The 56,174-nt window shown below is 59.4% G+C and carries 57 protein-coding genes and 1 tRNA gene (2 of these 58 running past the window's edge); 23 read left to right on the top strand and 35 right to left on the bottom strand.

Annotated elements, in window-relative coordinates; translation table 11 throughout:
* The 5 genes from NLU14_RS07515 to NLU14_RS07495 form a co-directional block, all read right to left on the bottom strand.
* Positions 1–982 carry the 5' portion of an ABC transporter ATP-binding protein gene (locus NLU14_RS07515; RefSeq protein WP_275705591.1) on the bottom strand. Its footprint begins 164 nt before the window's first position, so 982 of the gene's 1,146 nt are visible here — the first part of the coding sequence; it begins with the start codon at positions 980–982; its stop codon lies off the left edge, out of view.
* Between the two features lie 13 nt (positions 983–995).
* Positions 996–1,814, bottom strand: coding sequence for a carbohydrate ABC transporter permease (locus NLU14_RS07510; protein WP_275705590.1), 819 nt, complete (start codon positions 1,812–1,814; stop codon positions 996–998).
* A 14-nt stretch (positions 1,815–1,828) separates the two neighbouring features.
* Entirely contained in the window at positions 1,829–2,719 is an 891-nt protein-coding gene (locus NLU14_RS07505) for a carbohydrate ABC transporter permease (protein WP_275705589.1), read from the bottom strand.
* Positions 2,720–2,835: 116 nt separating this feature from the next.
* On the bottom strand, positions 2,836–4,149 hold the full coding sequence (locus NLU14_RS07500) for an ABC transporter substrate-binding protein (RefSeq protein WP_275705588.1): 1,314 nt from the start codon (positions 4,147–4,149) through the stop codon (positions 2,836–2,838).
* A gap of 120 nt (positions 4,150–4,269) precedes the next feature.
* On the bottom strand, positions 4,270–5,220 hold the full coding sequence (locus NLU14_RS07495) for a sugar-binding transcriptional regulator (RefSeq protein ID WP_275705587.1): 951 nt from the start codon (positions 5,218–5,220) through the stop codon (positions 4,270–4,272).
* A gap of 160 nt (positions 5,221–5,380) precedes the next feature.
* Here NLU14_RS07495 and NLU14_RS07490 point away from each other — a divergent pair, with 160 nt between their 5' ends.
* From NLU14_RS07490 to NLU14_RS07480, 3 genes are read left to right on the top strand one after another with little or no spacing between them, the layout of a single operon-like run.
* Positions 5,381–5,590 (top strand): DUF3565 domain-containing protein, encoded by a 210-nt coding sequence (locus tag NLU14_RS07490; RefSeq protein WP_275705586.1) that lies wholly within the window; start codon positions 5,381–5,383, stop codon positions 5,588–5,590.
* Positions 5,591–5,629: 39 nt separating this feature from the next.
* Positions 5,630–6,397 (top strand): FkbM family methyltransferase, encoded by a 768-nt coding sequence (locus tag NLU14_RS07485; protein ID WP_275705585.1) that lies wholly within the window; start codon positions 5,630–5,632, stop codon positions 6,395–6,397.
* A 57-nt stretch (positions 6,398–6,454) separates the two neighbouring features.
* A complete protein-coding gene (locus NLU14_RS07480) occupies positions 6,455–6,994 on the top strand; it encodes a cytochrome b (RefSeq protein ID WP_275705584.1) in 540 nt (179 codons plus the stop codon).
* Between the two features lie 41 nt (positions 6,995–7,035).
* On the opposite strand, the gene NLU14_RS07475 is transcribed toward NLU14_RS07480, so the two are convergent.
* From NLU14_RS07475 to NLU14_RS07435, 9 genes are all read right to left on the bottom strand, one after another.
* Positions 7,036–7,305, bottom strand: coding sequence for a sulfurtransferase TusA family protein (locus NLU14_RS07475; RefSeq protein WP_275705583.1), 270 nt, complete (start codon positions 7,303–7,305; stop codon positions 7,036–7,038).
* Positions 7,298–7,423 (bottom strand): hypothetical protein, encoded by a 126-nt coding sequence (locus tag NLU14_RS07470; RefSeq protein WP_275705701.1) that lies wholly within the window; start codon positions 7,421–7,423, stop codon positions 7,298–7,300. The genes NLU14_RS07475 and NLU14_RS07470 overlap by 8 nt, the downstream gene beginning before the upstream one ends.
* The gene (locus NLU14_RS07465; RefSeq protein WP_275705582.1) at positions 7,420–8,592 is read right to left on the bottom strand and encodes a formate dehydrogenase subunit gamma; all 1,173 of its coding nucleotides are present in this window, start codon (positions 8,590–8,592) and stop codon (positions 7,420–7,422) included. Before NLU14_RS07465 ends, NLU14_RS07470 begins: the two co-directional genes overlap by 4 nt.
* Before the next feature lie 84 nt (positions 8,593–8,676).
* Positions 8,677–9,285, bottom strand: a complete 609-nt coding sequence (fdh3B, locus tag NLU14_RS07460; RefSeq protein ID WP_275705581.1) for a formate dehydrogenase FDH3 subunit beta — start codon at positions 9,283–9,285, stop codon at positions 8,677–8,679.
* Between the two features lie 15 nt (positions 9,286–9,300).
* Positions 9,301–12,186 carry a formate dehydrogenase subunit alpha gene (locus tag NLU14_RS07455; RefSeq protein WP_275705580.1) on the bottom strand — a complete coding sequence of 962 codons (2,886 nt, stop codon included), beginning with the start codon at positions 12,184–12,186 and terminating at the stop codon, positions 9,301–9,303.
* Between the two features lie 87 nt (positions 12,187–12,273).
* Positions 12,274–12,462: a twin-arginine translocation signal domain-containing protein gene (locus tag NLU14_RS07450; RefSeq protein WP_275705579.1), complete on the bottom strand. Its 189-nt coding sequence runs from the start codon at positions 12,460–12,462 to the stop codon at positions 12,274–12,276.
* Positions 12,463–12,503: 41 nt separating this feature from the next.
* Positions 12,504–13,115 (bottom strand): TorD/DmsD family molecular chaperone, encoded by a 612-nt coding sequence (locus NLU14_RS07445; protein WP_275705578.1) that lies wholly within the window; start codon positions 13,113–13,115, stop codon positions 12,504–12,506.
* A 97-nt stretch (positions 13,116–13,212) separates the two neighbouring features.
* Positions 13,213–13,848: a DUF3306 domain-containing protein gene (locus NLU14_RS07440; protein WP_275705576.1), complete on the bottom strand. Its 636-nt coding sequence runs from the start codon at positions 13,846–13,848 to the stop codon at positions 13,213–13,215.
* Positions 13,848–14,426 (bottom strand): DUF3305 domain-containing protein, encoded by a 579-nt coding sequence (locus NLU14_RS07435; RefSeq protein WP_275705574.1) that lies wholly within the window; start codon positions 14,424–14,426, stop codon positions 13,848–13,850. The genes NLU14_RS07440 and NLU14_RS07435 overlap by 1 nt, the downstream gene beginning before the upstream one ends.
* 148 nt (positions 14,427–14,574) lie before the next feature.
* Between NLU14_RS07435 and NLU14_RS07430 the strand changes: the two genes are divergently transcribed.
* The 4 genes from NLU14_RS07430 to NLU14_RS07415 are packed head-to-tail and all read left to right on the top strand — an operon-like array spanning position 14,575 to position 18,593.
* On the top strand, positions 14,575–16,554 hold the full coding sequence (locus NLU14_RS07430; protein ID WP_275705573.1) for a 4Fe-4S binding protein: 1,980 nt from the start codon (positions 14,575–14,577) through the stop codon (positions 16,552–16,554).
* 19 nt (positions 16,555–16,573) lie between these two features.
* Positions 16,574–17,419: an Mrp/NBP35 family ATP-binding protein gene (locus tag NLU14_RS07425; RefSeq protein WP_275705572.1), complete on the top strand. Its 846-nt coding sequence runs from the start codon at positions 16,574–16,576 to the stop codon at positions 17,417–17,419.
* Positions 17,416–18,120: a biotin/lipoate--protein ligase family protein gene (locus NLU14_RS07420; protein ID WP_275705571.1), complete on the top strand. Its 705-nt coding sequence runs from the start codon at positions 17,416–17,418 to the stop codon at positions 18,118–18,120. Before NLU14_RS07425 ends, NLU14_RS07420 begins: the two co-directional genes overlap by 4 nt.
* Positions 18,117–18,593 (top strand): DUF6505 family protein, encoded by a 477-nt coding sequence (locus NLU14_RS07415; RefSeq protein WP_275705570.1) that lies wholly within the window; start codon positions 18,117–18,119, stop codon positions 18,591–18,593. The genes NLU14_RS07420 and NLU14_RS07415 overlap by 4 nt, the downstream gene beginning before the upstream one ends.
* Here the strand turns inward: NLU14_RS07415 and NLU14_RS07410 are convergent, their stop codons facing one another.
* The 7 genes from NLU14_RS07410 to NLU14_RS07380 form a co-directional block, all read right to left on the bottom strand.
* Positions 18,594–19,856, bottom strand: a complete 1,263-nt coding sequence (locus tag NLU14_RS07410) for a molybdopterin-binding protein (protein ID WP_275705569.1) — start codon at positions 19,854–19,856, stop codon at positions 18,594–18,596.
* Entirely contained in the window at positions 19,853–20,344 is a 492-nt protein-coding gene (gene mobB, locus NLU14_RS07405; RefSeq protein ID WP_275705568.1) for a molybdopterin-guanine dinucleotide biosynthesis protein B, read from the bottom strand. The genes NLU14_RS07410 and mobB overlap by 4 nt, the downstream gene beginning before the upstream one ends.
* Positions 20,341–20,928 (bottom strand): molybdenum cofactor guanylyltransferase MobA, encoded by a 588-nt coding sequence (gene mobA, locus NLU14_RS07400; RefSeq protein WP_275705566.1) that lies wholly within the window; start codon positions 20,926–20,928, stop codon positions 20,341–20,343. The genes mobB and mobA overlap by 4 nt, the downstream gene beginning before the upstream one ends.
* 12 nt (positions 20,929–20,940) lie before the next feature.
* Entirely contained in the window at positions 20,941–21,810 is an 870-nt protein-coding gene (locus NLU14_RS07395) for a formate dehydrogenase accessory sulfurtransferase FdhD (RefSeq protein WP_275705565.1), read from the bottom strand.
* 65 nt (positions 21,811–21,875) lie between these two features.
* Complete coding sequence (locus NLU14_RS07390) at positions 21,876–22,682, bottom strand: ABC transporter substrate-binding protein (protein WP_275705564.1); 807 nt, start codon at positions 22,680–22,682, stop codon at positions 21,876–21,878.
* 44 nt (positions 22,683–22,726) lie between these two features.
* Entirely contained in the window at positions 22,727–23,470 is a 744-nt protein-coding gene (locus NLU14_RS07385) for an ATP-binding cassette domain-containing protein (RefSeq protein WP_275705563.1), read from the bottom strand.
* Entirely contained in the window at positions 23,467–24,165 is a 699-nt protein-coding gene (locus NLU14_RS07380; protein WP_275705562.1) for an ABC transporter permease, read from the bottom strand. The genes NLU14_RS07385 and NLU14_RS07380 overlap by 4 nt, the downstream gene beginning before the upstream one ends.
* A gap of 117 nt (positions 24,166–24,282) precedes the next feature.
* Here NLU14_RS07380 and NLU14_RS07375 point away from each other — a divergent pair, with 117 nt between their 5' ends.
* The 4 genes from NLU14_RS07375 to NLU14_RS07360 all read left to right on the top strand — a co-directional run bounded on the left by NLU14_RS07375 (position 24,283) and on the right by NLU14_RS07360 (position 28,201).
* Entirely contained in the window at positions 24,283–25,167 is an 885-nt protein-coding gene (locus NLU14_RS07375) for a helix-turn-helix transcriptional regulator (RefSeq protein WP_275705561.1), read from the top strand.
* A 53-nt stretch (positions 25,168–25,220) separates the two neighbouring features.
* Positions 25,221–26,366, top strand: a complete 1,146-nt coding sequence (locus tag NLU14_RS07370; protein ID WP_275705560.1) for a putative sulfate/molybdate transporter — start codon at positions 25,221–25,223, stop codon at positions 26,364–26,366.
* Positions 26,367–26,553: 187 nt separating this feature from the next.
* Positions 26,554–27,939 (top strand): type II toxin-antitoxin system HipA family toxin, encoded by a 1,386-nt coding sequence (locus NLU14_RS07365; protein ID WP_275705559.1) that lies wholly within the window; start codon positions 26,554–26,556, stop codon positions 27,937–27,939.
* Entirely contained in the window at positions 27,923–28,201 is a 279-nt protein-coding gene (locus NLU14_RS07360; protein WP_275705558.1) for a helix-turn-helix domain-containing protein, read from the top strand. Before NLU14_RS07365 ends, NLU14_RS07360 begins: the two co-directional genes overlap by 17 nt.
* A 156-nt stretch (positions 28,202–28,357) precedes the next feature.
* On the opposite strand, the gene phnE (NLU14_RS07355) is transcribed toward NLU14_RS07360, so the two are convergent.
* The 4 genes from phnE (NLU14_RS07355) to phnD all read right to left on the bottom strand — a co-directional run bounded on the left by phnE (NLU14_RS07355) (position 28,358) and on the right by phnD (position 31,843).
* The gene (gene phnE, locus NLU14_RS07355; protein ID WP_275705557.1) at positions 28,358–29,167 is read right to left on the bottom strand and encodes a phosphonate ABC transporter, permease protein PhnE; all 810 of its coding nucleotides are present in this window, start codon (positions 29,165–29,167) and stop codon (positions 28,358–28,360) included.
* Positions 29,161–29,979 carry a phosphonate ABC transporter, permease protein PhnE gene (phnE, locus tag NLU14_RS07350; RefSeq protein WP_275705556.1) on the bottom strand — a complete coding sequence of 273 codons (819 nt, stop codon included), beginning with the start codon at positions 29,977–29,979 and terminating at the stop codon, positions 29,161–29,163. Before phnE (NLU14_RS07350) ends, phnE (NLU14_RS07355) begins: the two co-directional genes overlap by 7 nt.
* A complete protein-coding gene (phnC, locus tag NLU14_RS07345; protein WP_275705555.1) occupies positions 29,976–30,770 on the bottom strand; it encodes a phosphonate ABC transporter ATP-binding protein in 795 nt (264 codons plus the stop codon). The genes phnE (NLU14_RS07350) and phnC overlap by 4 nt, the downstream gene beginning before the upstream one ends.
* 77 nt (positions 30,771–30,847) lie before the next feature.
* A complete protein-coding gene (gene phnD, locus NLU14_RS07340) occupies positions 30,848–31,843 on the bottom strand; it encodes a phosphate/phosphite/phosphonate ABC transporter substrate-binding protein (protein ID WP_275705554.1) in 996 nt (331 codons plus the stop codon).
* A 460-nt stretch (positions 31,844–32,303) separates the two neighbouring features.
* Here phnD and hppD point away from each other — a divergent pair, with 460 nt between their 5' ends.
* On the top strand, positions 32,304–33,377 hold the full coding sequence (hppD, locus tag NLU14_RS07335; RefSeq protein ID WP_275705553.1) for a 4-hydroxyphenylpyruvate dioxygenase: 1,074 nt from the start codon (positions 32,304–32,306) through the stop codon (positions 33,375–33,377).
* Between the two features lie 82 nt (positions 33,378–33,459).
* Here hppD and maiA read toward each other — a convergent pair whose 3' ends face one another.
* The 4 genes from maiA to NLU14_RS07315 form a co-directional block, all read right to left on the bottom strand.
* A complete protein-coding gene (maiA, locus tag NLU14_RS07330) occupies positions 33,460–34,101 on the bottom strand; it encodes a maleylacetoacetate isomerase (protein WP_275705552.1) in 642 nt (213 codons plus the stop codon).
* Entirely contained in the window at positions 34,098–35,123 is a 1,026-nt protein-coding gene (locus NLU14_RS07325; RefSeq protein WP_275705551.1) for a fumarylacetoacetate hydrolase family protein, read from the bottom strand. The genes maiA and NLU14_RS07325 overlap by 4 nt, the downstream gene beginning before the upstream one ends.
* Before the next feature lie 22 nt (positions 35,124–35,145).
* Entirely contained in the window at positions 35,146–36,450 is a 1,305-nt protein-coding gene (gene hmgA, locus NLU14_RS07320) for a homogentisate 1,2-dioxygenase (RefSeq protein WP_275705550.1), read from the bottom strand.
* A gap of 173 nt (positions 36,451–36,623) precedes the next feature.
* The gene (locus tag NLU14_RS07315; RefSeq protein ID WP_275705549.1) at positions 36,624–37,298 is read right to left on the bottom strand and encodes an IclR family transcriptional regulator; all 675 of its coding nucleotides are present in this window, start codon (positions 37,296–37,298) and stop codon (positions 36,624–36,626) included.
* Between the two features lie 99 nt (positions 37,299–37,397).
* Here NLU14_RS07315 and NLU14_RS07310 point away from each other — a divergent pair, with 99 nt between their 5' ends.
* The 4 genes from NLU14_RS07310 (at position 37,398) to NLU14_RS07295 (ending at position 42,671) form a co-directional block, all read left to right on the top strand.
* On the top strand, positions 37,398–39,737 hold the full coding sequence (locus NLU14_RS07310; RefSeq protein WP_275705548.1) for a cytochrome P450/oxidoreductase: 2,340 nt from the start codon (positions 37,398–37,400) through the stop codon (positions 39,735–39,737).
* A gap of 70 nt (positions 39,738–39,807) precedes the next feature.
* On the top strand, positions 39,808–40,827 hold the full coding sequence (locus NLU14_RS07305) for a TRAP transporter substrate-binding protein (RefSeq protein WP_275705547.1): 1,020 nt from the start codon (positions 39,808–39,810) through the stop codon (positions 40,825–40,827).
* A gap of 58 nt (positions 40,828–40,885) precedes the next feature.
* The gene (locus tag NLU14_RS07300) at positions 40,886–41,356 is read left to right on the top strand and encodes a TRAP transporter small permease (protein ID WP_275705546.1); all 471 of its coding nucleotides are present in this window, start codon (positions 40,886–40,888) and stop codon (positions 41,354–41,356) included.
* 13 nt (positions 41,357–41,369) lie between these two features.
* A complete protein-coding gene (locus NLU14_RS07295) occupies positions 41,370–42,671 on the top strand; it encodes a TRAP transporter large permease (protein ID WP_275705545.1) in 1,302 nt (433 codons plus the stop codon).
* 96 nt (positions 42,672–42,767) lie between these two features.
* Here NLU14_RS07295 and NLU14_RS07290 read toward each other — a convergent pair.
* From NLU14_RS07290 to NLU14_RS07265, 6 genes are all read right to left on the bottom strand, one after another.
* A tRNA-Arg gene (locus NLU14_RS07290) sits at positions 42,768–42,844 on the bottom strand.
* A gap of 121 nt (positions 42,845–42,965) precedes the next feature.
* On the bottom strand, positions 42,966–44,810 hold the full coding sequence (locus NLU14_RS07285; protein ID WP_275705544.1) for a protein kinase domain-containing protein: 1,845 nt from the start codon (positions 44,808–44,810) through the stop codon (positions 42,966–42,968).
* Positions 44,811–44,819: 9 nt separating this feature from the next.
* Positions 44,820–46,394 (bottom strand): dihydrolipoyllysine-residue acetyltransferase, encoded by a 1,575-nt coding sequence (locus NLU14_RS07280; RefSeq protein WP_275705543.1) that lies wholly within the window; start codon positions 46,392–46,394, stop codon positions 44,820–44,822.
* A 26-nt stretch (positions 46,395–46,420) separates the two neighbouring features.
* Positions 46,421–47,398 (bottom strand): alpha-ketoacid dehydrogenase subunit beta, encoded by a 978-nt coding sequence (locus NLU14_RS07275; RefSeq protein ID WP_275705542.1) that lies wholly within the window; start codon positions 47,396–47,398, stop codon positions 46,421–46,423.
* 1 nt (position 47,399) lies between these two features.
* Positions 47,400–48,584 (bottom strand): thiamine pyrophosphate-dependent dehydrogenase E1 component subunit alpha, encoded by a 1,185-nt coding sequence (locus NLU14_RS07270; RefSeq protein ID WP_275705541.1) that lies wholly within the window; start codon positions 48,582–48,584, stop codon positions 47,400–47,402.
* 171 nt (positions 48,585–48,755) lie between these two features.
* Positions 48,756–49,298 (bottom strand): YaeQ family protein, encoded by a 543-nt coding sequence (locus NLU14_RS07265; protein WP_275705540.1) that lies wholly within the window; start codon positions 49,296–49,298, stop codon positions 48,756–48,758.
* Between the two features lie 72 nt (positions 49,299–49,370).
* Here NLU14_RS07265 and NLU14_RS07260 point away from each other — a divergent pair, with 72 nt between their 5' ends.
* The 7 genes from NLU14_RS07260 to NLU14_RS07230 form a co-directional block, all read left to right on the top strand.
* Positions 49,371–49,730, top strand: a complete 360-nt coding sequence (locus NLU14_RS07260) for a CidA/LrgA family protein (RefSeq protein ID WP_275705539.1) — start codon at positions 49,371–49,373, stop codon at positions 49,728–49,730.
* Positions 49,723–50,445, top strand: coding sequence for an LrgB family protein (locus NLU14_RS07255; RefSeq protein WP_275705538.1), 723 nt, complete (start codon positions 49,723–49,725; stop codon positions 50,443–50,445). Before NLU14_RS07260 ends, NLU14_RS07255 begins: the two co-directional genes overlap by 8 nt.
* Positions 50,446–50,612: 167 nt before the next feature.
* The gene (locus NLU14_RS07250; protein ID WP_275705537.1) at positions 50,613–52,175 is read left to right on the top strand and encodes an ABC transporter substrate-binding protein; all 1,563 of its coding nucleotides are present in this window, start codon (positions 50,613–50,615) and stop codon (positions 52,173–52,175) included.
* Positions 52,176–52,261: 86 nt separating this feature from the next.
* Entirely contained in the window at positions 52,262–53,311 is a 1,050-nt protein-coding gene (locus NLU14_RS07245; protein ID WP_275705536.1) for an ABC transporter permease, read from the top strand.
* Positions 53,308–54,240 carry an ABC transporter permease gene (locus tag NLU14_RS07240; protein WP_275705535.1) on the top strand — a complete coding sequence of 311 codons (933 nt, stop codon included), beginning with the start codon at positions 53,308–53,310 and terminating at the stop codon, positions 54,238–54,240. Before NLU14_RS07245 ends, NLU14_RS07240 begins: the two co-directional genes overlap by 4 nt.
* Before the next feature lie 4 nt (positions 54,241–54,244).
* Complete coding sequence (locus NLU14_RS07235; protein WP_275705534.1) at positions 54,245–55,243, top strand: ABC transporter ATP-binding protein; 999 nt, start codon at positions 54,245–54,247, stop codon at positions 55,241–55,243.
* Positions 55,240–56,174, top strand: partial view of an ABC transporter ATP-binding protein gene (locus tag NLU14_RS07230; RefSeq protein ID WP_275705533.1) — the 5' portion only. Its footprint extends 76 nt past the window's final position; only the first 935 of its 1,011 coding nucleotides appear in the window; the start codon lies at positions 55,240–55,242; the stop codon falls past the right edge of the window. The genes NLU14_RS07235 and NLU14_RS07230 overlap by 4 nt, the downstream gene beginning before the upstream one ends.

Raw genomic sequence — 56,174 nt, 5'->3', positions numbered from 1 at the left:
CGCCGTCGGCGATGACAGTGACCAGGCAGCGGTCCATATCGATATACAGTGAGGTTGCGCCCCCCAGGCGCTCCATGACCTGTATCTTGCCGTTGAGCGGGCCGTTTTCGTCCAGGTTCAGGTGTTCCGGCCGGATGCCCAGCTCAAGCGCCGCACCGGTATCCAGGTTGGTGCCATCCACCGGCACCTGGCAGACATCGCCCCCGGGCAGGGTAACGGTGACGCCGTCAGCGTTGTGTCGCAAATAGCTCACATCCATGAAGTTCATGGTTGGCGAGCCGATAAACCCAGCCACAAAGCGATTGCGGGGGTGGTGGTACAGCTCCATGGGCGAGCCCACCTGTTCCACTTCGCCCTTTTGCAGCACCACGATCTTGTCCGCCATGGTCATGGCTTCGATCTGATCGTGGGTAACGTAGATCATGGTGGCGTCCAGCTCATCGTGCAGGCGGGCCAGTTCGATCCGCATCTGTACTCTCAGGGCCGCGTCCAGGTTTGACAGCGGTTCATCGAACAGAAAAATACTGGGATTGCGGACAATGGCCCGGCCAATCGCCACGCGTTGGCGTTGGCCGCCGGACAGTGCCTTGGGTTTGCGATCCAGCAGTTCCTCCAACTGCAGGATTTGGGCTGCGGCCAGCACCTTGTCCCGGCGTTCGGCTTTGCTGATGCCCGCCAGGCGCAGGCTGAACCCCATGTTGTCCTCAACCGTCATGTGCGGATAGAGCGCGTAACTCTGGAACACCATGGCCAGGCCGCGTTCGGCAGGGCCGATGTCATTGATGCGCTTGTCGTCTATGAGGATGTCGCCGCTGCTGGCACTTTCAAGGCCGGCAATAATACGCAGTAGCGTGGATTTGCCGCAGCCGGACGGGCCGACGAAGACGACGAATTCGCGGTCATTAACGTCCAGGTCCACCCCTTTGATGACGCTGGTTTCGCCAAATTCCTTGACGATGCTCTTGAGTTGAAGCGTTGCCATGATCCGATCCTTATTATTTGACGGCGCCGAAAGTCAGGCCGCGTACCATCTGTTTCTGTGTCAGCCAGCCGAATACCAGGATGGGCGCGATAGCCATGGTTGAGGCGGCCGATAGCTTGGCCCAGAACAGGCCTTCGGGACTTGAGAAAGAGGCGATGTAGGCTGTCAGTGGCGCGGCCTGGGAGGATGTCAGGTTGAGACTCCAGAACGCTTCGTTCCAACTCAGGATCACTGACAGCAGGCCGGTGGAGGCGATGCCAGGCAGGGTCAGAGGTAGTAGCAGGTGCCAGACCTCCTGCAGGGTGTTGGCACCGTCCATGCGGCCTGCCTCGAGAATGTCCTTGGGCAGATCCTTGAAGAAGGTGTACAGCATCCACACCACAATCGGCAGGTTCATCAAGGTGTAGACAATGGTCAGGCCGGTGCGGGTATCGAGCAAACCGGTGTCCCGGAACAACAGGTAGATCGGCACCAGGACCCCGACCGGAGGCAGCATCTTGGTGGACAGCATCCACAGCAGGGTGCCCTTGGTGCGTTTGGTGGGCAGGAACGCCATGGAATAGGCGGACGGAATGGCAATCAGCAATGCCAGGATGGTGGAGCCAAACGAGACAATCACGCTGTTCAGTGCAAACTTGAAGTAATCCGCCCGCTGTTGCACCTCGGCGTAGCTGTCCAGGGTGGGTGGGAAAATCAGGCTTGGATCGGCGATGGCGTCGGCTTCGGTTTTGAAGCCGGTCAGCATCATCCAGAAAATCGGGAAGAAGATCACAAAAGCGACAGCCCAGGCCAGCAGGCCAATACCGAATCTTCGCAATGTCGAGTTGGTCATAATGCGCTCCTGCCTCAGTCTTCCAGATTTTTCGCGACCATTCGTACCAGGAAGATGGCAACGATATTGGCCAGGACAATGGCAACCACACCACCGGCGGAGGCCAGGCCCACGTCGTAGTCCAGCAGCGCACGGATGTAGATCAGGTAGGCCAGGTTGGTGGTGGCCAACCCGGGACCACCGGAGGTGGTGACAAAAATTTCCGCAAACACGGTGAGCAGGAAGATCATCTCGATCATGATCACCACACTGATGGCCCGTTTTAGGTGCGGTAGTGTGATGAAGAAGAACACGGCGATGGGGCCGGCACCGTCCATCCGGGCCGCTTCCACCTGATCCTCGTCCAGCGATTGCATGGCGGTCAGCAGGATGAGCAGGGCAAATGGCAGCCATTGCCAGGCGACGATAATGACAATCGACGTTAGCGGAAGTGACGAGAACCAGTTGATTGGCTCCATGCCGAATACACCGGCCAGCCAGGCCAACACGCCATTGGACGGGTGCATCATCAGGTTTTTCCAAACCAGCGCACTGGCTGTTGGCATCACAAAGAAAGGTGAGATAACCAGCACACGGGCGATTCCCCGCCCAAAAAATTCCTGCTGGAACAACACCGCCAGCAGCGTGCCACCAACAACGGTGATGACAAGCACCCAACCCACCAACAACAAGGTGGTGATCATGGAGGACCAGAGCGCGGGGTCGGTAAAGAGATACCGGTAGTTTGTCAGACCGTCGAATTCGTCCATCCCCGGCATTAGCAGGTTGTAGCGCTGCAGCGAGAACCAGACCGTCATGCTCAGGGGCACGATCATCCACAAAAACAGTAAGGTGACGGCGGGACCCTGTAAGGCCAGGGGTCTCAGGCCACCCACCTTGCGTCCAGAGGCTATGGGCTTGTTCATGGTGATTTTCCAGCATGCACAGAGGGTGTGGCGGGGCTTGTCGTTGTTCGGACCAGCCTCCGCTGCAAGCTGTTTAGTGGGCAGGGTTGCTGCCCACTAAACGGTTCGGGGATTGCCTAATTCTCGATATATCCCGCGCGCGTCATGGTACGCTCGGTCGCCCGTTGGGCGGCATCGAGAGCCTGCTTCACCGGTTGGTCTCCAGTCAGCGCGGCTGCAACCATCTGGCCCACTCGGGTTCCAATTGCCTGGAATTCGGGGATGCCGACATACTGCACACCGGTGTACGGTGACGGTTCCAGGGTTGAGTCCGTCGGGTCGGCGCCGCGGATCGCATTCAGCACAAAGCCGGCAAACGGTGCTGCTTGCTGGTAGCTTTCATTGCTGTAGGTTGACTCACGGGTGCCCGCTGGTGCACTGGCCCAGCCCTCTCTTTCTCCGGCCAGGGCGATGTAGTCCTGGGAGGTCGCCCATGCGACGAATGTTTTGGCAGTCTCCTTGGCGCTGGACGACGACGGAATTGCCAGCGCCCAGGACCAAAGCCAGTGCGAACCTTTCGGGGTAACTGCGACGGGCGCCGGTGCGAAGCCCACCTCATTGGCGACCTTCGATTCCGCTGGATTGTAGAGTTTGCCGGCAGCAACGGTGGAGTCGACCCAGATAGCGCAATTGCCACGGGAGAACAACGCCAGATTTTCATTGAACCCGTTGGAACTTGCCCCCGCCGGGCCATAGTCGTTCAGCAGCTTGACGTAGAAACCGACCGCATCCTGCCAGGGTTTGGAGTTGATCTGTGGCTGCCAGTCCATGTCGAACCAGCGCCCGCCATAGGTGTTCACCAGGGTGCTGACAAAGGCCATGTTCTCACCCCAGCCGGGCTTGCCACGCAGGCAGATGCCGGCAATGTCGTTCGCCGGGTCATTGGTTTTTGCGGCCCACTCCTGCACGTCATTCCAGCTCGGCTGTTCGGTCATCTCGATGCCGGCCTTCTGAAACAGATCCTTGCGGTAGTACATCATTGAACTTTCGGCATAGAACGGCAGGGCATAAGGCTTGCCGTTATAGCTGAGGCCGTCGATGACGGGTTTGAGCAAATCCTCTCTGTTGTAGTCGGCGGGCAGGCTGTCGAGCGGCGTCAACCAGCCACGCTCCGCCCAGATCGGAGCTTCATAGGTACCAATCGTCATGACGTCGAACTGACCGCCATTGGTCGCGATATCGGTGGTCAGGCGCTGGCGTAGCACGTTTTCTTCCAGCACCACCCATTCCAGGTCAATGTCAGGGTGTGACTGCTCGAACGCATCCGACAGGCGCTGCATGATGACCATGTCATTGTTGTTGACGGTTGCTACGGTGAGCGTTTCCGCATGGGCCGCAAAAGTACTGGCCACCGCAAAACCGGCGAGGGGTAGAACGCGAGATAACTTCATGGCTTGCTCCTTGTTGGGAGATTTTGGTGTTGTTTTCCGAAGCCTAATTTGAACAATTGAATCTACTACTGAACAAATGATCAGTCAAGGGCGATAAAAATTCAAGTGGCCAGATTGACCTTAACCGGAATCTACTATCAGACGGGCGGCGGCCTCGTCAGTAATCAGGCCTTTGAGCCAACCACCTCGCAAGGCGGCCAGGATCGCCAGCCCTTTTTCCCTGCCACCTGCAAGGGCCACGAGGTGTTGCCTGGCCAGGCCTTCGAGCGCAGGGCTGGTAATGCGGCGGGTGACGGTGCAGTCGATGAGTTGTCCCCATTGGTCCAGCGGCCACCCCAACAACTCACCCACGGCCTGGTGGTGTAGCAATTCGTCCAATTCAGCTTCGTTGATAAAGTCGTCCTGAAAGAGTGTTGCCTGACGATTAATAGGCCCTATGCCGATGAATCCGGCTTCCGCTTCGGATGCGACGTCCAGGATTGCGCGGAAGAGACGTTGGCTGCGCATGGCATCGCGCTCTTCCACCGAGGCGGCCACCACGGGGGCTGGAAGTAAAAAACGTTCACTGGCGGTTTTGTCAGCAAGGGTGGTAACGCCATCATAGCGATTGGAGGAACCGTCACGGGCGACGTTCCCAACCAGGGATACGACCCGGTGCTGGGGGCGATCCATGCGACTCACCGCTTCTACGGTGGCCCGCACGGTTCGGCCGGAACCAAGGGACAGGGTCAGCGGTTCCGTGCGCTCCAGGTAACGGGTCATCAGATCGCAGCCAGCGATCGCGATGTAATGGGCGCTGCTGTGCTCGGCGCCGGGATCGGCCGGTACGACATCGCAGAACGCCAGGCCAAAGCGATCCCGGATGGCCTGTGACAGGGTCATGCAATTTGCGAGGGGATGGTCGATGTGCACCTTCACCAGGCCTTCCTGACGGGCCAGGGCCAGCAAGCGCTGAACCCCCGGGCGCGAGACGCCAAGCTGAGAGGCAATCTCGTCCTGGGTGCGTCCGCCTACGTAGGATAGCCAGGCGGCGCGGGCGGCCTGATCCAGTTTTAGCTCGAACTTGTCCATCGAATCTGTGGGCACCTTCGTTGTGAACAGCCCCAGATCATCGCAAGGGTGCCTGGAATTCACAAGGCAGTGATTACAATTTCCGACCTGGGGTTCATGTTGCTCCTGAGCTGTTAGTGTCGCATTGTTGAGCTTGATCCATGGACTAAAGGTGGAGCCTATGAAACAACCCATTATCGGCTACCATAAAGATGAAGAAGACCATTGGGTCGCTCAGTTGGCGTGTGGCCACAATCAGCATGTGCGTCATACGCCACCGTGGGTGAACCGCCCCTGGGTCACCACGGTGGAGGGCCGGGACTCGATGCTGGGGTTTGAGCTTGATTGCAGGAAGTGTGAAGAGGGTGCGCCGCCGGATGACAGGCCCTGATCATGCCGCCCTCGGGGCAGAAAGCAAAAGGAGGTGACCTTGCGGGTTGCCATTGCCGATCGACTTAATCGCGGCCTGGGACTGCTACGGTCCTTTGTCATCTATCGACGCCCCGGGCGCCAGAGGGCTTTACGCCGGCTCTACAGTGAATTCGTCGGCCCTGGGGATCTGGTCTTCGATATTGGTGCCCACCTGGGGGACCGCAGCGCCGCGTTTGCCGCGCTGGGGGCACGGGTGGTGGCGTTGGAGCCGCAGCCACGATTGCTGCGCTGGCTGCGGCGGCTGACCCGGAATCAGCCCGAAATAGTGTGCTTGCCGCTGGCGGTGGGGCGGACCCCGGGTAACGCCAAGCTGGCGCTGAGCTTGCGCCATCCCACGGTGGCCTCACTGGACAGCCGCTGGCGCGAACATCTGCGCACAACCAGCCGTGGATTCCGGCATGTGCGCTGGGAAGATTCAGTCACCGTGACGGTGGTCACTATGGACGAGCTGATACGACAGTATGGCCGGCCCAGTTTCTGCAAGATTGATGTGGAAGGCTTTGAGGTGGAAGTGCTGGCGGGATTGAGCCAGCCCCTGCCGGCATTGTCCTTTGAATTCGTGAACGGCACCCTGGCTCAGGCATTGCGATGCCTTGAGGAACTGGAACGGTTGGGTAGGCACGAGTTCAATGTTATTGCCGGCGAGCAACGCCGTTATGCCTGGCCTTCGTGGCAGAGCATGGAGTCACTCAGGCAATGGCTTGGTGCGGGAGCTGACGGTATCGCCTCGGGGGATATCTATGCCCGGCAGGTAGCCTCGAATTAATTCGATGATGGATGGATTCAACACCGAAGCGACAGGAAATAACGTGGAGGGGAGTGTATGCCGCAGATTCAGAAATACCCCGCAGGCTGGCGGGTACTGCATTGGGTAATGGCGCTGATGGTTCTGACGTTGATACCCGTCGGGCTCTGGATGGCTTCACGGGCGGAAGCAGACATCTGGGGGGCGCTGACGAACACACTGTACAGTGTACACAAAGCCATTGGCTTCAGCGTGCTGTTGCTGATGATTCTGCGGATTGCGGTGAAAATTCGGGTGAAAAGCCCGCCTTATCCGGAGGACATGCCCCGCACATTGCAGATTGCCGCCAAGAGTGTGCACCACCTGATCTATGTACTGCTGGTGGTAACACCGTTGTTTGGCTGGGCCGGTGTAACGGCGTATCCGGCTCTGGTCATCCTGGGCGATGTCCAACTGCCTGCCATGCCTTTCGTACCACAGAACGAAGAACTGGCTGGTCGGCTGTTTTATATACATGGGTGGCTTGCCATAACCCTGGGTGTATTGATTGCAGGCCATATCGCGGCGGCTTTGCGCCATTTGCTCCGCAAAGACGGGATCTTCCGGCGGATGGTATAGAGAAACGTAATGGCTAACACCGGCTCTGTCTGGCGTGACAACTACGCCAGACAGATACGATACCGGAGGACACCCGCATCCTCTTCGCGGACCCATTCAATCCGGTGACCGGTCAGCTCACACAGCAGCTGTAAATCCCGACGACCGCTGGGATCATCGGCCAGAAATTCGACCTGGGTGCCGCTGGGTAAATTCTGAATGCGTTTTTTTAAACGCAGAATCGGGAGAGGGCACACCAGACCGACCGCATCGATTTGGTGTACCTCTGTCTGATGTTCCTCTGCCTGTTGTACTTCCGGGTGGTCAGTCAAGACGCACGTTCTCACTGCTGGTTTGCTCGGCTGAGGACCAGCCGAACTGGTCCAGGGTGGCCGGGGCAAGAAAGGCAATCACCAGGGCCGCGACAAATGCAGAAATCATAACCTTCACAATGACTCTCCTTTACCCTGTTTGGCCTGAACCTCTTCCACCCACAGATCGTGGTGTTGGCGGGCCCACTCCACATCTACCTGGCCGTTACCCATGGCATCGAATGCGCCTTCCATACCGACCGAACCGATATAGATGTGGGCAATGATGGCCACCATCATCACGAACGCGACAATCGAGTGCCAGAGGTTGGCGTACTGCATCTCTTCGTGCGGCGTCAGATCGGTCGGGAAGCTGGTCCCCAGAACATTGTTCATGATGCCAAAGGTATCGGCAAACATGGGCATTTGAAACGGGAACAGCAGCGACAGTCCGGAAAGAGAGACTGAAACGCCCAGCACCATCACGGTCCAGAAAACAATTTTCTGGCCGGCGTTGAACTTCTTTGCCGAGGGATGGGACTTGGTAAAGATACCGCCGCCTGCCTTGAGCCAGTGCCAGTCCAGTTTGTTGGGAATGTTGTGGGCCACCCACATGACGAATGTCATCACCAGCCCCAACATGAAGGCCCAGGCCACATTGTTGTGAATCCACTTGGAGCCGGCAGCCATAGTTGCGAAGGCATCAGGCCCTATGACAGGGATCAGGAAGCTTCGTCCCATCAGAGTAATCAGCCCCGTCAGCCCCAGTGCGATAAACGAGCCCGCCAACAGCCAATGGCCAAACCGCTCTACGGCTTTGAAACGTTCTATGGTGGTACCTGCAGGGCCACCCTCAATCTTTATTCTGCCCCGAATGAAGTAAAACACCACCAGCAACACGATGATACCCAGGATAGCTCCACCGCCGTAGCTGATGACGGGGCCCTCACGAAGCTTGTACCAGGGCACTCCGCCATCCTGGATAAGAACATCGGCAGCCGGGTTGCGAACCTGGGTTTTGATGTCGATGTCGTCGTAGCGAACGCCTCGCCAGACGTCGGCATCAGAGCGCCCGCCACGGGTGCCCAGTTGCTCGCTGATCGCTGCCGCATTGGCGGGATCGCCTGTTTCTTTGGAGCGGGACCCTCCATCAGCTTTCAGCCTCTCCTGACGAGCCATGATGTCTTCGAGGGTTTGGCCTCCCCCGTTGTCCGCTCGAGCAGCCTCGGGGATGTCCTGCGCCCAGACAGGGTTAAAGGCCAGTGTCGCCAGTACAAGGAAGGCGGCACTGAAAAGTTTAAAGTTCATGAGAGCACTCCAGCGGAATCAACAAAAAGATTTCGTTGCCTTAATGAATTCCGGGGCCTGAAGCCCCGGAATTGTCAGGCGGGCCTAAGGGCCCTTCTTCTCGTAGGCTGTGCCCCATCCCCAGGCGCCGGAACCGAAACCACGGTTCACCACACGCTGGCGATAGATGTCCGCCACCTCGTTGCCATCACCGGCCAACAGGGCTTTGGTCGAGCACATTTCCGCACAGAGCGGCAACTTGCCCTCCGCAATACGGTTGCGCCCGTACTTGGAGAACTCGGCCGTGGAGTTGTCTTCCTCGGGACCACCTGCACAGAAGGTGCATTTGTCCATCTTGCCCCGGCTGCCGAAGTTACCCGCTTGCGGGAACTGGGGTGCGCCGAAGGGGCAGGCATAGAAACAATAGCCACAACCGATACACAGGTCTTTGGAGTGCAACACCACGCCGTCTTCGGTCTGGTAGAAGCAATCCACTGGGCAGACGGCCATACAGGGCGCGTCTGAGCAGTGCATGCAGGCTACCGAGATCGAACGTTCGCCGGGTTTACCGTCTTCGATGGTCACCACCCGTCGACGGTTGATGCCCCAGGGAACTTCATGCTCATTCTTGCAGGCCGTTACGCAGGCATTACACTCGATGCAGCGTTCGGCATCGCAAAGGAATTTCGCTCTTGCTTGTCCTTCAATTGCCATGATCTACACCTCTTGTTATGCCGGCTCAATCGCGCACAGCGTGCACTTGGTCTCTTGCATCTGCGTGACCGAGTCGTACCCGTATGTTTGAACGGTGTTGGTGGATTCGCCCAGAACGATCGGATCGGCGCCCTTGGGATACTTGTCCCTCAGGTCCTTGCCTTCCAGGTGTCCGCCGAAGTGAAATGGCATAAAGGCTACGCCCTCGCCAACACGTTCAGTCACCATTGCCTTGACTTTGATGCGCCCGCCTTCAGGGCCAGACACCCAGACGTCATTGCCGTCACGAAGGTTCAGGTTATTCGCGTCACGCGGGTTAACCTCGATGAACATGTCCTGCTGCAATTCCGCCAGCCAGGGGTTGGACCGGGTCTCGTCACCACCACCTTCGTATTCCACCAGTCGGCCAGAGGTCAGAATGATGGGGAAGTCCTTGCTGAAGTCCTTCTTCTGAATGGATTCATACAGCGTCGGGACACGCCAGAAGGTCTTGTCCGCGTACGTCGGGTAATCCTCCACCAGGTCACGGCGGTTGGTGTAGAGCGGCTCACGGTGCAGTGGCACGGGGTCCGGGAAGTTCCAGACGATGGCACGGGCTTTGGCGTTACCAAAGGGCGCACATTCGTGCTTGATCGCAACACGCTGGATACCGCCAGACAGGTCTGTCTTCCAGTTGGTTTCAGGGCCGGCAACGGCATCAATACTGGCACGCTCTTCCGCCGTCAGATCGCCATCCCAGCCCAGGTCCATCAGCATTTGCATGGTGAACTCCGGGTACCCGTCCTTGATCTCGGAGTTTTTCGAGTAAACGCCGTCCGCCAGAAGGTTTTCGCCGTTGCGTTCAACGCCAAAGCGGGCACGGAAGGTCAGGCCGCCTTTGGACACCGGCGTCGACATATCGTACAGAACGTGTGTACCCGGATGGTTCATTTCCGGTGTACCCCAGCATGGCCACGGCATACCGTAGATATCACCATCGCAGGGTCCACCCACCGCACGCAGGGTGGTCTTGTCGAAGTGGTGCTGGTTCGCCATGTGCTTTTTCAGGCGCTCAGGCGATTGACCGGTGTAGCCGATGGTCCACATACCGCGGTTGAACTCACGGGTGATGTCCTCGATCACCGGTTCGTCGCCTTCAATGGCGATATTGCGGAACATGCGATCGGTGAAACCGAACTTGTCGGCAAACAGCTTCATGATTTCGTGATCGACCTTCGACTCGAACAACGGCTCAACGACTTTTTCACGCCACTGCAGCGAACGATTGGAGGCGGTAACCGAGCCCGAGGTTTCGAACTGGGTGGTGGCGGGCAGCAGGTAGGCGCCGTCCTTGCGATCGTGCAGCACCGCTGACACCGTGGGGAAGGGATCCACCACAACCAGCAGGTCGAGCTTTTCCATGGCTTCCTTCATTTCCAGCATCCGGGTCTGGGAGTTGGGCGCGTGGCCCCACAGCACCATGGCCCGGGTATTGTCGGGCTGCTCCAGGTTTTCCTTGGCTTCCAGAACGCCGTCGATCCAGCGGGATACGGGAATGCCTTTCTCGTTCATCATGGCTCGGGTTTTGCCGTCCTTGTCCCACATGGCAAAACGCCCCTTGAGCCAATCCAGGTCCTCCTCCCAGACGCGCGCCCAATGAGCCCAGGAGCCAGCAGCCAGGCCATAGTAGCCGGGTAGGGTGTCGGCCAGCACGCCCAGGTCCGTGGCGCCCTGAACGTTGTCGTGGCCCCGGAAGATGTTGGTGCCGCCGCCAGGAGTGCCCATGTTGCCCAGCGCCAGCTGCAACACGCAGTACGCCCGCGTGTTATTGTTGCCATTGGTGTGCTGGGTGCCACCCATACACCAGATGACTGTACCCGGGCGGTTGTTGGCCAGGGTGCGGGCGACGCGCTCAAGTTGCCCGCCCGGGACACCGGTAACACGCTCAACCTCCTCGGGGCCCCAGCGTTTTACCTCTTCACGAATATCGCTCATGCCGTACACCCGGGTACGGATGAACTCCTTGTCTTCCCAGCCGTTTTCAAAGATGTGCCACAACAGGCCCCACACCAGCGCGACGTCTGAACCCGGACGAAACCGCACATACTCATCCGCATGGGCGGCGGTACGCGTGAAACGCGGGTCACAGACGATGAGCGGTGCGTTGTTTTCTTCCTTGGCTTTCAGAAGATGCAACAGCGATACCGGGTGCGCTTCCGCGGGGTTACCGCCGATCAGGAAGATCGCTTTCGAGTTGTGGATGTCGTTGTACGAATTGGTCATTGCGCCGTAGCCCCAGGTGTTGGCTACGCCGGCAACCGTGGTCGAGTGACAGATCCGGGCCTGGTGATCAACGTTGTTGGTACCCCAATAGGCGGCAAACTTGCGGAACAGGTAGGAACCCTCATTTGAGAACTTCGCGCTACCCAGCCAGTAAACCGAGTCCGGACCGCTTTCCTCGCGGATTTGCAGCATCTTGTCGCCGATCTCGTTGATCGCTTCGTCCCAGGAGATCTTCTTCCACTGGCCGTCGACCATTTTCATGGGGTACTTGAGGCGACGCTCACCGTGGGCATGCTCGCGTACCGAAGCACCTTTGGCACAATGCGCACCAAGGTTGAAGGGGCTGTCCCAACCCGGCTCCTGCCCGATCCAGGTGCCATTCTGGACTTCCGCCATCACGGTGCAACCAACCGAACAGTGGGTACACACGGACTTTTTAACAACAACGTCTCCGCCTCCCGTCGACGGGGTTGCAGCCTCAACGCGGCCAGACGTCAGTGACAAAGCCGCCAGGCCACCCACGGTGACACCGGAGGCAGCCAGAAAACCACGACGATCCATGGTTCTGGCAGCGAGGGATGAAAGTAAAGAACCAGCACGGGGGCCTTTCGCTACCCCGTTGGTTTTCTTTCTTAACATGTCAATTACCTCTCTCTTTTTATTCTCGTTTTTCTGGAGGTGTGGCCATCCAAGAGCCTTTCGCAACCTTGAATGACGCACGCTTCCTCAAAAGCGAGCCGATTCGAAGTACTTACGTGTGTGTTCAGTGTCACGCAAACCGCTGCTTTTCGGGGCGTCTTTCACCACCTCGGCTGCGGCGTTGGGTGAGACTGCCAGTGCAACGGCCGCCGGAGCTGCAGCTGCTGCCACCTTCAGGAAACGGCGGCGGCTGTTTTCACGTTTCGGGTTGTCCATGGGACACCTCCACCTGAGTTAAGGGACCGTATTGATCCCGCTTACTGGATTGCAAACGCATCGGCCTCTACCGCCATGAAAGCCCGGCCCAGGGAGCCCACGGGAGCGTAAAAGACTGCGGTTTGCGCTTGTTCCAAGTCGGTAAAAAACAACGCCGCCCACTTTGCCAGGTGCGCGTCAAAAAAGGCTTTCTGGGAAGGCAGGTCGCTGTCGCATCGGAACTCGCCTGTAATAATGCCGGCCATGATTTCACACAGCGTGCCCATATGATCTTCAGGTTCTTTAACGTTGTCTCTGGCCTTGATGCCCCTGGCCATCAGGTCGCTGCGCAGGTTCGCAAGGGGTTTCTCGTTCAGAAAACCGGTCAGGTAATAACTGGCGTAGGGCAGGAGTTCACCACGACCGATACCAACGAACAGGTTGTTGAATTCCCGTTCGGCATCAACGGACGTGGTGCGTTGTGCCAGGGCAGCAAGATTTCTGGAGGCGGAGCCGATAGGTGTTTCGTCACCCTGCAAGGTTGCCAGCCCCCGAAGCAATTCATTCGAAGGCGGGCTGCTCAACAAGCCAGCCAGCAACTGATACATCTGGGCCCGCGCGCGATCTTCGTCGTTGATTGAGCGAGGGCACTGAACTTCTGCAGTGTTGACCAAGTCGTCTCTCTCTTATTTTATTGTTGTGTAATTTTTAAGCACCGATCTACTGTTTATAGCTCCGATTTGTGTCGGGCGCAACTACGGTTCCAAACGCTCACGAACCATCAAAACGCATTCGCGGTCGGTAGCGCGGTGCCGGTTCCTCCTCGGTTTCGGTAACCACAGGTTTCGTATGGCGAGCTGTATCTGGTGGGGCGTCAGCGATGTCGGGCTCGGATTTTGCGACGGCTTCACGGGGCTCCGGGAGATCCGGAAGCGCGGTCGTTGTCGGGTCGTCAGCCGGCTGCGTGGTGGGTTCCCCGGCCTTGTTGTCCATCGGTTCATCAATCTTTTTAGTGCGATCGATCATGCCCTGCCCCACCTTGTACAGGGTCTTTACAGCCCCTGTTGCATTAGCCGCGTCGGTGAAATCTTCATCGTAGTCATTGAGCCCGTCCAGCACGGCCAGTACGGGGTTGGATTTCCAAAGCGAGCGCAGGGCCTTGCGGCGCAACAGCTCGGGGATTTCTTTTCGCATGAACCCGGTAATGTCGGTGCCCAGTTCGATGGCATCGGGATCGGGCAAACCGTACTTCTCCAATACGTCGTGCTCGGGCAAAGCTTCATTGATAGCGAGTTCCTGCTCTTCCTGTGAAGGCTCGGAATCGATCGACGGGGGAGGGGCCGGCTCGGTCTTTTTGCTGGTTTCTGTTTTCTTGCGCGACCAACGCTGCAGACGTGACTCGGCCATTACTGAATTCTCGGTTTTTTCATGTTGGCGGGGGCGCGATAGACGTCACTCTCCTGACGGATACGCGGGTCGCCTTTGGCGTCTTCGATACCATCCACACGGATCTCGTCACGCCGCCGCTTCTTGAAGGGCTCTTCGATATAGTGCATATCGACAAACTCTTTGATCCAGGCCGCCAGGGACTCAGGAATCGGCACGGGCTCGACGATACTCTCGCCACTGTCCAGAGCGTCCAGCGCCTCGTGGGCACTGGCGGTAACGCTGCTGACAACCCACCCGGATGGCGACTGACTTTCCACATCCCTGTCCAGTACGATCCAGACGGAGGGAACGGTCATATTCAGGGACACGAGGTAACCTTCAACATCGGCGCGAAACAATGCCATGGTCACCGTGCCTGCGTGGTAATCGACCACCTCGCCGTCGCGGACCAGTTCTTTCCAGAAGGCTTCCGGCGCCCCCGGTATCACAGCGACCGGCTTCCAGATGTCTTTCGCCCAGCGGGTTACGCCTGGTGACCGGCGAACGACGGCACCGACTTGTAATTCGCGTTTCCAATGCTCTGTACGACTGCTCATGGCTGTTCTCTTTTGTTGTCTCTTCAAGCTAGCAGGGCACAAAAAAATATCCAGTTATCCGATTGTTCAAAAACAAACGGCTGTGGCATGCTCGAAGAGCTATATTGATAGGTATACGTATAACAACAACGAGAAGAGTAAAATCCTGATGACGGCACCCAAGACCTTACTGCTATGCAGCTGCGATAGAACACAGTCCTTTGATCCCGAGGCGCTGCGGAAGGCCGCGGGAGCTGAGCAGGTTATTGCGGTGGATCAGCTGTGCGGCTCCGATATGAAGACTGCCGCTGAGCATATGGGGGGCAGTGCCGAACTACTCCTTGCCTGTGGCCAACAAGCCGCTTTGTTCGAGCGTCTGGGTGAGGACGTATACGCTGAGATTGAGCACTCTGCGCCGTTCAGTACCATCGATATCCGGGATCGCGCCGGCTGGAGTGCCCCCAGCGCCAAGCCCGAGCGTCTGGCTGCCAAGCAAGCGGCGCTGATCGCCGCGGCCCAGTTGCCCGCCCCTATTGCGCCGGCCAAAACCATTCAGTCCAGCGGTGTGTGTTGCATCGTCGGCCCCACCGAGCCGGCCATCAGGATGGCGGAGCTGGTGCAGGACGAACTGGGCGTCACCTGTATCGTTAGTGATGCAGGCCCGATACAGCTACCCTCCGCCGCCTACGACGTGGCCAAAGGTCAATTGACGGCAGCCCATGGCGCGCTGGGCAATTTCAGGATGGAGTTTGCCCAGTTGCAAACCCTGAATCCCGCCGGCCGTGGCGCGCTGGGTTATGGCGAGGTGCAAGCCACCGCCCACAGCGAGTGCGATGTGTTGATCGACCTGCGTGGCGGCGCGCCAGCCTTTCCCAGTCATCAGAAGCGCAACGGTTATTTCTGGGCTGACCCGGCCAAAACCGGGGAATTGGAGCGTATTGCCCTGACGGCCCGGGAACGGGTTGGTGAATTCGAGAAAACCGTGTATTTCAGGTTGGAAGAATCACTGTGTGCGCATTCCCGTGCCAACCAGCCTGGTTGTACCCGCTGTCTGGATGTCTGCCCCACCGAAGCCATTTTTTCCGCCGGGGACCACATCCAGATCGATTCCGATATCTGCGCTGGCTGCGGGTCCTGTGCGGCGGTCTGTCCCACTTCTGCGGTGACCATGAATGAAACCCCGTTCGAGGCGCTGGTCAAAGCCATGGATGTCATGGCGCGGGTTTATCGCGAGCATGCCAACGAGTCCCCACGTCTTGTTTTCCATACCTTGAAAGCGGGCGGCGATGCCATCGCCTACCTGGCCCGATATGACGATGGGCTGGCGGACGATCTGATCCCGCTGGGGTTGGAGCATGTGGACCGGATTGGCCATGCCGAGATCATGGCGGCATTCGGGGCCGGCTACGCCGAAGTTCTGATCCTGGCGGACAACGAGATTGACCGCCGGGCGGTGACTGCGGAGGTTGAGTTGGCCCAGGCCATGCTCAAAGGCACCCATAATGCGCCGAGCCGGGTGCGGGTGATTGCGGCCGCCGAACTTTGTGCCGCCGGCGACAACGCCGGGCGGGTGAGTGAACCGGTGCTGCTGGTCGGCGGCCGGCGCGATATCACACGGGTCACCGCCAGTGCGATGGCCGAAAAGATTGAGGCGCCGATTCCCCTGCCGGCGGGCGCGCCCTATGGCGCTATCGAGATCGATTCCGATAAATGCACACTCTGCCTGGCCTGTGTGTCACTGTGCCCTACCGGCGCCCTGGGCGATCATCCGGACCGACCGGAGGTTCAGTTCACGGAAAACGCCTGTGTTCAATGCGGTGTTTGTGAAAGTACCTGCCCCGAGACGGCTATCATTCTGAAGCCGCAACTGGATCTGTCCAAGGGTGCCCTGAGTGCGCGGGCATTGCACGGCGAGGAGCCTTTCGAATGCGTCAAATGTGGAAAGCCCTTTGGTGTTGCCAGCACCATCAACCGGATCGTTGAAAAACTGGAAAACCAGCACTGGATGTACAAGAACGCTGATAACGTCCAGCTCATAAAAATGTGTGATGACTGTCGGGTCAAATCCCAGTTCCACGGGGAAAACGCGCCCATGGCGGGGGGAGAACGGCCCCGGGTTCGCACCCGTGACGACTACCTGGACAGCTAAAATAAAAACAGGACACAACATGGTTGAATACACCGAAGTAGGAAAACCGAACCTGATTGGTACCGATGCCCCGCGGCCGCAGGACAAAAACCCGAAAGGCGTTGACCGCATCATCGCCATTGCCTCGGGTAAGGGTGGTGTTGGCAAGTCGACAGTGGCCTCCAACCTGGCGGTTGCGCTGGCCTCGAAAGGGCTGAAGGTGGGCCTGTTGGACGCTGACGTCTACGGCCCCAGTCAGCCCCGCATGATGGGTGTTTCCGGTCGGCCGTCCAGCCCCGACGGGCTTACCATCCTGCCCCTGCGCAATCACGGCGTAACCCTGATGTCCCTCGGACTGATGTCCCCGGAGGACGAAGCCATCGTCTGGCGTGGGCCCATGCTGATGGGTGCGTTGCAACAGATGATGAACCAGGTGGACTGGGGCAGGCTGGATGTCTTGCTGGTGGATCTTCCCCCGGGCACCGGTGATGTCCAGATGACCCTGAGCCAGAAATTCTTTGTGGCCGGTGCGGTTGTGGTCTCGACACCCCAGGACATTGCCCTGATGGACGCACGCAAAGGCATTGATATGTTCAACCGGATGGACGTGCCTCTCTTCGGTTTGATTGAAAACATGGCCTCTTTTATCTGCGATGGGTGCGGTAAAGAGCACCATCCCTTTGGGCACGGTGGCGCCCGCGCGGAGGCGGAAAAGCTGGGTGCGCCCTTCCTGGGTGAGATCCCGCTGGATCTGGATATCCGTGTCGGTTCCGATGGCGGCGTCCCGATTGTGGTGTCAAAGCCGGATAGCCCGCAGTCGCGGGCCTTCCAGCGCATCGCCGATGAACTGATCGCCTCGGAAGTCTACGCCGAGGCCATCCGATGAGTGAGTCACCGAAGTTCCCGCCGCTGTTCTCGGGCGAAGTGGTGCCCAGACACACTGATCCCTTTGACAAGGCCGTCAGCCGCGCCATTGCAGGGGTTGATTCAGGCACGATTTTTTACTCAGAGGCGGTGGACACGTTACGCGCGGCCCTGGTGCTGGCGCCGGAAACGCCCCTGGAGGAGGCCATTCAGGCGGTCTATGTGGCCCAGATAGGCCTGGCGGAGAGCCTGGGTGCGCTGGCCCCACCCGAAGTGCCGGTGCATTTTCAATGGCCTGATCGTATCAAGGTCAATGGCGCGGTCTGCGGCAGCGTTCGCTTTGCCGCGGATGTGTCAGACGCCAATGCTCATCCAAATTGGCTGGTGATCGGTATCGAGGTGCCGTTTCTGCCGGTGGGCGGCGAGCCGGGCGACAGCCCGAATCAGACCTGCCTGCATGAGGAAGGCTGCGTTAATATCACTCCCATGGCGCTCCTGGAAAGTTGGTCCAGGCATACGTTGCTGTGGCTGAACTACTTCCTGGACAGCGGCTTTGAGCGCGTACACAACGAATGGCGGCCACGGTGTGACACTCTGGGTAAAATGATTGACCTGCCAAAGTCCGGGCTCTTTGTGGGGCTGGATGAGAAAGGCCGGATGTTGTTGCGTCAGGACGTCATGACCGAGACCGTAAGTTTGATCGAATTCGCGGAGCATGTATGAAACTGGCCCGAACCCTGCGACTGGATATATCCGATGACAATGTGTTTGACGTGCCGGCCCCAAGCGGAGAATGGGCGATATCGGGCGGATTCGAGTTTTCCAACTGGACCGAAGCGGATCTGAAAGGCAAGGCCCGCCAGGCCTTCAGCAACGGTTGGTACAGCATAGAGTCCGGCGGCCGTGCCAGTTTTGTTGGCGTGTGCGATATCACCGAGGCCGAACTGGAGCAGTTACGCAAGACCCTGGCGCAGACCTTCGTAAACCGTTATGGCGCGCCGGATGTCGATACGGCCTATCCCGTTGCCTGTGAAGAAATCGACCAGATGCGCAGCATGTGTGAGGACTTCGAGGACAACACGCTTTTGATGGTCAGCCGCACGCTGACCGGGTTGGGTGTTGAGGAAACCTACCGCTCCCGGGAGCCGCAGGAGGCCTCTCTGGAGGCGTTTGCCGTTCACGGCAGTGTCGATTGATTACAGCCCGAAGCTGCCATAGGGAATAAAGCGCACAGGGGTTCCCGGCTCTATCTGCCGGGCGCTCTCATCCAGTTCCACCAAACCCTCGGACCAGGCCAGGCCGGTCACCCGGCCCGATCCCTCGGAGCCGAAGACCTCAACCTGTCCGTCACGAACCCGGGCCCGCAACATCTCGCTGCGCCCCGGTTTCTTGTTCTTGGTAAAATTGGCGGGCATGACATAGGCCTGGGGTTCGAACCATTCTCCACCCGCCAGCAGCGCCATCGCCGGCGCGCCAAAGCGCAGTGCACAGACCCAGGCCGCCACCGGATTTCCCGGCAAACCCACCACGGGCGTTCCCTGAAACATGGCCAGTGCCAGGGGCCGGCCAGGTTTGATGGCGATACGCCAATTGCTGATGTCACCGTGAGCTTTCAGCGTTTTCGATACATGGTCCTCATCGCCGGCGGACACGCCACCGCTGGTCAGGATCAGGTCGCATTGCTCTGAGCCTTGCTCCAATGCCGCTTTGACGTCTTCGGCCCGGTCGAGCACATGGCCCAGGTCCACCAACTCATAGCCGAGCTGCGCCACCAGGGCGCTGAGCATCGGGCGGTTGGCGTCGTAAATCTGCCAGTCGGTGACCGCTGATCCGACAGGCTTCACTTCATCGCCCGTGGACAGAACGCCGACGCGCAGGCGCTGATAGACATCGACCGATTCGACACCCACACTGGCCAGAACTGAAATCTGGGTCGGTGTCAGGCGGGTGGCCACCGTGAGGATCCGGTCCTGTGCCTTGATGTCCTCACCGGCTTTGCGCGCATTGGCGCCCGCTTTTAATGTGCCGTTCAAATGCAGGTGACCGTCCCTGACCTCGCAGTCCTCTTCCAACACCACCGTATCCGTGCCGGCCGGAATCACGGCGCCGGTCAGAATCCGGATGGCGTGGCCCTCAGGTACCTGCTCCAGATACGGCTCCCCGGCGGCGCTGCGGCCATCCACCAGGGGCAGGGTGCAGGGCACGTCTGTCAGAGGCCCGGCAAAGGCATATCCATCGACCGCGGAATTGTTGCTTGGGGGGTGAGCGCGAGGTGCATGGACATCGCTCGCCAGGATCCGGCCGTTGACCTGTGACAGGGGAACCGAGCGCTCCACGCCCACTACCGGATGCAGGCGCGAGCGCAGCCGCTCCAGCGCCTCTTCCACCGGCGTCCAGTTCACGCCCGGGGGCAGGGCGAAACAATCGTTACGAAGCGGAGTCGTTGTTTTCCCGTTCATGATTTTCCTGGGCTCAGAATAAAGTCAGCGATTGCGGTTACATTGTTCACATCGAAAACCGGGCCCGGGAAATCCGCCGCATAGTCCGCCACTACTGCAATGATGCTGGCGTCTTCCGGGTACAGGGGCGCACTTGAACACTCCCGACGGTGCACTTCAATCTTGGGATGTGCGTGGGTTTTGAAGCCCTCGACCACAACCCAGTCACAGGGCGCCAACCGGCCCAGCAATTCATCCAGCGTCGGCTCTTCGGCTCCACGCAGCTCGTGCATGATGGCGAAGCGCTGCCCACCGGCAAGGATAACCTCACGAGCCCCGGCATCGCGGTGTTTGTAACTATCGGTGCCAGGCTGGTCGACATCCACCCCATGATGGGCATGCTTGATCGAGTTAACCGTTAGCCCCCTGCTGGACAGCTCGCGAATCAAAGCGGCTGCCAGCGTGGTTTTTCCGGTGTTTTTCCAGCCTACGATGCCTATAACGTTCACTTCAGATGCTGCTCCGCCCAGGCCAGATCTTCCGGCGTATTTATGTTGAAAAAGTCGCCCTCATCAAAAACCACCAGCGTTTCACCCTGGGCTTGTGTCCACTGGCGAATCTTGCGTACGCCGTCGTTCAGGGCGGCTCGCAGATCATGCCGCAACGCCACCTGCCAGCGGCCAAAGGTTGGTTGGGGCAGGCGGCCGCGTTCGGGATCCGGCGTGGCTGCCAGCACCACCGGGGTGTCATGTCCGGCCAGTCTTGCAGCCAGATCCCGGGGGAATGACGGGGTGTCGGCAGCGACGCTGATCAGCCAATCATGCCCTTGTTCGGCAGCCCAATCCATACCCGCCAGAACGCCTGCCAGCGGGCCCGGGAAATCGCCAATCGAGTCGGCCACCACGGGCAAACCCAGATCATCAAACCGGCTCAGGTCTCCGTTGGCGTTCAACACCACGGCGTCGACCTGTGGCGTGATCCGGTCGATGACCCGCTGGATCAGTGACTGATCACCCAGCATCAATCGCCCCTTGTCACCGCCGCCCATCCGGTTGGCCTGGCCGCCTGCCAGAATGACTGCGCATTGAGTCATACTCCGCCTCCGTCAGTCATGCTCCGCCCCTTTCCGACGCATTTTCTTTTCTTCATCGGGCACCTGCGACAGGTCCTGATCGAACACCAGGCGGTGCTGGCCACTGAGGCAGGTGAATTTCTTGCCTCGCATTCGTCCGATCAGCGTCAGTCCGACCTGCCGGGCGATATCGACGCCCCAGGCCGTGAACCCCGACCGGCTGATGAGGGTCGGGATGCCCATCAGGGACGTCTTGATCACCATTTCGGAAGTCAGTCGCCCCGTGGTGTAGAGGACTTTATCGGCCGCAGTGATTCCGTTTAGGTGCATCCAGCCTGCGATCTTGTCGACCGCGTTGTGGCGACCGACATCCTCCATGTAGGCCAGGATTTCGCGGCCCTGGCACAGGGCAGTGCCGTGAATGGCGCCGGTTTCCATGTACAGGCTGGGGGTGTGGTTGATCTGGAAGGAGAGACCGTAAAAGGTGCTGGTGTGCACCGGTGTGTCCGGTAGCGACAGCCCTTCAAGCCCCGCCATCATGTCACCAAACACCGTACCCACAGCGCAGCCGGAGGTCCGGGTTTTCTTTTCCAGCTTGTCTTCCACGTCCGTGACACCAGCGGTTCGGACCACAGCGACTTCCAGTTCTTCGTCGTAATCGATTTTGGTGATCTGGTCCGTCTCTTTCAGCATACCCTGGTTCAGCAGGAAACCGAGGGCCAGGTATTCCGGGTGGTCGCCTATGGTCATGGCGGTGACGATTTCCTGGCTGTTCAGGTAGATGATCAGCGGGCGCTCTTCGATCACGTTGATCGATTTGGGCTGGCCGGTTTCATCAACGCCCTCCACTGCGCGGGATAGTCGAGGGTTTTTGGGGTCGGGAAGTATGGGATCAATCGTCATTTTTGTTATAGCCGTTTGAGGGACGCCGCAGAATGGAATATTTACGGAGATTGGCAGAGATTAGCCTATTTGGCATTCGGGAAAAACAGCTGTTGTCCGTCCACCCTGAAGTCGGCAATCGCTTGCTGGCCATCCTCGGAAATCAGCCAGTCATGCCACTGCCTGGCCAGCTTGTGTTTGAGGTGCGGATGCTTCTCTTCGGAAATCAGCAAGCTGCCGTACTGGTTGAACAGCACGTCGTCGCCTTCAAAAAGCAGCGTCAGGTTCTGAGGGTTGCCAAAGGCCACCCAGGTGGCACGATCCGACATCACGTACGCATCCATGGCGGCGGCGGTGTTGAGCGTTGGCCCCATGCCGCTGCCGAGCTCGCGGTACCAGTCGCCGTCGGGTTCGACGCCGGCGTATTCCCAGAGCCGCAACTCGGCGCGATTGGTGCCGCTGTCATCGCCGCGTGAGGTGAAGGGAGCCTCGGCATTGGCAATCGCCGCGAATGCTTCGGCGGCACTTTGCGCGTCACTGATATTGGCGGGATCGTCTGCAGGGCCAATCAACACGAAGTCGTTGTACATCACATCGGCCCGTTCGCTGGCGTAGCCGTTTTCGACAAAGCGCTGCTCGCCAGCGGTGTCGTGTACCAGAAGGCTGTCGGCATCACCGCGGCGGGCGATTTCAAACGCCTGCCCGGTGCCCACGGCCACCACCCGTACTTCGATGTTGGTGGCGTCTTCGAACTGCGGTAAAAGGGCGTCGAATAGCCCCGAGTTCTCGGTTGAGGTCGTTGAGGCCAGGGTGATGTAGTCGTCGGCGTAAGCGCTGAACGCCAGGCCCATGCTGGTTAAACCTGCGAGTGTGAGAGCTAAGGTTGTTTTCATCCTGTTGTTCTCCTGTTGTGGATTGAGCGCATCCAATGGACAAACTACTCGACCAGTTCTCCAGCAATAAACGCTTGTGCCTCTCGCGAGACGGGCGCGTTAAAAAAGGCTTCAGCGGGGGTGTGTTCGCGTACTTTGCCGCCAGAGAGAAACAGTACATCCCCTGCAAGGCGCCTGGCTTGGTGCAGGTCATGGGTGGTCATCACGATGCGCGTTCCCCGCTGATGAAACTCACGTACCGCGGCCTCTACGGCTTTGATCGCCGCCGGGTCGAGCGCGGAGGTGGGTTCATCCAGAAACAGCACCTGAGGAGAAAGCACCCAGGCGCGGGCCAGTGCCAGGCGCTGCTGTTCGCCGCCGGAGAGCACGCGCGCGGGCGTATCGGTACAGGCGGTGAGGCCAAAACGCTCAAGCGCATCAAAAGCGAGCTTCGCGCGTGCTTTGCGCGGGACGTTATTCACCGCCAACGCGTGAATGAGGTTGGCCACGGTCGATCGGCGCAAAAGCACAGGCTGCTGGAACACCATCGCCTGGCGGGGGCTCCCTTCACCTGACCATGCCACCCGTCCCTGAGTGGGCGAGAGCAAACCGTGAGCCAGCCGCAGAAGAAGACTCTTGCCTGCGCCATTGGGTCCCATCACCAGGGTGGGGCCCGCGCCCTCCAGAGTGAACGCGCATGGCCCCAGCAGCACCTTGTCCTGGTGGCTGAAGGCCACGCCTTCAAAGCGCAGCGCCGGAGGTAGGGAAAGAACAGACGAGGCGTGGAAAGGCGCGTTAAATGAGGTCATCCTACCCGCCTCCTTGTCAGCTCACCCAGCAGGTAGGCGCCGGCATTGATCAGCATGACCAACGTCAGCAGCACGATCCCCAGTCCCAGCGCCAGGGGCAGGTTGCCCTTGCCGGTTTCCAGCACGATGGCGGTGGTCATTACCCGTGTGACCCCATCAATGTTGCCACCGACCATCATCACCGCGCCCACCTCGGCGCTGGCGCGGCCAAACCCGGCGAGCAGAACGGTCAACAGCGCAAAGCGGGCATCCCACAACAGGGTGGGCATCATGCGTGAGCGTGACATGCCCAGAGACACAAACTGTTCGCGGTACTCACCCAGAAGTTCTTCCACCTTCTGGCGCGAGAGCGCGGCCAGAATAGGCAGCACCAGCACTACCTGCGCAATGACCATGGCACCGGGTGTAAACAGGAATCCCCACTCACCGAGTGGACCGGCGCGCGAGAGCAGAAGATAGACGATAAGCCCGGCCACCACCGGAGGCAGGCCCATCAGGGCATTGAGCGCAACGATCATGACGCCGCGCCCGGGAAAGCGCCATAGCGCCACCGCCGCACCGAGGGGAAACCCCAGCAAAGCTGCAATCAGCACCGCCAGAAGCGAAACCTGCAGCGAAAGCGCCACGATCTGAAATAGCGAAGCGTCGAAGTTCAACAATAGCGACAGCGCCACATAAAACGCATTATTTTCCACGGCTGCGACTCCTTTATATTGAGCATCGTGGCGTTTCTGACTACGCTTTGCACAGTCTGTTGAAAAATATGCAGCTAAAAACAGCCTTGTGCTTTTTCCAGGCAGCAGGAGAGACCGATGCCCCTTCCCGCTTACCTCACCACGGCCGAAGCCGCCGAGTATCTGCGCCTGAAAGAGCGGAAGGTCTACGACCTGGTCAGCCAGGGTGTGATTCCCTGTGTACGGGTGACAGGAAAACTTTTGTTTCCGCGTCAGCGTATAGATCTGTGGTTGATGAACCATCTGGAGGGCGACGATGCCGTCAGTTCTCCGATTCCGCCGGTGCTGGCGGGAAGCCAGGACCCGCTGTTGGAATGGGCCGTGAAGGAGAGCAGCGCGGAACTGGCTTTACTGTGTCAGGGAAGCGGGGATGGCGTACAACGATTAATTGCCGGGCGCGCGATGCTCGCGGGGATGCATATCTGGCATGGGGGAAGCCGGAATTACAATGACCCTGTCACATTGGGGCTGAGCGGCATGCGCGACCTGGTGCTGATTCGGTGGGCCAAACGCCAGCAGGGGCTTCTTCTGGCTGCCGATAACCCTCATCGACTTGTGCGACTGGAAGATATCGCCGGCCCCGGCATACGTCTCGCGCATCGCCAGCCCGATGCCGGCGTCAGCCATTTGTTGCAGGGCCTGCTTGCTCGCCACAGCATCGATGCCAGGCAACTTACCTGGGCTGCTCACCCGTCGCTTAGCGAAGACGATCTCGCTTTGGCCATTCGCCAGGGCGAAGCGGATGTCGGCGTGGGCATTGAAGCCGCGGCGCGGCGCCAGGGGCTGGCGTTTATTCCTTTGCAGCAGGAGCACTTTGATTTGGCCATGCGCCGGCGACATTACTTTGAGCCGGCCATGCAGCGCCTGCTGGCGTTTGCCGGTAGCGAGCGTTTTGTCCGGCGTGCCGAGGCGCTGGGTGGTTACGATATCAGTGAACTGGGACAGGTCGTGTATAACGCCTGAGCGGCACCCATAATAACGCCAACAAAAAATAGGCCAATGAACCAGGAGCCTGCATGCCCTCAACCCGAAAAGATCTAGTGAAGGAGGTCAGCGGGGCGCTGGGTGATATCGGTACCCTGCTGCCACTGAGTCTCGGGGCTATTGGCGTGGCAGGGCTGGCACCGGTACCCGTACTGCTGGGGTTCGCCGCGTTCTACATCGCGACAGGACTGTACTATCGCCTGCCGATACCTGTGCAACCCATGAAAGCGGTTGCTGCGTTATTGCTGACCACCGAGGTGACGTCCCAGAGCCTGGTCGCAAGTGGCGTGCTGATCGGAGCAATACTGTTGCTGCTGGGTGCAACAGGAGGGATTAACCATGCGGCACGTCTTGTGCCCGGCTCGGTATTGAGCGGCCTTCAACTGGGGCTGGGGTTGCTGTTGGCCAACATGAGCCTGGGGTTGATGGCCACGTCCGTGCCATTGGGTGTGATCACGTTGGCGGTGTTGGCCATCACCCTCAAGGTGTTGCCGAACTGGCCAGCGGCCCTGATAGGGCTTGGTGTGGCTTTAGCGATCGACGCGGTACTGGGGGCACCGGGGCGTACGCTTGTTTTAGTGGATTCCGCTGCATTCGCACTACCTCAGTTGCCAGCCATGGACGATTGGCAGCAGGCGATTTCCATGCTGGTGTTACCTCAACTGGCTCTTACGATAACCAATGCCATCGTACTGACCGCCTTGGTGGCTGGGGATTACTTCGGCGAGCAATCGCACCGTGTGTCGCCAGGCCGCCTGTCGGTGACGACGGGCCTGGCCAACCTGTTTCTGGTTCCGCTCGGCGCCTTGCCCATGTGTCACGGGGCCGGGGGAGTTGCCGCACACCACCGTTTCGGCGCGCGGAGCGGCGTGGCTCCCGTTTTGCTGGGAACAGGTTTGCTCATGGTCGCTTTCCTGCCAGGCGGCCTTTCATTTGTTGCAGCCATTCCGACGGCGGGTCTCGGGGCCTTGTTGCTGGTGGCTGCGGTCGAGCTTGCTCTGTCCAGGCGTCTCTGGACAGCCAAACCGTCCTGCTGGCCGGTTATCGCCATAACAGCACTGGTTACCGTCTGGGCTGACCCATTTTTCGGGCTTCTGGCCGGTGTGGCTTCGGAAACGGTTCGGGCGGCGTGGGTGCGTGGAAGCGGGGTGGAATCCGAAGATCCTAAGGACGTCTAGTAGGCGTTATTCCATTGAAAATAATGGCCCGCCCGTGAGCATTTGAATCTGAGACTTCTGCCTCCGGCTTGGTTCTATATATCATTATGGTGCACTTTTGGTGTCTTGGTTTGTCATTATATAGCAGTAAGCTGTTTTATAATGATGTTAATGGCTATTATAAAGTGCACTAAGCTGGTATTTAAGTATGACTATGCAGACCGAACAGAAGATCCTAACCGTACAGGTCTACTGGAACCACCAGTGGTATGACGCCGGCACCGTCCGGTTCCCGAATCCTAAAGCCGGCCTCACCGGTGACGTGACGTTCACCTACAGCGGCAAGTATGTGAATGCGGTCACCACGGCTAAGGAAGGCCTGTCATTCAAGGACGAGCGGGCCATCGGTCACAATGTCCCGGGACACCTGATGAAGGGGTACCGCCGGGAGCCGGTTGCCCCGGTACTCCGGGACATTATCCCCCAGGGTGCCGGGCGACGGTATCTGCTCCGGCATTGGGAGGTGACCGGGGACCCGGGCCCGTCCGTTGACTTCAAATTGCTCAGCGAGGGGTGCATCGCACCGATCGGCAACCTGCGTATCAAGGAGGCCGCGGAGGCTTTCGAGGCTCAGGTAGAAGACACCAAAGTGATCTCGTTCACTAAGGACGACATCAGCGATCGGGATGAATACCTGTTGGAGTACGCCAATCAGTTGGGTGTGGTCATCGGTGGTGCCACCGGCGCGGGCGGTGATGCTCCAAAGCTGTTGGTCGTCGAGGCCCGGGATGGAGGCTTTTACCTGGAGGGGACCCTCCCGGAGCCCGAAATCGCCAATCACTGGCTGGTGAAGTTTCCCCGGGGACGTATGACAGCAGAGGATCAGGACATCCTGCGGGCAGAAGGAACCTTCTACGAGGCCTTAGATCAGTTGGGCCAAAACACTATCCGGGGTGCCCATGTGGTGGAAGGTAAGGTCCCGGCATTGTGGCTGCCGCGATTTGATCGGGAGGTGGCTTCGGGCAGGGTTCAGCGGTACGGAGTTGAATCCATGTATAGCCTGAACCAGATGGTCGGAGATGGTGCCCGGATGGAGCACCCGGATGTCCTGACCCGACTTCGGGAAGCGATCACGCACCCTCCGGAGTTTGACGAAACTCTATGCGAGTACTTGGTGCGCGATGTCATCAACTACACCATCGGCAACAGTGACAACCACGGGCGCAACACCGCCCTGATCAAGCGCAACGGTCGAATCAGCCTGTCCCCGGCCTATGACCTGGCGCCCATGGTGTTGGACCGGGAGGCGATTGCCCGGACGACAGTCTGGACGCAGGAGTACCAGCACACAGTCTACGAGCCGAATTACGACAAGATCATCCGGGAGTATGCCGAGGATCCGGATATCACCCGGGCCCGGTTCATCGCTGAGCTGGAAAAGCTCTCGGCTCTGCGGAAGAAGGTGGTGGACCTTGGTGTACCCAGGCGGGTCCTGGAACATAAGAACATTGTTTTTGAGCGCCCGGAGAGGTTCCTGGAAACCCTGAAGAACCAAGTGGGAGGCGACGATGCCCAGAATGCCACCAAAGTTTGAAGATCATGAGCGCGAGGCGGCCCAGGCCGATCTGGAAAAGCGCATGAGGCAGGGTAAGGTCTCGGTGGGGGCCGCGGTGCGTGAGATCCGCCAGCGCTTTGTCGGTATTACGCTGGAAGATTATGCTCGGCTGTGTGGTCTGTCGAAGACCACCCTTATGAATATTGAGCGCGATGACCCGAGGGTCCTGCTCGAATCTGTCAAGAAGGCCGTAGAGCCACTGGGGTACCAGTTGTCTTTGGTGCCTACTGAGGATCTTTAGAGAAATGGTCTTGCCTGATATGGATGACATTGTTTCGAACCCGTCCGTGGAAACAGGGTAGAACCTGTGGTCAGAGTGTCATCCACATCCGTGAAGAGATATCTGGCATTCCGAAAATCAAAGTCATGCATGGGCTTTGCTCATTGGCATCATGGTTTACAGTACCTTCTTGCGCAGCATACTCGTCAGGGCTTCACCCGCCAGCACCAGAACAATGATGGCCAGCAGTATGGTGGCCACTGTCTGCCAGGCAAAGGTATCAATGGACCCCTGGAGAAGAACGCCAATACCACCGGCCCCAACCAGGCCCAGCACGGTGGACTCCCGGATGTTGATGTCCCACCGCAGGATGACGATGGCAAAGAACGCCGGCATGACCTGGGGCACAATGCCGAACAGGACGACTTTCATCCGTGAAGCTCCGGTAGCTTCCATGGCTTCCACGGGGCGCCGGTCGATTTCCTCAATCGCTTCACCCATGAGTTTTCCGATAAATCCCACAGACCTGAACATCACTGCCAGGATGCCTGCAAGTACGCCCGGGCCGAAGATGGCCACGAACAGTAACGCCCAGATAATGGTGTTCACGGAGCGGCTGGATACCAGAATGAATCTTCCAATCCATAGGGTCAGCCGGTTTGGCGTGGTGTTCTGGGCCGCAATGTAGGACACGGGGAGAGCGATGAAGACGGTGAGCATGGTGGATAGCGTGGCTATGTGCACGGTTTCCAGCATGGCATTCAGGATCGCCGACCAGGCCTCAAACTCAGGGGGCCACATGCGGCCGCCCAGGTTCTGGATCTGGGTGGGGGCGTCCCACACCCAGGGCCAGAAAATATCGATGTCTCTTATGGCCCAGATCACCGCAAAGAGAGTGATAAAATAGGTCGCGAACCGGATCCAGCGCTCTTTTCTGCTGTACCGGGTCCATGGGCGGGCGGTAAATTCCGCTGTCTGCTCTACCATATTTTCTTCCTCACCCATCCGCTGATACCTTCACTGACAAGAATCACGCCGACGATGAGAATCAGGATTGCAAAGGCGAAGTCGTAATCGTAGCGTCCGAAGGCGTTCATCAGGGTTGAGCCAATACCGCCTGCGCCAACAATACCTACGACGGCCGAGGCCCGCAGGTTGCTGTCCAACTGATACATGGAAAGACCGATCTGGCGTGGCAGGATCTGTGGAAAGACACCATAAATGAGGGTCTTGAAGAATCCAGCTCCAACGGCCCGCATGGCTTCCATCTGGCCCCAGTCGATTTCCTCCACCTTTTCGGCAAGGAGCTTGGCAACGAAACCGATGGAGTAGAGCGTCAGCGTCAGAATGCCGGCAAGTGGACCAAACCCGACCGCCGCCACGAACAGGATGGCGACAATTACCGGGTGGAAGCTGCGGGACAGAATGATGATGCCGCGCCCCAGAAGGTATATCGGTAAGGGCGCCAGGTTTTTTGCCGCCATCAGGGCTATGGGTATGGATAGAAAAACGCCAAGAAGAGTGGCGAGAAAGGCTATCTGGAAGCTCTCCTTGAAGCCGGTCCACATCAATTCGGCCCGCTCAAAGCTTGGAGGGAATGCCCCGCCGAATATGCGGGCGGCCCTCGGCAGGCCCTCGGAAATCCGCTCCCAGTTGAATGGCAGTGTGTTGAATGTCCAGTAAAGATAAATAACCACCGCGATCAGCAGGCCGTATCTGAGCCACGGGCTGGCAATGAAGGGCGGTTTTTTCCATTTCTGCCCGGTAAGCGGGCCAGCGCCCGATCTTGCCTCGTTCATGTCGTCCGGGCCTCCGCCGTCGGCTGTTCCTCGACTCCTGTTTCATCGGGAGCCTCAATGCCCCCGTAGATGGCATCGAGCGCCTCCTGGTTGAACTCGCCAGGAGTGCCGTCAAAAATCATTTGACCGTTGCGCAAACCCACAATTCGGTCGGTGTAGGTTCTGGCCTGGGAGACGTTATGAATATTGATCAGAACCGGCAGGGAGAGTTCGCTGGCGAGGCTCTGTAACAGCACCATGATCTGTTCGGATGTTTTTGGGTCAAGAGACGCGGTTGGCTCATCGGCAAGCAGAATTTCAGGCTCCTGCATCAGCGCCCGGACAACGCCTACGCGCTGGCGTTCGCCGCCAGAGAGCTCATCTGCCCTCTTGTTGGCATAGTGGGCAATGCCGACACGATCCATCAGATGGAAGGCGCGATCTATGTCGGTCTGGGGAAATTTTCTGGTCAGGGCCTGGTAAAGGGAAACATAGCCAAGGCGGCCAGCCAGCACATTTTCCATTACCGTCAGCCGGTCAATCAGGTTGAATCCCTGGAACACCATGCCGATTTTTCGACGGGAATGCCGCAGGTTGGCCCCCCGGAGGTTGACCAGTTCCCGACCGTTCAGCTTGATGGAACCGGAGGTGGGTTCTACCAGACGATTGATGCACCGCAGCATTGTACTCTTGCCAGCGCCGGATGCCCCGACGACAGCAACCACGGTATTGCCTTCCACGACCAGATCCAGGCCTTTCAAGACCGGCTCGTCGCTACCGTAACGTTTAACCAGGTTGGAAATCTCAAGCATAGGGTCTTGCACCTGCGGAAATGAACGAAATGCTTGCCGGCGCAGCCATGGCTAACCGCACCGGCAAGAGGACGGCGTTATTCCAGATTGTCCGGGGTGTACTGCACGCCGTTGGCAGACTGGATGGCCCGGATAACTTTCCAGTGCTGCTTGTAGTTGATGGGAATAAAGGTTTCTACCCCATCGAATTCCTTGCCGAGTTCTGTTCCTGCAAATTTGAAGGAATAAAAGGCTTCCTTGATTTTTTCGACCAGGTCAGGGTGCAGGTTGTAGGCGTAGTTGTAGGAAGTGGTGGGGAAGCGATCGGACTCCCAGACAATCCTCACATCCTCTTCGTCGTAGAGGCCCCGGTCCGCCATGCGTTCAACTACCTCAGAGGCTACGGGCGCTGCGTCATAGTCGCCGGCGACAACCCCGAGCATGGACTGGTCATGGCTGCCGGAAAAAATCACCTTGTAATCCTCACCCGGCACCACGCCCAGTTCGGGGAAAAGTGCTCTGGGCGCCTGATTGCCTGAGTTGGATGTCGGCGAGGTGTGTGCCACGCGCTTGCCTTTCAGGTCTGGCATTTCCTTGATATCCGAATCTTGCTGGGTATAGACCTGCAGTGTGTAGCCGAACTGCCCCTCATCCGAGCCCATCAGAGCGAAGGGAACTGCTCCGGCGAGATTGACTGCAAACGGCGTGGGGCCGGTGGAAAAGCCCGCGACGTGGAGGCGGCCGCTACGCATGGCTTCTACCTGGGCCGCATTGGACTGAACGGCGAAAAAGCGAACATCCCGGCCGGTGACTTTCTCGAGGTGATCGATAAAGGGCTGCCAGATATCCGAATAGATCGCGGGGTCTTCTACCGGAGTGTAGGCAAAAATCAGAGTGTCTGGATTGACCCACTCCGACTTGTCGTCCGGGCGATCGGCAACGAGGTCGCCATCTTCATCACAGTACATGGCGTCCAACGTCCCCCTTTCGCAGTCAGCCAGGGCATGGCTCATACCCAGGGTCAGAACCGGGAGTAGCGATACTGCTATCCATAGTTTCGCAGGGCTCACAGGAAATTTTCTGGCAGATTTCATTGGCATCCTTCCTTTTCTTGTAGGTTGTCAGGGCCGCGGATTCCGTATTACCGGCAAACGCCGGAACCGTGGCTGGCGAACCGCTTCAGTTTCCGGATTCAGCTCTTTCTTTATAGTTCAATTGAACTGTTATTACATTCTCAAATGAATTACTCAGGGTTAACGTAGACGGGAGAGGTGTTGAGGGTCTTTGCCTGGATGAAGAAATTGAACTGTTACTTTGCCCGCATATCCACTAACTTGAAGTTAACTTAATTCAGACAAGATTTTCGCGACTCATGGCATACCTCTATCGACAGGAAAAGCGCAGGAAGGGAAAAGCTACTGCTAAAGTAACTCCTGCGATTCCCAGGCTAATCATGGGTAGTCACTTGGCCCGCAGTATACGAGGAGTACCCTGCGCACCACCTCCTAACGATCAAGACGTAGCAAAAATATCTACTATTCTGGAGGTTTTACAGTGACTGATCTTTTAAAAAATCCCATGGGTCTTGATGGCTTCGAGTTCGTTGAGTTTGCTTCACCAATCCCGGGTGTGCTTGAGCCTATTTTTGAGTCAATGGGCTTCGTTAATGTCGCTCGGCACCGTTCTAAAGATGTGCTTCTCTATCGCCAAAACGGCATCAACATTATTATCAATCGAGAGACTACTGGTCCGGCGCGCTATTTTGCTAACGAGCATGGCCCTTCTGCATGTGGCATGGCGTTTCGTGTCCGGGATGCTCACCAAGCCTATGACAGGGCCCTTGAACTTGGAGCCGAGCCTATTGAAATACCAACTGGCCCGATGGAATTACGCTTACCCGCAATTAAAGGAATTGGCGGAGCGCCGCTTTATCTGATCGATCGTTACGGTGACAAGGGATCAATTTACGATATCGACTTCGAGTATCTGGTCGAGGATCGATATCCTGGTGGTGCCGGGCTGAAACTGATCGATCACCTGACGCATAACGTGTATCGCGGACGAATGAATTACTGGGCCGAGTTCTACGAACGCCTCTTCAACTTCCGAGAGATGCGGTTTTTCGACATCAAGGGCGAGTACACAGGGCTTACCTCGAAGGCAATGACCGCCCCCGACGGTATGATTCGCATTCCGTTGAATGAGGAGTCGTCCGGGGGAGCGGGACAGATCGAAGAGTTCCTGTTGGAATTCAAGGGTGAAGGAATACAGCATGTGGCATTCCTCAGCGATGACCTGATTGCCACATGGGATAAGTTGAAGTCCCTGGGAGTACCGTTCATGGATCCGCCGCCGGACACCTATTACGAGATGCTTGATGAGCGTCTGCCAAATCATGGCGAGCCGGTGGAAGAGCTTCAGACGAGAGGCTTGTTGTTGGATGGTACGACTGATGGCACCAAACGTTTGTTGGTACAAATTTTCTCTAAAGCACAGTTAGGTCCGGTGTTTTTTGAGTTTATCCAGCGCAAAGGGGATGACGGTTTCGGCGAAGGGAATTTCAAAGCGCTCTTCGAGTCGATCGAGAAAGACCAGATCCGTCGCGGAGTGCTTGAAACAGGAGGATAAGCTCGAGTCAAACTCCCTCTCTGTAAGGTAGAGACAGATCGAAAATCCGGCGCGCGGCAGGTTTGCCGAGATCCCGTGCGCCTCAGCCGGCATCCGGTTGTGCGTCCGGATGGGCACGAGCGAAGCTAGGCAGTTGGTTACAGGCGGTGTGGATGCGTCGGATGGTGGGATATGACTCAAGGTCGCAGCCAAAGCGCTCGGCGTTGTAGACCTGTGGCACCAGGCAGGCGTCCGCCAGCCCCGGCTGGTCGCCGTGACAATAGTGGCCGGTGCGGGGATCGCCGGCGAGCATTGCCTCCAGCGCATCGAAGCCCTCTGCGATCCAGTGGCGATACCAGTCGAGCTTGGTGTCCTCGTCGACACCCAGTTCTCCGGTGAGATACTTGAGCACTCGCAGGTTGTTGAGTGGATGGATTTCGATCGCCAGCAGGCCCACGAGAGCCCGGACTCGGGCCCGGTCGGCGGCGTTCGCCGGCAGCAGCGAGGGCTCGGGGTAACGCTCCTCCAGGTATTCGCAGATCGCCAGCGACTGGGTCAGCCGTTCGCCCTCGTTGGTCTCCAGGGTAGGCACCAGACCCTGCGGGTTCAGTTGCCGGTAGGGTACTTCCCGCTGCTCGCCCTGCAGCAGGTTCACCGGCTGCTGCCGGTAGTCCAGCCCCTTGAGATTGAGCGCGATCCGCACCCGGTAGGAGGTCGACGAGCGGTAGTAGCCATACAGCTTCATGATGCCCCCTCGTAACGCACCACCTCCTGATCGATGGCGCCGAAGATGCTCTTACCCTCGCCATCGAACATCTCGATGCGTACCCGATCGCCAAAGCGCATGAACGGGCTCTCGATCTCGCCGTGGAGGATCTTTTCCACCATTCGTATCTCGGCCAGGCAGCTATAGCCGACCCCGCCGTCGGCTACCGGTCTGCCCGGGCCGCCCTCGGTGTCCGGGTTTGACACCGTGCCCGAGCCGACGATGGCCCCTGCGCCGAGGTGGCGGGTCTTGGCGGCATGGGCGACCAGCTGCGGGAAGCTGAAGATCATGTCCGGCCCGGCCTGGGGCTCACCAAACTTCTCACCGTTCAGATGTACCGTCAGTGGCAGATGCACGCGCCCGTCCCGCCAGGCATCGCCGAGCTCGTCCGGGGTAACGGCAATTGGCGAGAAGCTGGAGGCCGGTTTGGCCTGGAAGAAGCCGAAGCCCTTGGCCAGCTCGCCGGGGATCAGCCCGCGCAGGCTGACATCATTGACCAGCATCAGCAGCTTGATGTGCCCGGCTGCCTGCTCGGGGCTCACCCCCATGGGCACGTCGTCGGTGACCACGGCGATTTCGCCTTCGAAGTCGATGCCCCACTCCTCGCTGCCTGCTTCCACCGGGTCATAGGGCCCGATGAAACAATCCGAGCCCCCCTGGTACATGAGCGGGTCGGACCAGAAGGTTTCCGGCATCTCTGCGCCGCGGGCTTTGCGTACCAACTGCACGTGATTGAGGTAAGCCGAGCCGTCAGCCCACTGGTAGGCCCGGGGCAGTGGCGAGTGCAGGGCCTTGAGGTCCAGTTTGAAGGCGCCTTCTACCTTGTTCTCATTGAGGGCGTGGTAGACCTCCTCGAGTTGCGGCGCGAGGGTGTCCCAGTCTTCGATGGCGGCCTGCAGGGTGAGGGCGATCTGCGCCACCCTGACGCCCCGGCTGTGGTCCCGGGAGACCACGATCAGCTGTCCGTCGCGGGTTTCGTTCTTGAGCGTTGCGAGTTTCATAAACCGGAATCCTTTAAGTCGTTTAGCGCGCGTTGGGCGTGAAATGTGAGTGTAGCCCCTGCCAGACGTCCACGTAGTCGCTCTGGAGGAAATCGGCGGACAGTGCCATCGGGGTGGGGTTGAAGACGTAGCGGCTCTCGAACATGAAAGCCAGCGTATCCCCCAGATATTGAGGCGTGAGTTCCGCAGTGGAGGCCTGCTCGAAGGTGTTCGCATCGGGCCCGTGGGGCGACATGCAATTGTGCAGGCTGGAGCCCCCGGGAACGAAGCCTTCGGCCTTGGCATCGTAGGTCCCGTGGATCAGGCCCATATACTCGCTCATGATGTTGCGGTGGAAGTAGGGCGGTCGGAACGTGTGCTCGGCCACCATCCAGCGCGGCGGGAAGATCACAAAGTCGATATTGGCCATTCCCGCAGTGTCCGACGGGGAAGTGAGCACTGTGAAGATCGACGGGTCCGGGTGGTCGAAACTTACCGTGTTGATGGTGTTGAACCGCGTCAGGTCATACTTGTAGGGCGCGTAATTGCCGTGCCACGCGACCACGTCCAGCGGTGAGTGATCGAGCTCGGCCGCCCAGAGCTTGCCGCCAAACTTGGCGATGAGCTCGAACTCGCCCTGGGTATCTTCGTAGTAGGCCGTGGGGGCGAAGAAGTCGCGCGGGTTGGCCAGGCCGTTGGCGCCGATAGGACCCAGGCCGGGCAGCTCGAACGGGCTGGCGTAGTTCTCGCAGATGTATCCGCGGGCGGCGTCGGTGTCAGGCGCGCGGCGGACCTGGAACTTGAGGCCGCGCGGGAGTACGGCGATCTCGCCGGGGGCGAGTTCGAGCAGGCCCAGCTCGGTGCGGAGCAGCAGTGTCCCCAACTGGGGCACCAGCAGCAGCTCGCCGTCGGCATCGTAGAAGTAGCGCTCAGTCATGTCGGCATTGAACGCATAGAGGTGAACGCCGCAGCCGGCCTGGTTGCGGGCGTCGCCGTTGGTGGCCATGGTGAACAGACCGTCGATGAAGTCGGTGGTGGCTTGTGGCATGGGCAGTGGATCCCAGCGCATCTGGTTCGGGTCGGCCGCCACCGCCGTGTCTGGCGCTGTGGATAGCTGTCCGGCTTCGATGGGGCGGTAGGCCGACTGCGCCACTGAGGGGCGAATCCGGTATAGCCAACTGCGCAGGTTATGACTGCGCGGTGCGGTGAAAGCGCTGCCGCTGAACTGCTCTGCATACAGGCCGTAGGGGCAGCGCTGGGGTGAGTTCTGCCCCTCGGGCAGCGTCCCGGGCAGGGCCTCGGTGGCGAATTGATTGCGAAAACCGCGTTGGTACTCAAGATCGCTCATGATTCATCCCCAGGGTAGGTGCCGAGCGTCTGTCAGGCTCGAGTATTGGTTGTCCGCAACAACTTAACTCTTCAGATAAGCACAGCCTTTCCGGGATTTCAACAACCGACCCATACCGGCACCCCGGCGCCGGATCTGGATCGAAAGCGCCATGGCGCTACGCCGCATCCGCTTTACTCCATTCGTTTCACCAGTCGCCGCGCGCAGTCGACTGTCGCCGCGGTGGCGGCTTCCACATCAAGATCCTGCAGCGCCACCACGCCAACGCAGCCTTCGAAGCGGAAGTGGCTGTCAACGGGATAGACCAGCGGCGCGGCCACGCCGACGGCCCCTGCCTGAAGCTGCCCCCGGGTGATGCTGTAGCCATCGCGGCGGGCTTGGCGTAGCGCCTCCGAATCGTCCGGGCGTTCCGGGCGCAGGGCGGCGACGGCGATACCCGCCGCGCCCCGCTCGAGCGGATGGCGACTGCCCACACGGTAGGAGACCCGCAGCAGCAGCGTTTCGGGTTCCGCCACCTCGACGGCCACACACTCATCCCCATGTCCGACGCACAAAAAGGCCGTCGCCCGGGTGCGCTCGGCCAGTTCCTGCAGCAAGGGACGGGCCATGGCCCGCAGCTGCGGCTCAACCCGTGACGCCAACGCCACCACCCCGCCTCCGAGGCAGATCCGGCCATCGCGGCCACGGGTCACCAGCCCGTGACCCTCCAGTGTAGTGACCAGACGATAGACGATCGCCCGGTGCACGCCCAGCGCCTCCGCCAGTTCGGCTATCGCCAGCCCGTTTTCCTTTTGAGCCACCAGTTCCAGGGCGGTCAGCCCCCGGGACAAAGTTTGCAAGGAACTCATGTGGTGTACATCCCCCTCTGTTTGACGAATCGCCATATCGGTTCTATTCTCTAATAGTGCACGATATGTGCGTTATTAGTAAACCATACGGAGGAGGCTGTGACGAGCCAGAGCGCTGACAAGCAGAAGGCCCATCGCTCGATGGGGTGTCCCGTCACCGCGGCCGCCGCTGGCGGCTGCCCGCTCTCGCACCAGGCGGCGGAATTTGACCCCTTCGGCAGCGACTATCAGCTGGATCCGGCGGAGGCGCTGCGCTGGTCACGGGCTCAGGAACCGGTGTTTTACAGCCCCAAGCTGGATTACTGGGTGATCAGCCGCTACGACGACATCAAAGCGGTATTCCGGGATAACATCACCTTTTCCCCCTCCATTGCCCTGGAAAAGATCACTCCGGTGTCGCAGGAGGCACAGGACGTGCTGCTCGGCTACGACTACGCCATGAACCGTACGCTGGTCAACGAGGACGAACCTCAGCACACCGAGCGGCGCCGGGTCCTGATGGAGCACTTCGCGCCGGAAAACCTGGAACGCCACAAACCGATGATACGTCGTCTGACGCGGGATGCCCTGGACCGGATTATCGACCAGGGCGAGGCGGATCTGGTTGATGAAATGCTCTGGGAGATTCCCCTGACGGTGGCTCTGCATTTCCTGGGGGTGCCGGAAGAGGACATGGGCAAGCTACGCGAATACTCCATCGCGCACACCGTGAATACCTGGGGCCGCCCCTCCAAAGAGGAACAGATCGAGGTGGCCCACGCCGTTGGCAACTTCTGGCAGTACGCCGGCAAGGTGCTGGAGAAGATGCGTGCCACCCCGGACGGTCCCGGCTGGATGCGTTACGCCATCCGCCAGCAGGCGAACTACCCCGAGGTTGTCACCGACAGCTATCTGCACTCGATGATGATGGCCATCATCGTCGCCGCCCACGAGACCACTGCCCACGCCTCGGCCAATATGTTCCGTCGGCTTCTGGAGCGGCGCGAGTTGTGGGAGGAGCTCTGTCGCAAGCCGCAGCTGATACCCAACGCAGCCGAGGAATGCCTGCGCCATACCGGTTCGGTCGTCGCCTGGCGACGCATCACTACCCGTCCGGTCACCATCGGCGATGTGGAGCTGCCAAAGGGCGCGCGGCTGCTGATGGTTACCGCCTCCGGCAACCACGACGAGCGCCATTTCGAAAACCCCGATGAGCTGGACCTCTACCGTGACAATACGGTGGACCACCTGACCTTTGGTTACGGCAGTCATCAGTGCATGGGCAAGAACATCGCCCGGATGGAAATGCGGATCTTCCTTGAGGAGTTTACGCGTCGGCTGCCGCACATGGAGCTGGTGCCGGATCAGCAGTTCACCTACCTGCCCAATACTTCTTTCCGCGGACCGGACCACCTCCGGGTGCGCTGGGACCCGTCGTGTAACCCCGAGCGTCTTTCGGAACAGGCCCGGGAGCCGCGCATGGACTTCGAGATCGGCGCGCCGGCAGTCAAGGATCTGGCCCGCAGCGTGCGCGTTGCGGACAAGCGCTTGCTGGCGGAAGGCATCGTCGGCCTGAGTCTGGAGGACCTCCATGGTCGGCCGCTGCCGAACTGGACACCTGGGGCCCACGTCGAACTGCTGCTGGATGACATGGGCCGGCACTACTCCCTGTGCGGTGATCCGGACCGTCCGGAGCGCCTGGAACTGGCGGTATTGCGCGAGCCGGAGAGCCGCGGCGGCTCAGTCTATGTCCACGAACGCCTGCAGGTGGGCGACGAGATCGGCATCCGCGGACCCAAGAACCACTTCCGCCTGGACGAGCGCGCCGAAGAATATGTCCTCATCGCCGGCGGTATCGGCATCACCCCCATCATCGCCATGGCCGACCGGCTCAAGCGCCTGGGCAAGCCTTATACGCTGCACTACGCTGGTCGCTCGCGCAGAACCATGGCGTTCCTCGATCGACTGGTGGCGGCGCACGGGGATCGGCTATACCTCTATCCGGGGGATGAAGGTGAAAGGCTGCGGATCAACGCCGTGATTGGTGAGCTGGCCGCAGGTCGCCAGATATACGCCTGCGGCCCCGAGCGGCTGCTCGAGGCGCTCGAGCTGGCCACCAACGACTGGCCCGCCGGCGTGCTGCATATAGAGCACTTCGGTGCGGCCGGCACCTTGCTGGATCCGGGCAAGGAGGAGGCCTTCGAGGTGCTCCTTGAAGACAGCGGCTTCACTGTGCGGGTGGCTTCGGACCAGACCCTGCTGGAGGCACTGCGCGCGGCGGGCATCGACGTCGCCAGCGACTGCGAGGAAGGTCTTTGCGGTACTTGCGAGGTAGCAGTGACCTCGGGCGAGGACATCGATCATCGCGACCGGGTGCTCAGCCGCGAGGAGCGCAACGAAGGCAAGCGCATGATGGCGTGTTGCTCGCGGGCACGAGCCCGGATCAGTCTTGCCCTGTGAACCGGCCGTCAGAGCTGGAGGCGGCCAAGCCGCGTTAAAAAACCACAATAACCAACGAGGGGATTTGCCCATGTTCAAACGAAGCCTGATTGCCGGGATCGCCCTGGCTGCCGCCGCTGCGCTGCCGGCTGTCGCACAGCAGAAAATCACCCTGAAACTGAGCCACTTCCTGCCGCCGGTGCACGGCATCCACACCGACTTCATCGAGCCCTGGGCCGAGGATCTGAAGCAGTGCACCGACGGTCAGGTGGACGTGCAGATCTACCCCGGCGGCACGCAGATGGGCGGGGTCGCCAGTCAGCAGGAACAGGTGATGGCTGGCGTTGTCGATATCGCCCACGGCTTGCACGGGATACCGCGTGGGCGCTTCCCGCGTACCTCCATCATCGACATCCCCTTCCTGGTGGCGGATGCCGGCGTCGCCAGCCGCACCCTCTGGACGCTTTATCCGGAGTACCTAAAGCCGGAGTACCGGGGGCTAAAGGTGTTGGCGCTGCATGCCCATAACGGCGGCGTGATCCATACCCGCGATACCAAGGTTACCTCCATGGATGATCTGCAGGGCCTGCGCATCCGCACTCCCAGCCCGGCCGTCTCCATGATGCTCGAAGAACTCGGTGCCGAGCCGGTGGGCATGCCCCCCGGGCAGGTCTACGAGAGCCTGCAGAAGGGCGTGATCGACGGCACCGTGTTCCCCTGGGACCCGGTAAAGTCCTTCCGGCTAGACGAGGTGCTGGACTACCATCTGGACGGTGGCGTCTACACGGTCTCGTTCTTCTTCGTGATGAATCAGCGCAAATACGACTCGCTGCCCACGGATGTTCGCGGTTGCATCGACAGCCTCTCCGGCGACGCGCTGGTGGCCAGGTTCGGCGACTGGTGGGACAAGTGGGACCAGGCTGGCCTGGACGCCGTCAAGGCTCAGGGTAACGAGATTGCCGAGCTGAGTGACGAGGAGCGTGCCCGCTGGCGCGAGAAGCTGCAGCCCATGATCAACCGTTACCTCGAATCGCTGAAGGCCCAGGGCGTCGAGAATCCTCAGGAGATATATGAGGCGGCGCAGAAGTATGTCTCTGAGTTCTCCAACTAAACCAAACGGGACCGGGGTCGACGACCAGGGCCACCGCCCGGGAATCTGGTCCCGAGCGGTGGCCCTGGTCTTTCGTGCGACGGCCCTGTTCGGTGTCGCCTGTCTGCTGGGGGCCGCTGTGGTCACGGTGGTGGATATCGGGCTGCGATTCTTCGACACAGCTATTCCCGGCGTGGTGGATATCGTTCAGTTGCTGATCCTGGCAACCGGGTTCGCAGCCATCCCCTTCGCCTTCCACCGCGACGCCCACGTCAGCGTTGATTTGCTCAGCCAGTTCCTCCCCCGGCGCATCCAGTCGCTGCTTGCCGCCCTTGCCTCGCTAGGCGGGGTAGTGCTGATGGGCCTGATCCTCTACTACGGCTGGGAGGCGGCGAAGATGCAGATGATGTTTGGTGACGTCTCGCAGAACATTCGCATCCCCATGATCTGGTACTGGGTCCCGCTGCTGGTCGGCTCCGCGTTGTCGGTGCTCGCCGCGGTGCTGGCGACGCTGCAAGCCCTCGCCGGTCTGTTCAGATCTTCTTCTTGATGGAGCGCGCTATATGACGCCCCCCGTGATCGGCCTTCTGGGCTTTGTCGTCACCGTGGTCCTGATTTTTTTCCGGGTGCCGGTTGCAGTAGCGATGTCTCTGACCGGCATTGGCGGCTTCACCCTGCTGAATAGCTGGAGCGGCACTGCCTTCGTGCTCGGGGCGGCACCCTTCGGGGCGGTATTTCCCTACAATCTGTCGGTGGTTCCGCTGTTCATCCTGATGGGCGTTTTCGCGGCACAGGCTGGGCTGTCCCGCAGCCTTTATGATGCCGTCAACGCCTTTACCGGCCATTTGCGGGGCGGACTGGCCATGGCCACTATCGGTGCCTGCGCCCTGTTCGGGGCCATATGTGGATCATCCCTTGCCACTAGCGCCACCATGTGTGGCGTGGCGCTGCCGGAGATGCGGCGACACGGCTACGACGATCGCCTAGCGACGGCTTCCATCGCTGCAGGTGGGACGCTTGGTGTGTTGATTCCGCCTTCGATCATCCTGGTAATCTACGGGCTGCTGACGGGCACCTCCATAGGCCAACTGTTCATTGCCGCCCTTATCCCCGGCCTGCTCGCAATGCTGCTGTACATGGCGGCCGCCTGGTTATGGGTACGGCTGAGGCCGGAACTCGGGCCGCCGGCCGAACGTCACAGCTGGCGCGAGCGTCTGACGGTACTAGGCCGGGTGTGGACCGTGCTGGGTCTTTTCCTGCTGGTTATTGGCGGTATGTATTTGGGCTGGTTCTCACCCACCGAGGCGGCGGCCGTCGGCGCCCTGGGTGCCTTCCTTATCGCTCTATTCTCGGGTTCCCTGACCCGCTCGACCTTCTTCGCCAGCGTCTGGCAGGCTGCCGAGGTCACCGGCATGATCTTTTTGATCCTGATCGGCGCCGCCTTGTTCAATTACTTCATCGAAACCTCGAACCTGCCGTTCTACCTGGTGGACCTGATCGAGGAGGCGGGACTGACGCCGGTCATGACCCTGCTCCTCATCATCGCCTTCTATCTGCTGCTGGGCTGCGTTATGGATGCCCTCTCCATGGTCCTGCTGACCATTCCGTTCATCTTTCCCATCGTTGCGAACCTGGGCTTCGACCCCGTCTGGTTCGGTATCGTGGTAGTCACCGTCGCGGAGATCGGCTTGATCACACCGCCGGTGGGCATGAACCTGTTCGTGATCCAGGGCGCCGCTGGCGACGTCCGGCAGTCGACCATCTTCCGCGGCATCGTGCCGTTCTTGATGGCAGACCTGGTGCGTATCGGTCTGTTGCTGCTGTTCCCGGCGCTGGTGCTTTGGCTTCCGGGCAAGATGTTCTGAGCTGCAGCGTCGGTACGGCGGGACATGTCCGGTTTCAGAGAGCAAACCATCTTTCACAAAAAAGCCCCGCATTCAGCGGGGCTCCTTTGTGAAAGATGGCCCGCCCGTCAGGATTCGAACCTGAGACCTCTGCCTCCGGAGGGCAGCGCTCTATCCAGCTGAGCTACGGGCGGGTGTCGGAATCAATGCGGTGGCATCAATTTCGAGTGCGCAATCTTACGTGTGATGGGGTGTTCTGTCCAGTCCTCTTGGCGCCGGTTTAGCACAGTTAAAGGGTTCAGGCGGATAAAGGGTTCAGGCGGAATCGGCTTCGGCCCGGGGGTTTCTGGGGTAGTAACGTTCCGGCAGGCGTTCGATGTGGGGGAAGAAGCGGGTGTCCTTATAGGGCATTTTCATGAAGCCGGAAACGCCCAGGCCGGTGATCTGATTCACGGCAGCCAGTATTTCGTCCAGCAGGCGGGAGAATTCGCCTTCCCGATCCGGATCCAGCAGGCGGTAGTGGCTGTGGATCTTGAGGTGGCGGGGCAGGGCCTCGAAGATGATCATGCCGGTGTGGTGAATGTCGTTGAGGGATTCCAGCGCATTGATGATGGTCTGGGGCAGCACCAGGAATTCTTCCGGGTCGGGGCCATCCTCGAAGTAGGAGTGCACCCGCGATTCGTCTTCCACTTCCGGTGCCGCGCTGACCTCGTAACGCAGTTGCATGCCGGGTTCGGGCACGAAAGGCTGATCGGGTTCGTCGCGGTCGATGTGCAGGGTGTTACGGGCGTTGAACAGGCAGCTCTTGAAGATACCCTGGCGGTAGATGGCCTGGGCCAGGTACACCATGTTGTTGACGGCCCGGACGAACGCGGTTTTCAGGCTGGGGTCGTGCAGGTTCAGTGAGGTGTCGATGTAGACACCGTCGGTCTCCCAGCGCACGGCGAGGCCGCCTTCCACGGGGTATCGCCCCAGGCGGCTTACGGAGGCGAGAAACGCCTTTTCCGTCTCCCCCATGCCTTGCATGAAGTTCTTGTAGTAACGGTCCAGTTGCACGTCGTTGACATCGTTGAGGGTTTCCGGCGCGCCTTCCTGCCGCAGGAAGGATTTGCGGGAGCTGTACACCACGGTGTCGATTTCGTGGTCTGATGGCCGTGTCCATACCGGCACCATGGGTGCCAGTGGTGGCTCCGGCAGGTCAATCATCACCGTGCGCGCCATCCTCGGCATTTCTTTCAGGTAGTAGTCACCAGCACGTAGACGCGTCTCCGGATCCGGCGACAGCATGCCATCAAGCATGCGGGCGAATTCCATGGGCAGGCCCAGGGAGGTGGCGGGAATGGCCTGGTGACCAAAACGGCACGACTGGCCGGAAGCCAGTGCGTAGAGGGTTCCGGCAGCGCCCTGTTCGTCAAAACGGGGCGACGAAAGCCCACCATTCAGCTGCTCTTCACCGATAAAGTAGACATCCCCCAGCCGCGCATTGGTCTGCTGCAGGTTGTCGGACATCAGCTCCATGACGTTGGTGGTGAGGAACTGCTGGTTGGCGTCGAGCTGCGCGAACACCGATGAGCCCCAGTCGATCAGGGCGATGTTCTCGGTGCTTGCGTCGAACACCAGGTTGGATGGCTTGATATCACCGTGCACGATAGGGCGCCCGGCGGGGCCGTTTTCGCGGCGCAGGTTGCGCAGGATGTCCGCAAGCTGGCCGGCGATTCGTATCACCACCCGGGGCTTGAGGCGGCCCTCCCGCAGGGAGACTTCTTCCAGGTTAAGGCCGGCGGCCCGTTCCATCACCAGGATGGGCTGGTTGTGTGCCCGTTGATAGGCGATCAGCCGGGGAACCCTGGGATGTCGGACCTGTTCGAGGATGAAGGCTTCGTCCTCCAGCCGGTCTTGCAGGTGTTGGGGCAGGTTAATGCGGGTGAACTTGAAGACGTGTTCCGGGCCGCTGCCGTTATGGTGAGGCAGGCGGCCCGCGAACACGAATCCGTAGGCGCCTTTGCCGATCAGTTCAATGTCGTGGTAGCCCAGTTGGCGGAGCTGGGTGGTGCAGAGCGCCACCCAGTCCTTGAGCTTCTTGGCATCATCATGGCTGAGCAGATAGATCGACTGCTCTTCGGGTATGTAGAACTGCTGCAGTTGTGTCTTCTGCGCCATGATGCCCCGTCAGCCCAGATGCAACAGCATCGATTGCGGCGATTCCAGATAGCCCTTCCAGCGATTGCAGAAGCGCGCAATGGTGCCGCCATCGATGATGCGATGGTCGCCCGCCCAGCTCACGGTCATGATGGCCCGTTCCACCACCTGGCCGTTGGCGTCGAAGCGCGGCAGTTTCTGGGTCCGGCCCAGGGCCACAATCGCAACTTCCGGGGCATTGATAATAGGCGAGGCGTATGTGCCGCCCAGCGCGCCGATGTTGGAGATGGTGATGGTGCCGCCTTTGAGGTCTTCCTGGCTGACCCGGCCCGAACGGGCGGATTCGGTCAGGCGCGCCACTTCATCGGCAATGCCCAGCAGGGTCAGGTTCTCAACGCTTTTGACGTTGGGAACCATCAGCCCGGCCTTGCCATCCACCGCCATGCCGATATTACAGTTGGGCAGGTAGTGAATCTCCGTGCCGTCGTCGTTAATACGGCTGTTGAGCACCGGGAATTCCTGAACCGCCAGGGCCATGGCCTTCATGAAGAAGGGCATCAGTGTCAGCCGTGAGCCACTGGCTTCGGCTTCCGGTTTGAGCTGTTCCCGCAGTTTCAGCAGGTCAGTGACATCAATGTCTTCGCTGTAGATGAAGTGGGGGATGGTGGTTGCCGACGTGACCATGCTGCGGGCCATGGCGGCTTTCATGCCTTTGATTGGCTCGATCCGCACTTCCTGTTCATGCTTTGGCTGCCTGCTCGCAGGCTGGGATTCGCCGGCTTGTTCCTGGCTTTGCGCAGGGGTGGAAGGCTTATCGAGGTGCGCGAGCACGTCGGCCTTCAGTACCCGGCCATCCTTGCCGGAACCGGCGATCTCGGCCAATTCCAGGTTGTGTTCCCGTACCAGCCGTCTTACGGCGGGGCTGGCGGGGGTCCGCTGCCGGTTGCCTGTTGCGACCGGTTTTGACGTTGTCGGTGTGGGTTCCGGTGCTGCCTTTGTCTCAGCTTTGGCTTCGGCGGGCTCATCACGGTCGCGCGGGATGAACGCGAACAGTGGCGAGTGCACCCGGGCCATTTCCTGTTGCTGGTGGTAGAGTTTGGTGACTCGGCCAGCCTTGGGCGCAGTAATCTCCACCATGGCCTTGTCGGTCATCACGTCGACGACCGGCTGGTCTTCCTCGATCTCGTCACCTTCGGCCACGCGCCATTCCACCACCTCACACTCAACGATGCCTTCGCCAATGTCCGGCAGGATAAAGTCTTCGGTGGCATCGTCGCCGGTGTTTTTGCCGGCCTGCGCCTTCGCCACGGGCTGTTCCTCAGGTTCGGGGCTCCGGGATTCCTGTGCCGGGCTCTGTTCAGCGGTTTCACTTTCATCAACCAGCTCGAACAGTGGAGCGTGGACCTTCGCGATGTCGCCTTCCTTATGGTACAGACGGGTCACCCGACCCTTGTAAGGTGCCGGAATTTCCACCAGTGCCTTGTCGGTCATCACCTCGGCAACCGGCTGGTCTTCTTCGATGATGTCCCCTTCGCTGACCAGCCATTTGACCAGTTCGCACTCCACGATACCTTCGCCGATATCGGGCAGTATAAAATCACTCATGATTGCTCTCCTGTCCTGATATCAACCTAGAATTCCACGCTCGACCTGATGGCCTCATGGACCTTCAGGGAATTGGGCAGGTGCTCTTTTTCCAGCACCAGTGGGAAGGGGGTGTCCATCCCGGTCACCCGAGCGATCGGGGACTCCAGGTACAGGAAGCAACGCTCCTGTATCGTTGCCGCAATCTCACCTGCAAAACCGCCTGTCAGCGGCGCTTCGTGGGTAACCACCAGGCGCCCGGTCTTGAGCACCGAGTTGGCGACGGTTTCCACATCCCAGGGCAGAATGGTTCTCAGGTCGATGACTTCACAGGAAATGCCTTCTTTCTCCGCCATTTCGACGGCGTGTTCAATCACTTCCATTTGCGCACCCCAGCCCAGCACGGTCACGTCCGTGCCTTCCTTGAGCACCTCGGCTTCACCCAGCGGCAGCCGGTAGTCTTCATCCGGTACGTCGCCCACGGAGGCGCGGTAGAGCCGTTTGGGCTCGAAGAACAGGGTCGGGTTCTTGTCATGGATAGACGCCAGCAGCAGACCCTTGGCCTGGTGCGGGTTGCGTGGCACCACAATCTTGAGCCCCGGGGTATGGGCAAAGTAGGCCTCCGGCGATTGCGAGTGATAGAGCCCACCGGCAATGCCGCCGCCGTAAGGCGCGCGAATGGTCAGCCCGCCCACATTGAACAGGTTGCCGGAGCGGTAGCGGAACTTGGCCGACTCGTTCACGATCTGGTCGAAAGCCGGGAAGATGTAATCGGCAAACTGTATCTCGGCCACCGGTACGGAGCCCTGCGCGGCCAGGCCGTTGGCAAAGCCGATGATACCTTGCTCCACCAGCGGTGTGTTGAAGCAGCGTGCCTTGCCGTACTTCTGTTGCAGATTGCTGGTGGCCCGGAAAACGCCACCGAAAACACCCACGTCTTCACCAAAGCACAGCACCCGTTCGTCTGAGCCCATGGCGGTGTCGAGGGCATTGTTGATGGCCTGGAGCATATTCATCTGTGTCATGTCAGGCCTCCCTCTTGGCATGTTCTGCACTCTTCGGATAGGCGTCCGGGTGCCGACGGATGTGGGCCTTCAGCCTGTCGAACTGCTCCGCCAGAGCCGGCGGTACCTCGTCGTAGACATCGCTGACCAGGGTGTCCAGCGCCGGTGGTGGCCGTTTCTGTGCCCGTTTCATGGTTTCGAGCACTTCGCGGCGCATGTTTTCCTGAAGCTGCTTTTCGTCGTCTTCGCTCCACCATTTCTTGCTTTCGAGCCAGAGACGCATGCGCAGGATCGGGTCCTTCTCGCGCCACACAGCTTCCTCGTCCTTGCTGCGATAGCCGGACGGGTCGTCGGAAGAAGAGTGAGCGGCGAGGCGATAGGTCATAGTTTCAATCAACACCGGGCGGTTGTGCTCCACCGCCAGTTTGCGGGCTGCCCTGGTGGCCTCATGAACGGCGAGGATGTCGTTGCCGTCCACCCTGATCACATCCATCTTGTAGCCATAGGCCCTGGGCGCAACGCCGTCGGCGGCGAACTGTTCAGCGGCCGGGGTGGAAATGGCGTAGCCGTTGTTACGGCAAAGGAAAATAACCGGAACGCGATGCACGGCGGCCATGTTCAGGGCAGCGTGGAAATCCCCTTCCGAAGCGGCGCCCTCGCCAAAGTAGGTGATGGTGCAGTGGCCGTCGCCCTTCAGCTTCTGGCCGTAGGCGTAACCGGTGGCCTGGGGAATCTGCGTGGCCAGGGGCGATGAGATGGTCATGTAGTTCAGCTTGCTGGAACCATAGTGAACCGGCATCTGGCGACCTTTGCCATAGTCCAATTCGTTGCCGAACAGCTGGTTCATGAACTCATCAATGGTGAAGCCGCGATAGGTCAGCGCGCCCTGTTCACGGTACTGCGCCATGATCATGTCGGCGTCGTCCAGTGCGGCGGTACTGCCGATGACTGCGGCTTCCTCGCCGGTGCACTGCATATAGAAACTCAGGCGCCCCTGCCTTTGGGCGGCAAGCATGCGTTCATCGAGAATTCGGGTGGTAACCATCGCGCGGTAGATGCGCAGGGCTTTCTCTTTATCCAGATCAGGGGCCTTGGCGCCCTTGTAGAGAGAGCCGTCCTGTTTCAGTAGCTTGAAGGTGGGAATACGGAATTCCGCACCGTCGGTAAAAACCGGGTTATAAACAACTTTGGATTTTGTTGTTGTCATAATCCTCTTCCTGGGGTAGTGGCCTGAGGAACAAAACACCCCTTGTGAGGGTGTCGATGCTTTTTTGAGTATAGCCAAACTGACGGAACCTGGTGCGGCTCCGGTCAACATCGGCTAAAGTTTACCTTAACGTAAACTGGATTGTTCTGGTAGACCCTGAGAGGTGATTTTTTATCCAGGGTAGAGGGGCTCTGGGGTGAGGCTGACGAGGGTGTCTTCGTTGCCGATATTCACGTTTCCATCCTGGATGGTGCACTGCAGGTTCATGCCGCGTTCGGCCAGGGTGGCGAGCGGCTCTGTGGCCTCCGGGGGCAGGTTGATGATGGTAAGGTTGCTGAAGCGGGTCAGTTTGCCCTGGTGTTTTTCCCACCACAGAGGCACGGCGCGGCCGCCGTAGGTGTAAAGGATGACCTGATCGGCCCGGTTGCAGGCTTTGCGCAGACGGCTTTCGTCAGGCAGGCCAAGCTCAATCCACAGTTCGATCTCGTCGCTCAGACTCTTTTTCCACAGGTCCGGTTCGTCGTCTGTGCTGATGCCCTTGGTGAATTCCAGGCCGTCACTGGCATTCAGTATGAAGGCCAGCAGGCGTATCATCATGCGCTCGTCATTCTCCGACGGATGGCGGGCAATGGTGAGGTGATGGTCAGCGTAGTAGTGCCTGTCCATGTCGGCGATGTTCAGTGTCGCCTTGAATATCGTTGCCTTGAGAGCCATTGGGCATCCTGCGTTGGTGTGGCCAGATGGGACACTAGTGTAAATCAAATATCCAGCAGGGAAACAACAGCCATGTCGATGTTGCGCGGTTTTCTGGTTCTGACGGTGTTTTTTATTGCCGGTGAAGCCCTCAGGGTGCTGTTGGCGTTGCCGGTGAGTGGTGGTGTTATCGGGATGATCCTGCTTACCTTTCTTTTGATGGCGAGGGGCTCAATCAGTGATAGCCTCGCCGGGGCCAGCCAGGCGCTGATTTCGGTGCTGGTGTTGCTTATCATGCCGGGCGTAGTGGGTGTCTTTTTCGTCGCTGACGAGTTTTCAGGGCAATGGTTGGCGATAGGTATCGCGTTGGTGGTCGGCACCCTATTGAGTGTATTCACCACCCTCTGGCTGATGCAGCGTTTTAGTGCTCAGGAGGCCGGCGACCATGAATGAGTTGTCCGGTCGCTTTCAGGAATTGCTTGACCTGCTCTCAACCAGCCCGGCACTGGCGATCGTTCTGACGTTGGGGGCATATTTCGCGGGCAATCGCCTGTTCCGGTTGCTGAATCAGCCGGTGTGGCTGCCGCCGATCGTGATTTCAGCGACGCTGGTCAGTGGCGTCATTGCAGTGCTCGCGCTCGACTATGGTGATTACCGCGAGGGCGCCCAATGGTTCTCCGTGCTGTTGGGGCCGGCGACGGTAGCGCTCGGCGTACCCCTGTACCAACAGATGCACCATATTCGTGCCATGTGGCGCCCGATTGTGGTGACCCTGCCGATTGCCGCCACCATGGCGGCGGTTTATGCCGTGGTGATTGCCTGGTCTCTGGGGGCAACTCCGGAGGTACTGGCTTCGCTGGCGCCCAAGTCAGTAACGGCGCCTATTGCGATCGGTATTACCGAACAGCTGGGTGGTTCGGTGCCGCTGATGATGGGTGGTCTGCTGATTACCGGCGTGGTCGCCACCCTCTTCGTTGACCTTCTTGCCCGCCTGTTGCCGGTAAAGGATGAACGAATCCTGGGCTTTGCCCTGGGCCTGAATGGCCATGCCGTTGGCACTGCGCGGGCGTTTGAGATCAGTCACACCGCCGGAGCGTTTGCGTCCCTTGGCATGGGACTCACCGGTGTGTTCACCGCGATATTCCTGCCGCTCGTCTTCCATCTCTGATTCTTGTGATTTTCGCCCCATAACAGGTCATTCAATTGGCGAATAGCTCCATGTCGCAATTTCGATTGCTGTAAGGGATTCCCGCGACTAGCTTGTTGCCCAGGCAGTTGGTGCCCTTTTGCACCGATGTTCCGTGAAAATTCTTAAAACAGCGACGGAAAATGCACATGAAAAAACTGATTGCAGCATTTCTGGGTTCCATGGTCCTGGCTGCGGCGCCAGTAGCACTATCCGCCGAGGCGACCAGGGAACTGAAGATGGCGTATGACGCCGACCCGGTAACCCTTGATATCCACGAGCAGCTTTCAGGCGGGATCCTGCAGCTGTCCCATATGACCTTTGATCCACTGGTTCGCTGGACCAGCGATCTGAGCTTCGAGCCGCGGCTGGCCGAGAGTTGGGAGCGGGTCGACGAGAACACCATGCGCTTCAAGCTCCGCGAAGGCGTGAAGTTTCATTCCGGCAACGAACTGACCACGGCCGATGTGAAGTTCACCTTCAATCGCCTGAAGCGGAGCCAGGACTTCAAGGCCATCTTCCAGCCCTTCAGCGGTATCAATATCATCGATGACTACACCTTCGAGCTGGTGACCAGCGAGCCATACCCGCTGCTGTTGAACACCGCCACCTATATCTTCCCGCTGGACAGCGAGTTCTACAGCGGCCAGACCGAGGATGGCAAGGACAAAGACGCCATCTCCAAACATGGCAGCTCCTTTGCCTCCGAGAACCTGTCAGGCACCGGCCCGTACGTCGTCACCGAGCGCAAGCAGGGCGTACGGGTGGAGTTCGAGCGTTTTGATGACTACTGGGATACGGAATCCCCGGGTAACGTTGGCAGGATCGTGCTGACCCCGATCAAGGAGAACAACACCCGGGTCTCCGCTCTGCTTTCCGGCGGAGTGGACTTCATTGCACCGGTGCCGCCCAATGACCTTGAACGGATCAAGCGCGACAAGAACGCCAACCTGGTGACCATGAGTGGTACCCGCATCATCCTGTTCCACATGAACGGGGAGCGGGTGGAGGCCTTCAAGGATCCCAGGGTTCGCCAGGCCATTGCCTACTCCATCAACCAGGAAGGCATTGCGGCCAAGATCATGAAGGGGTTTGCCACGCCGGCCGCCCAGATGTCTCCGGCCGGTTATCAGGGCCACAACGAGTCATTGTCTCCGCGCTTTGATGTGGAAAAGGCCCAGTCACTGATGAAAGAAGCCGGCTATGAGGATGGCTTCACTATTTCCATGATGGCGCCCAACAACCGCTACGTGAACGACGACAAGATTGCCCAGGCGGTGGCGGCCATGCTGGCGCGTATCAATATCACCGTTGACCTGAAGACTCTGCCGAAGGCGCAATACTGGACAGAGTACGACAACCGGGCTGCCGACATGATGATGATTGGCTGGCACGCGGACACTGAGGACTCCGCCAACTTCTTCGAGTTCCTGACCTTCTGCCCGGATGCGGACAGTGGCGCCGGCCAGTACAACGCCGGTAACTACTGCAATCCGGAAGTAGACGCACTGGTGGAGAAGGCCAGCGTTGAGACGGACCTGGACAAGCGAGCTGCCATGCTGCAGGAGGCAGAGAAGCGCCTGTATGACGATGCCGCGTTCGTTCCACTGCACTGGCAGGACCTGGCCTGGGCCTCGAAGAAGAAAGTGAACATTGAGCCGGTGCTCAATGTCATGAACTTCCCGTACCTGGGTGACCTGGTCGTCGAGTAAGCGGGAGTCAGTATTTCCCCCTCTCTCCAAACCTCTCTCCCGCAAGGGGAGAGAGGCTTTAATCATTCACTGCCGGTAAAACCTTCATGTTAGCGTTTTTGGTTCAGCGGATTTCCCAGGCGTTTCTGGTCATGTTTGTGATTAGCGTGATCGCCTTTGCCATTCAGGACGGCCTTGGTGACCCGCTTCAGCAGATGGTGGGCATGTCCGTCTCCGAGGAAGAACGGGAGGCCCTTCGGGACGAGCTCGGGCTCAACGACCCGATTGTGGTGCAGTATCTGCGCTTCGCGGGCAACGCTCTCCAGGGGGACTTGGGCAACTCCTATTTCTACAGCAAGCCCACCCTGGAAGTGATCGCCGAACATCTGCCCGCGACCCTGGAGCTGGTGATTGGCGCCAGCCTGATCATTGTGTTTCTGTCCGTGCCGATCGGCGTCTATGCGGCGATCCGGCCCCAGGCCTGGCTGTCGAAGTTTTTCATGGGCATCAGCACGGTGGGGATTTCCATACCCGTATTCCTGACGGCCATCGTGCTTATCCAACTGTTTTCCATCGGCGTCACAGTGAATTGGTTCCCCTCCGATACCGGCTGGGGCCAGTGGTTTAACGACTTCTTCAGTACTGACGGGGGCATGCCGTCCTATGGCAGGGGAGGTGATCTGGTCCACCTGTTTGGCACCTGGGAGTCGGGGCTGTTTACCAGTGAGGGGCTGGCGCACCTGGTGCTGCCGTGTGTATCACTGGCGTCGATCATGCTGCCGCTGTTTATCCGCCTGATCCGGGCCGAGATGATGGAAGTGCTGCAGAGCGACTACATCCGTTACGCCCGGGCCAAGGGCCTGAGCGCCGGTCGCATCAACTTCCTGCATGCCCTGAAGAACACCATGCTACCGGTGATAACCGTGGGGGGCGTGCAGATCGGCATCATGGTGGCGTACACCATTCTCACCGAAACGGTATTCCAGTGGCCCGGGCTGGGGTTGATGTTCCTCGAGGCCATCACCCGCAGTGATATTCCGCTGATTGTGGCTTACCTGATGGTGGTGGGCCTGATCTTCGTGGTGACCAACACCGTGGTGGACCTGGTCTACGGACTGGTGAATCCCACCGTTAAACTGACAGGTAAAAAAGCATGACAACGGCAACGGTTTCCCGCTGGGACCGCTTCCGCGAGTCCTTCGTATGGTACAGCTTCAAGCGCGACAAAGTGGCCATTATCAGCTTCCTGGTGCTGTTGTTGATGGTGCTGGCAGCGATTTTTGCGCCCCTGCTGGCGCCTGCCAATCCCTATGATCTGGCCCAGATCAATATCATGAACTCCGAGATGCCGCCGGTAGGCCTTGATGGCGCCGATCCGGCATTCCCGTTGGGTACCGATGCCCAGGGCAGGGATCTGCTTTCCACCATCCTCTATGGCACACGGGTATCCCTGATGATTGGCTTCGGGGCGGTCCTGTTGCAGGCGGTGCTGGGCATCCTGTTTGGCCTGATGGCCGGCTATCTCGGTGGCAAGGTGGATGCCATCCTGATGCGGATTGCGGATGTGCAGCTGTCGTTTTCCACCCTGATGGTGGCCATTATTGTCGGTGCGGTCTTCAAGGCGAGTTTCGGCAACCTGATGTTCGGCGAGATTGCCATCTATATGTTGATCTTCATTATCGGTATCGCCGAGTGGCCACAGATTGCCCGGACTGTGCGGGCGTCCGTGCTGGCCGAGAAGAAGAAAGAGTATGTGGAGGCAGCCAGGGTCATGGGCTTCGGCACTCGCCGGATCATGTTCCGCCACATTCTGCCCAATACGCTATCGCCGATTTTTGTCATTGCCACGGTGCAGATTGCCAACGCCATCATTTCCGAGGCGGCGCTGTCCTTCCTGGGCCTTGGTATGCCGGAAACCCAGCCGTCGCTGGGCTCGCTGATCAAGTCCGGTTTTGACTACATCCAGAGCGGTTCCTGGTGGATCACCCTGATCCCGGGCCTGGTGCTGGTGGTGCTCGTGCTGGTCATCAACCTGTTGGGTGACTGGTTGCGGGATGTCATGAACCCACGGCTGTACAAGGGATAACACCATGGCACTGTTGGAAGTAAAAGACCTTGATGTGCGCTTCGCGGTGCGCGGCGGTGACCTGACCGCCCTGCGGGGCATCAGCTTCAGCCTGGACAAGGGCGAGCGACTGGGATTGGTGGGTGAGTCCGGCGCCGGTAAATCCGTGGCGGCCTTTTCCATCCTCAATCTGATCGCCATGCCCGGCTACATTGCCGGCGGGCAGATCCTGTATAAGGGCAGGGACCTGGCGGCCATGAGCGAGCGGGAGTTGCGAAAGATCCGGGGCAACCGCATCGCCATGATCTTCCAGGACCCGATGATGACCCTGAACCCGGTGCTTACCATCGGCACCCAGATGGTGGAGGCCATCCAGGCGCACCGGAAAATCAGCAGGAAAGACGCCCGGGCGATTGCCCTGGACCGCTTGCAGAAGGTGCAGATTCCCTCGCCGGGGAAGCGCCTGGACCAATACCCCCATGAACTGTCCGGTGGCATGCGTCAGCGGGTGATCATTGCCATCGCGCTGTTGCTGGACCCGGAGATCATCATTGCCGACGAGCCCACCACGGCCCTGGACGTGACCATCCAGGCGGAAATCATGGATTTGCTGCTGGACCTGTGTGAACAGGAAAACGTGGCACTGATGCTGATCACCCACGATTTGGGTGTGGTTTCCCAAGTCACCCAGCGCATGCTGGTGATGTATTCCGGCCGTATTATTGAGCAGGGCCCGACCCGGGAAATCATTAATGACGCCCAGCATCCCTATACCCAGGGCCTGATCAACGCGTTGCCCCAGATGGGCGAGCCCGGACAGCGGCTGTTCCAGATCCCCGGTTCCATGCCATCCCTGAAGAACGTGCCCACGGGTTGCCCTTTCCATCCGCGCTGCAGCTTCGCCACCGATCAGTGTACGCGCATGATGCCTGAGTATGTTCGCTCCGGTAACGTGGATGTGGCCTGTTACGAAGTCGCCAATCTGATTGAGCAGGAGAGACGCATGCAGGAGGCTGAATCATGACCTCCCCGTTGGTAAGTATTCGCGGACTGGAAAAGCGCTTCGACCTGTCCGGCAACCTGCTGGAACAGATCACCTTTAAGGGTGGTCGTTTGCGCCGCAAGCAGGAGGCCGTGCACGCCATTAATGGTGTGGACCTGGAGGTCCAAAAGGGCGAGGCCCTATGTGTGGTGGGCGAATCCGGCTGCGGCAAGTCCACGGTGGCCCGCACGGTGATGGGGCTGTTGTCCCCCAGCGCCGGCGAAATCCATTATGGAGGGCAGCGCATCGACAACCTGGAGGGCAAGGCTTCATTGCCTTACCGGCGCAAGATGCAGATGATCTTCCAGAATCCGTATGCATCGCTGAACCCGAGGATGACGATCCAGCAGACCCTGGAAGAGCCGATCCGCTTTCATCACCCGGACTGGTCTACCCCGCAAGTGCGGGACAAGATCCACGAAGTGATGCATTCGGTGGGCATTGACCTGGACTGGGGCAGTCGTTTTGGTCATGAGTTCTCCGGCGGGCAGCGCCAGCGGATTGCCATTGCCCGGGCGCTGGCGGTGGATCCGGAATTCATTGTAGCGGACGAGCCGATTTCCGCCCTGGACGTGTCCATCCAGGCCCAGGTGTTGAACCTGCTGATGGATGCCCAGGAAAGCCGGGGGCTCACCTATCTGTTCATTACCCATGACCTGGCGGTGGTGGAGCATTTCGGCACCCGTGTGGCGGTGATGTACCTGGGCCGGGTCTGTGAGCTGGCAGACACCAAAACCCTGTTCGCCACACCGCGGCACCCATACACCCAGGCGCTGTTGTCCGCAATTCCCAAGCTGGAGGACGATCGGCCCAACCACATCCGCCTGAATGGAGAGGTGCCGACGCCGGTAAACCTGCCATCCGGCTGTGTGTTCCACGGGCGCTGTCCCTACGCCAACGAGCGTTGCCGACG

Origin of the sequence: Marinobacter iranensis (assembly GCF_029207565.1) — a bacterium.
GTDB classification, from domain to species: Bacteria; Pseudomonadota; Gammaproteobacteria; order Pseudomonadales; family Oleiphilaceae; genus Marinobacter; species Marinobacter iranensis.
Note: the sequence above shows the minus strand (reverse complement) of the source record. Positions and strands in the feature narration are given on the sequence as shown.

Bases quoted from the DNA above. Each gene is read 5' to 3' on its own strand.
- NLU14_RS07425 (WP_275705572.1), top strand. From the start codon at position 16,574: ATGGTTGAATACACCGAAGTAGGAAAACCGAACCTGATTGGTACCGAT.
- NLU14_RS07260 (WP_275705539.1), top strand. From the start codon at position 49,371: ATGTCGATGTTGCGCGGTTTTCTGGTTCTGACGGTGTTTTTTATTGCC.
- NLU14_RS07385 (WP_275705563.1), bottom strand. From the start codon at position 23,470: ATGACCTCATTTAACGCGCCTTTCCACGCCTCGTCTGTTCTTTCCCTA.
- maiA (WP_275705552.1), bottom strand. From the start codon at position 34,101: ATGAAGCTGTATGGCTACTACCGCTCGTCGACCTCCTACCGGGTGCGG.
- NLU14_RS07410 (WP_275705569.1), bottom strand. From the start codon at position 19,856: ATGAACGGGAAAACAACGACTCCGCTTCGTAACGATTGTTTCGCCCTG.
- NLU14_RS07395 (WP_275705565.1), bottom strand. From the start codon at position 21,810: ATGACGATTGATCCCATACTTCCCGACCCCAAAAACCCTCGACTATCC.
- NLU14_RS07375 (WP_275705561.1), top strand. From the start codon at position 24,283: ATGCCCCTTCCCGCTTACCTCACCACGGCCGAAGCCGCCGAGTATCTG.
- NLU14_RS07495 (WP_275705587.1), bottom strand. From the start codon at position 5,220: ATGGACAAGTTCGAGCTAAAACTGGATCAGGCCGCCCGCGCCGCCTGG.
- NLU14_RS07255 (WP_275705538.1), top strand. From the start codon at position 49,723: ATGAATGAGTTGTCCGGTCGCTTTCAGGAATTGCTTGACCTGCTCTCA.
- NLU14_RS07465 (WP_275705582.1), bottom strand. From the start codon at position 8,592: ATGAACTTTAAACTTTTCAGTGCCGCCTTCCTTGTACTGGCGACACTG.
- NLU14_RS07245 (WP_275705536.1), top strand. From the start codon at position 52,262: ATGTTAGCGTTTTTGGTTCAGCGGATTTCCCAGGCGTTTCTGGTCATG.
- NLU14_RS07275 (WP_275705542.1), bottom strand. From the start codon at position 47,398: ATGACACAGATGAATATGCTCCAGGCCATCAACAATGCCCTCGACACC.
- NLU14_RS07315 (WP_275705549.1), bottom strand. From the start codon at position 37,298: ATGAGTTCCTTGCAAACTTTGTCCCGGGGGCTGACCGCCCTGGAACTG.
- NLU14_RS07430 (WP_275705573.1), top strand. From the start codon at position 14,575: ATGACGGCACCCAAGACCTTACTGCTATGCAGCTGCGATAGAACACAG.
- NLU14_RS07250 (WP_275705537.1), top strand. From the start codon at position 50,613: ATGAAAAAACTGATTGCAGCATTTCTGGGTTCCATGGTCCTGGCTGCG.
- NLU14_RS07235 (WP_275705534.1), top strand. From the start codon at position 54,245: ATGGCACTGTTGGAAGTAAAAGACCTTGATGTGCGCTTCGCGGTGCGC.
- NLU14_RS07265 (WP_275705540.1), bottom strand. From the start codon at position 49,298: ATGGCTCTCAAGGCAACGATATTCAAGGCGACACTGAACATCGCCGAC.
- phnE (WP_275705556.1), bottom strand. From the start codon at position 29,979: ATGAACGAGGCAAGATCGGGCGCTGGCCCGCTTACCGGGCAGAAATGG.
- NLU14_RS07505 (WP_275705589.1), bottom strand. From the start codon at position 2,719: ATGAACAAGCCCATAGCCTCTGGACGCAAGGTGGGTGGCCTGAGACCC.
- phnE (WP_275705557.1), bottom strand. From the start codon at position 29,167: ATGGTAGAGCAGACAGCGGAATTTACCGCCCGCCCATGGACCCGGTAC.
- NLU14_RS07285 (WP_275705544.1), bottom strand. From the start codon at position 44,810: ATGGCGCAGAAGACACAACTGCAGCAGTTCTACATACCCGAAGAGCAG.
- hmgA (WP_275705550.1), bottom strand. From the start codon at position 36,450: ATGAGCGATCTTGAGTACCAACGCGGTTTTCGCAATCAATTCGCCACC.
- NLU14_RS07450 (WP_275705579.1), bottom strand. From the start codon at position 12,462: ATGGACAACCCGAAACGTGAAAACAGCCGCCGCCGTTTCCTGAAGGTG.
- NLU14_RS07420 (WP_275705571.1), top strand. From the start codon at position 17,416: ATGAGTGAGTCACCGAAGTTCCCGCCGCTGTTCTCGGGCGAAGTGGTG.
- NLU14_RS07280 (WP_275705543.1), bottom strand. From the start codon at position 46,394: ATGAGTGATTTTATACTGCCCGATATCGGCGAAGGTATCGTGGAGTGC.
- NLU14_RS07435 (WP_275705574.1), bottom strand. From the start codon at position 14,426: ATGAGCAGTCGTACAGAGCATTGGAAACGCGAATTACAAGTCGGTGCC.
- NLU14_RS07325 (WP_275705551.1), bottom strand. From the start codon at position 35,123: ATGAAACTCGCAACGCTCAAGAACGAAACCCGCGACGGACAGCTGATC.
- NLU14_RS07490 (WP_275705586.1), top strand. From the start codon at position 5,381: ATGAAACAACCCATTATCGGCTACCATAAAGATGAAGAAGACCATTGG.
- NLU14_RS07500 (WP_275705588.1), bottom strand. From the start codon at position 4,149: ATGAAGTTATCTCGCGTTCTACCCCTCGCCGGTTTTGCGGTGGCCAGT.
- NLU14_RS07510 (WP_275705590.1), bottom strand. From the start codon at position 1,814: ATGACCAACTCGACATTGCGAAGATTCGGTATTGGCCTGCTGGCCTGG.
- NLU14_RS07240 (WP_275705535.1), top strand. From the start codon at position 53,308: ATGACAACGGCAACGGTTTCCCGCTGGGACCGCTTCCGCGAGTCCTTC.
- NLU14_RS07295 (WP_275705545.1), top strand. From the start codon at position 41,370: ATGACGCCCCCCGTGATCGGCCTTCTGGGCTTTGTCGTCACCGTGGTC.
- phnD (WP_275705554.1), bottom strand. From the start codon at position 31,843: ATGAAATCTGCCAGAAAATTTCCTGTGAGCCCTGCGAAACTATGGATA.
- NLU14_RS07390 (WP_275705564.1), bottom strand. From the start codon at position 22,682: ATGAAAACAACCTTAGCTCTCACACTCGCAGGTTTAACCAGCATGGGC.
- NLU14_RS07440 (WP_275705576.1), bottom strand. From the start codon at position 13,848: ATGGCCGAGTCACGTCTGCAGCGTTGGTCGCGCAAGAAAACAGAAACC.
- mobA (WP_275705566.1), bottom strand. From the start codon at position 20,928: ATGACTCAATGCGCAGTCATTCTGGCAGGCGGCCAGGCCAACCGGATG.
- NLU14_RS07480 (WP_275705584.1), top strand. From the start codon at position 6,455: ATGCCGCAGATTCAGAAATACCCCGCAGGCTGGCGGGTACTGCATTGG.
- NLU14_RS07270 (WP_275705541.1), bottom strand. From the start codon at position 48,584: ATGACAACAACAAAATCCAAAGTTGTTTATAACCCGGTTTTTACCGAC.
- NLU14_RS07455 (WP_275705580.1), bottom strand. From the start codon at position 12,186: ATGTTAAGAAAGAAAACCAACGGGGTAGCGAAAGGCCCCCGTGCTGGT.
- fdh3B (WP_275705581.1), bottom strand. From the start codon at position 9,285: ATGGCAATTGAAGGACAAGCAAGAGCGAAATTCCTTTGCGATGCCGAA.
- NLU14_RS07365 (WP_275705559.1), top strand. From the start codon at position 26,554: ATGACTATGCAGACCGAACAGAAGATCCTAACCGTACAGGTCTACTGG.
- NLU14_RS07305 (WP_275705547.1), top strand. From the start codon at position 39,808: ATGTTCAAACGAAGCCTGATTGCCGGGATCGCCCTGGCTGCCGCCGCT.
- NLU14_RS07415 (WP_275705570.1), top strand. From the start codon at position 18,117: ATGAAACTGGCCCGAACCCTGCGACTGGATATATCCGATGACAATGTG.
- NLU14_RS07360 (WP_275705558.1), top strand. From the start codon at position 27,923: ATGCCACCAAAGTTTGAAGATCATGAGCGCGAGGCGGCCCAGGCCGAT.
- NLU14_RS07370 (WP_275705560.1), top strand. From the start codon at position 25,221: ATGCCCTCAACCCGAAAAGATCTAGTGAAGGAGGTCAGCGGGGCGCTG.
- phnC (WP_275705555.1), bottom strand. From the start codon at position 30,770: ATGCTTGAGATTTCCAACCTGGTTAAACGTTACGGTAGCGACGAGCCG.